Source organism: Pseudomonas sp. VA159-2, assembly GCF_024126635.1.
GTDB lineage: Bacteria > Pseudomonadota > Gammaproteobacteria > Pseudomonadales > Pseudomonadaceae > Aquipseudomonas > Aquipseudomonas muyukensis.
Map to the genome: position 1 here is coordinate 1 of NZ_JAMYBV010000026.1, position 57067 is coordinate 57067.

51 protein-coding genes (1 of these 51 cut by a window edge) are annotated in these 57067 nt (G+C 65.2%); 27 read left to right on the top strand and 24 right to left on the bottom strand.

From position 1 onward, the window contains the following. The first annotated feature begins 365 nt into the window (after positions 1-365). Positions 366-1253: a threonine/homoserine exporter RhtA gene (rhtA, locus tag NJG22_RS20305; protein ID WP_253097189.1), complete on the top strand. Its 888-nt coding sequence runs from the start codon at positions 366-368 to the stop codon at positions 1251-1253. A gap of 186 nt (positions 1254-1439) precedes the next feature. Further along, on the top strand, positions 1440-1721 hold the full coding sequence (locus NJG22_RS20310) for a hypothetical protein (protein WP_134692638.1): 282 nt from the start codon (positions 1440-1442) through the stop codon (positions 1719-1721). Between the two features lie 46 nt (positions 1722-1767). Here the strand turns inward: NJG22_RS20310 and NJG22_RS20315 are convergent, their stop codons facing one another. Beyond that, positions 1768-3567, bottom strand: a complete 1800-nt coding sequence (locus NJG22_RS20315) for an aminopeptidase P family protein (protein ID WP_253097191.1) — start codon at positions 3565-3567, stop codon at positions 1768-1770. A 195-nt stretch (positions 3568-3762) separates the two neighbouring features. Between NJG22_RS20315 and NJG22_RS20320 the strand changes: the two genes are divergently transcribed. Together NJG22_RS20320 and NJG22_RS20325 are read left to right on the top strand one after the other, a co-directional pair. Then, positions 3763-4875 carry a DUF3182 family protein gene (locus NJG22_RS20320; RefSeq protein ID WP_253097201.1) on the top strand — a complete coding sequence of 371 codons (1113 nt, stop codon included), beginning with the start codon at positions 3763-3765 and terminating at the stop codon, positions 4873-4875. Then, entirely contained in the window at positions 4859-5629 is a 771-nt protein-coding gene (locus tag NJG22_RS20325) for an alpha/beta fold hydrolase (protein WP_253097203.1), read from the top strand. The genes NJG22_RS20320 and NJG22_RS20325 overlap by 17 nt, the downstream gene beginning before the upstream one ends. Here the strand turns inward: NJG22_RS20325 and NJG22_RS20330 are convergent. Next, positions 5608-5988: an antibiotic biosynthesis monooxygenase gene (locus NJG22_RS20330; RefSeq protein ID WP_253097209.1), complete on the bottom strand. Its 381-nt coding sequence runs from the start codon at positions 5986-5988 to the stop codon at positions 5608-5610. The genes NJG22_RS20325 and NJG22_RS20330 overlap by 22 nt on opposite strands. 88 nt (positions 5989-6076) lie before the next feature. On the opposite strand from NJG22_RS20330, the gene soxR reads away from it, so the two are divergent. Then, the gene (soxR, locus tag NJG22_RS20335; RefSeq protein WP_290445298.1) at positions 6077-6532 is read left to right on the top strand and encodes a redox-sensitive transcriptional activator SoxR; all 456 of its coding nucleotides are present in this window, start codon (positions 6077-6079) and stop codon (positions 6530-6532) included. Between the two features lie 3 nt (positions 6533-6535). Here soxR and NJG22_RS20340 read toward each other — a convergent pair whose 3' ends face one another. Continuing rightward, positions 6536-7513: a GlxA family transcriptional regulator gene (locus tag NJG22_RS20340; RefSeq protein WP_253097213.1), complete on the bottom strand. Its 978-nt coding sequence runs from the start codon at positions 7511-7513 to the stop codon at positions 6536-6538. Between the two features lie 82 nt (positions 7514-7595). Between NJG22_RS20340 and NJG22_RS20345 the strand changes: the two genes are divergently transcribed. After that, the gene (locus NJG22_RS20345; RefSeq protein WP_253097221.1) at positions 7596-8144 is read left to right on the top strand and encodes a cysteine hydrolase family protein; all 549 of its coding nucleotides are present in this window, start codon (positions 7596-7598) and stop codon (positions 8142-8144) included. A 62-nt stretch (positions 8145-8206) separates the two neighbouring features. On the opposite strand, the gene NJG22_RS20350 is transcribed toward NJG22_RS20345, so the two are convergent. Continuing rightward, positions 8207-8770 carry an XRE family transcriptional regulator gene (locus NJG22_RS20350; protein WP_253097223.1) on the bottom strand — a complete coding sequence of 188 codons (564 nt, stop codon included), beginning with the start codon at positions 8768-8770 and terminating at the stop codon, positions 8207-8209. Between the two features lie 84 nt (positions 8771-8854). Between NJG22_RS20350 and NJG22_RS20355 the strand changes: the two genes are divergently transcribed. The 7 genes from NJG22_RS20355 (at position 8855) to NJG22_RS20385 (ending at position 16088) form a co-directional block, all read left to right on the top strand. Then, entirely contained in the window at positions 8855-9799 is a 945-nt protein-coding gene (locus NJG22_RS20355) for a DMT family transporter (RefSeq protein WP_253097225.1), read from the top strand. Positions 9800-10030: 231 nt separating this feature from the next. After that, positions 10031-12946, top strand: a complete 2916-nt coding sequence (locus NJG22_RS20360; RefSeq protein WP_253097233.1) for a monovalent cation/H+ antiporter subunit A — start codon at positions 10031-10033, stop codon at positions 12944-12946. Continuing rightward, positions 12946-13290 carry a Na+/H+ antiporter subunit C gene (locus NJG22_RS20365; RefSeq protein WP_134692628.1) on the top strand — a complete coding sequence of 115 codons (345 nt, stop codon included), beginning with the start codon at positions 12946-12948 and terminating at the stop codon, positions 13288-13290. The genes NJG22_RS20360 and NJG22_RS20365 overlap by 1 nt, the downstream gene beginning before the upstream one ends. Beyond that, complete coding sequence (locus tag NJG22_RS20370) at positions 13287-14966, top strand: monovalent cation/H+ antiporter subunit D (protein ID WP_253097241.1); 1680 nt, start codon at positions 13287-13289, stop codon at positions 14964-14966. Before NJG22_RS20365 ends, NJG22_RS20370 begins: the two co-directional genes overlap by 4 nt. Beyond that, complete coding sequence (locus NJG22_RS20375) at positions 14963-15451, top strand: Na+/H+ antiporter subunit E (RefSeq protein WP_253097243.1); 489 nt, start codon at positions 14963-14965, stop codon at positions 15449-15451. The genes NJG22_RS20370 and NJG22_RS20375 overlap by 4 nt, the downstream gene beginning before the upstream one ends. Beyond that, positions 15448-15726, top strand: coding sequence for a K+/H+ antiporter subunit F (locus NJG22_RS20380; RefSeq protein WP_186660462.1), 279 nt, complete (start codon positions 15448-15450; stop codon positions 15724-15726). The genes NJG22_RS20375 and NJG22_RS20380 overlap by 4 nt, the downstream gene beginning before the upstream one ends. Further along, entirely contained in the window at positions 15723-16088 is a 366-nt protein-coding gene (locus tag NJG22_RS20385) for a Na+/H+ antiporter subunit G (protein WP_217848686.1), read from the top strand. Before NJG22_RS20380 ends, NJG22_RS20385 begins: the two co-directional genes overlap by 4 nt. 59 nt (positions 16089-16147) lie before the next feature. Here NJG22_RS20385 and NJG22_RS20390 read toward each other — a convergent pair whose 3' ends face one another. Both NJG22_RS20390 and NJG22_RS20395 read right to left on the bottom strand, forming a co-directional pair. Further along, on the bottom strand, positions 16148-16342 hold the full coding sequence (locus tag NJG22_RS20390) for a hypothetical protein (protein ID WP_217848688.1): 195 nt from the start codon (positions 16340-16342) through the stop codon (positions 16148-16150). Next, positions 16339-16809 carry a hypothetical protein gene (locus tag NJG22_RS20395; RefSeq protein ID WP_253097244.1) on the bottom strand — a complete coding sequence of 157 codons (471 nt, stop codon included), beginning with the start codon at positions 16807-16809 and terminating at the stop codon, positions 16339-16341. Before NJG22_RS20395 ends, NJG22_RS20390 begins: the two co-directional genes overlap by 4 nt. A 314-nt stretch (positions 16810-17123) precedes the next feature. Here NJG22_RS20395 and NJG22_RS20400 point away from each other — a divergent pair, with 314 nt between their 5' ends. Next, a complete protein-coding gene (locus NJG22_RS20400; RefSeq protein ID WP_253097352.1) occupies positions 17124-17309 on the top strand; it encodes a hypothetical protein in 186 nt (61 codons plus the stop codon). A 3-nt stretch (positions 17310-17312) separates the two neighbouring features. Here NJG22_RS20400 and NJG22_RS20405 read toward each other — a convergent pair whose 3' ends face one another. From NJG22_RS20405 to NJG22_RS20415, 3 genes are all read right to left on the bottom strand, one after another. Further along, a complete protein-coding gene (locus tag NJG22_RS20405; protein WP_253097246.1) occupies positions 17313-17507 on the bottom strand; it encodes a hypothetical protein in 195 nt (64 codons plus the stop codon). Positions 17508-17623: 116 nt separating this feature from the next. After that, a complete protein-coding gene (locus NJG22_RS20410; RefSeq protein WP_253097348.1) occupies positions 17624-19108 on the bottom strand; it encodes a methyl-accepting chemotaxis protein in 1485 nt (494 codons plus the stop codon). Positions 19109-19374: 266 nt separating this feature from the next. Next, positions 19375-19779: a TraR/DksA family transcriptional regulator gene (locus NJG22_RS20415; protein WP_253097249.1), complete on the bottom strand. Its 405-nt coding sequence runs from the start codon at positions 19777-19779 to the stop codon at positions 19375-19377. Positions 19780-20137: 358 nt separating this feature from the next. On the opposite strand from NJG22_RS20415, the gene NJG22_RS20420 reads away from it, so the two are divergent. Further along, the gene (locus NJG22_RS20420; RefSeq protein ID WP_253097251.1) at positions 20138-24679 is read left to right on the top strand and encodes a hypothetical protein; all 4542 of its coding nucleotides are present in this window, start codon (positions 20138-20140) and stop codon (positions 24677-24679) included. 38 nt (positions 24680-24717) lie between these two features. Here NJG22_RS20420 and NJG22_RS20425 read toward each other — a convergent pair whose 3' ends face one another. The 8 genes from NJG22_RS20425 to NJG22_RS20460 form a co-directional block, all read right to left on the bottom strand. Then, complete coding sequence (locus NJG22_RS20425; RefSeq protein ID WP_217848698.1) at positions 24718-25491, bottom strand: enoyl-CoA hydratase; 774 nt, start codon at positions 25489-25491, stop codon at positions 24718-24720. A gap of 13 nt (positions 25492-25504) precedes the next feature. Next, positions 25505-26632, bottom strand: coding sequence for an acyl-CoA dehydrogenase (locus NJG22_RS20430; RefSeq protein ID WP_253097253.1), 1128 nt, complete (start codon positions 26630-26632; stop codon positions 25505-25507). 8 nt (positions 26633-26640) lie between these two features. Next, a complete protein-coding gene (locus NJG22_RS20435) occupies positions 26641-27834 on the bottom strand; it encodes an acetyl-CoA C-acyltransferase (protein WP_253097256.1) in 1194 nt (397 codons plus the stop codon). Between the two features lie 12 nt (positions 27835-27846). After that, complete coding sequence (locus NJG22_RS20440; RefSeq protein WP_253097258.1) at positions 27847-28614, bottom strand: SDR family NAD(P)-dependent oxidoreductase; 768 nt, start codon at positions 28612-28614, stop codon at positions 27847-27849. A 12-nt stretch (positions 28615-28626) separates the two neighbouring features. Further along, positions 28627-30273 carry an AMP-binding protein gene (locus NJG22_RS20445; protein ID WP_253097260.1) on the bottom strand — a complete coding sequence of 549 codons (1647 nt, stop codon included), beginning with the start codon at positions 30271-30273 and terminating at the stop codon, positions 28627-28629. Positions 30274-30388: 115 nt separating this feature from the next. After that, positions 30389-34738 carry a DUF6543 domain-containing protein gene (locus NJG22_RS20450; protein WP_253097262.1) on the bottom strand — a complete coding sequence of 1450 codons (4350 nt, stop codon included), beginning with the start codon at positions 34736-34738 and terminating at the stop codon, positions 30389-30391. A 94-nt stretch (positions 34739-34832) separates the two neighbouring features. Further along, positions 34833-35855 (bottom strand): AraC family transcriptional regulator, encoded by a 1023-nt coding sequence (locus NJG22_RS20455; RefSeq protein ID WP_253097265.1) that lies wholly within the window; start codon positions 35853-35855, stop codon positions 34833-34835. A 57-nt stretch (positions 35856-35912) separates the two neighbouring features. After that, positions 35913-36776, bottom strand: a complete 864-nt coding sequence (locus tag NJG22_RS20460) for a LysR substrate-binding domain-containing protein (protein ID WP_253097267.1) — start codon at positions 36774-36776, stop codon at positions 35913-35915. A gap of 114 nt (positions 36777-36890) precedes the next feature. Here NJG22_RS20460 and NJG22_RS20465 point away from each other — a divergent pair, with 114 nt between their 5' ends. Then, positions 36891-37997 (top strand): 2-aminoethylphosphonate--pyruvate transaminase, encoded by a 1107-nt coding sequence (locus tag NJG22_RS20465; RefSeq protein ID WP_253097269.1) that lies wholly within the window; start codon positions 36891-36893, stop codon positions 37995-37997. A 32-nt stretch (positions 37998-38029) separates the two neighbouring features. Beyond that, positions 38030-38857 carry a phosphonoacetaldehyde hydrolase gene (gene phnX / locus NJG22_RS20470; RefSeq protein ID WP_253097271.1) on the top strand — a complete coding sequence of 276 codons (828 nt, stop codon included), beginning with the start codon at positions 38030-38032 and terminating at the stop codon, positions 38855-38857. A gap of 57 nt (positions 38858-38914) precedes the next feature. Here the strand turns inward: phnX and NJG22_RS20475 are convergent, their stop codons facing one another. Then, positions 38915-39475 carry an NADPH-dependent FMN reductase gene (locus tag NJG22_RS20475; protein WP_253097273.1) on the bottom strand — a complete coding sequence of 187 codons (561 nt, stop codon included), beginning with the start codon at positions 39473-39475 and terminating at the stop codon, positions 38915-38917. A 158-nt stretch (positions 39476-39633) separates the two neighbouring features. Here NJG22_RS20475 and NJG22_RS20480 point away from each other — a divergent pair, with 158 nt between their 5' ends. Further along, positions 39634-39852: a hypothetical protein gene (locus NJG22_RS20480; RefSeq protein WP_134692604.1), complete on the top strand. Its 219-nt coding sequence runs from the start codon at positions 39634-39636 to the stop codon at positions 39850-39852. On the opposite strand, the gene NJG22_RS20485 is transcribed toward NJG22_RS20480, so the two are convergent. From NJG22_RS20485 to NJG22_RS20500, 4 genes are all read right to left on the bottom strand, one after another. Next, entirely contained in the window at positions 39836-42067 is a 2232-nt protein-coding gene (locus NJG22_RS20485) for an Orn/Lys/Arg decarboxylase N-terminal domain-containing protein (RefSeq protein ID WP_253097275.1), read from the bottom strand. The genes NJG22_RS20480 and NJG22_RS20485 overlap by 17 nt on opposite strands. Before the next feature lie 104 nt (positions 42068-42171). After that, on the bottom strand, positions 42172-42927 hold the full coding sequence (gene dnaQ / locus NJG22_RS20490; RefSeq protein ID WP_253097278.1) for a DNA polymerase III subunit epsilon: 756 nt from the start codon (positions 42925-42927) through the stop codon (positions 42172-42174). Between the two features lie 129 nt (positions 42928-43056). Then, positions 43057-43503: a ribonuclease HI gene (rnhA, locus tag NJG22_RS20495; protein WP_217848722.1), complete on the bottom strand. Its 447-nt coding sequence runs from the start codon at positions 43501-43503 to the stop codon at positions 43057-43059. A 13-nt stretch (positions 43504-43516) separates the two neighbouring features. Beyond that, positions 43517-44290: a methyltransferase domain-containing protein gene (locus NJG22_RS20500; protein WP_253097280.1), complete on the bottom strand. Its 774-nt coding sequence runs from the start codon at positions 44288-44290 to the stop codon at positions 43517-43519. Positions 44291-44374: 84 nt separating this feature from the next. Here NJG22_RS20500 and gloB point away from each other — a divergent pair, with 84 nt between their 5' ends. The 9 genes from gloB (at position 44375) to NJG22_RS20545 (ending at position 55263) form a co-directional block, all read left to right on the top strand. After that, a complete protein-coding gene (gloB, locus tag NJG22_RS20505) occupies positions 44375-45154 on the top strand; it encodes a hydroxyacylglutathione hydrolase (RefSeq protein WP_253097289.1) in 780 nt (259 codons plus the stop codon). Between the two features lie 100 nt (positions 45155-45254). Further along, positions 45255-46685: a lytic transglycosylase domain-containing protein gene (locus NJG22_RS20510; protein ID WP_253097305.1), complete on the top strand. Its 1431-nt coding sequence runs from the start codon at positions 45255-45257 to the stop codon at positions 46683-46685. A gap of 218 nt (positions 46686-46903) precedes the next feature. Then, positions 46904-48736 carry an extracellular solute-binding protein gene (locus tag NJG22_RS20515; protein WP_253097308.1) on the top strand — a complete coding sequence of 611 codons (1833 nt, stop codon included), beginning with the start codon at positions 46904-46906 and terminating at the stop codon, positions 48734-48736. Beyond that, on the top strand, positions 48733-50565 hold the full coding sequence (locus NJG22_RS20520; RefSeq protein WP_253097311.1) for an extracellular solute-binding protein: 1833 nt from the start codon (positions 48733-48735) through the stop codon (positions 50563-50565). Before NJG22_RS20515 ends, NJG22_RS20520 begins: the two co-directional genes overlap by 4 nt. Before the next feature lies 1 nt (position 50566). After that, the gene (locus NJG22_RS20525; RefSeq protein WP_038706480.1) at positions 50567-51640 is read left to right on the top strand and encodes a microcin C ABC transporter permease YejB; all 1074 of its coding nucleotides are present in this window, start codon (positions 50567-50569) and stop codon (positions 51638-51640) included. Between the two features lies 1 nt (position 51641). Then, entirely contained in the window at positions 51642-52661 is a 1020-nt protein-coding gene (locus tag NJG22_RS20530; RefSeq protein WP_253097313.1) for an ABC transporter permease, read from the top strand. Position 52662: 1 nt separating this feature from the next. Then, a complete protein-coding gene (locus NJG22_RS20535) occupies positions 52663-54267 on the top strand; it encodes an ABC transporter ATP-binding protein (protein WP_253097315.1) in 1605 nt (534 codons plus the stop codon). 13 nt (positions 54268-54280) lie between these two features. Next, positions 54281-54487, top strand: coding sequence for a hypothetical protein (locus NJG22_RS20540; RefSeq protein ID WP_253097350.1), 207 nt, complete (start codon positions 54281-54283; stop codon positions 54485-54487). Between the two features lie 302 nt (positions 54488-54789). Next, positions 54790-55263 carry a GNAT family N-acetyltransferase gene (locus tag NJG22_RS20545; RefSeq protein WP_253097318.1) on the top strand — a complete coding sequence of 158 codons (474 nt, stop codon included), beginning with the start codon at positions 54790-54792 and terminating at the stop codon, positions 55261-55263. Positions 55264-55333: 70 nt separating this feature from the next. Here NJG22_RS20545 and NJG22_RS20550 read toward each other — a convergent pair whose 3' ends face one another. Together NJG22_RS20550 and NJG22_RS20555 are read right to left on the bottom strand one after the other, a co-directional pair. After that, complete coding sequence (locus NJG22_RS20550) at positions 55334-56206, bottom strand: contractile injection system protein, VgrG/Pvc8 family (RefSeq protein ID WP_253097320.1); 873 nt, start codon at positions 56204-56206, stop codon at positions 55334-55336. A gap of 172 nt (positions 56207-56378) precedes the next feature. Further along, positions 56379-57067 carry the 3' portion of a polyamine ABC transporter substrate-binding protein gene (locus tag NJG22_RS20555; protein ID WP_253097323.1) on the bottom strand. Its footprint extends 415 nt past the window's final position, so the window shows 689 of its 1104 coding nt (coding positions 416-1104); its start codon lies beyond the right edge, outside the window — the gene reads right to left on this strand; its stop codon occupies positions 56379-56381.

Here is a 57067-nt window from a genome sequence, read left to right on the forward strand (position 1 = left end):
CTCAAGGAGTTTCGCGTTCCGTTGTCGCTGGAAGTGGGGCGCATTATAAGGGGATCTGGAACCGCGTCAACCTTTAATTCCAATATTTTCAAATAATTAGGGGAAGGACCGCGTCAGGGGCGCCAGGGGCCCCGCCATAAGCCTTGCAGCGCCTATCAGATCGAGCGCCGCGCGGGCGGCGCTCGATCTACCAGGCGCTGAATGCCTAACGGCGAACACCCTCAACACCAACACAACCTCCAGCCAGACACCTCCAAACATCACCCCCTCACCACTATCTGTATAGCCACAGCCATTGCATCCCCTACCCGCAATTGCGCACTATATTGCGCACCTTGCCCGCCCAACCACGGACCTCCCCAAACATGAACACCCCCCAACGCAGCCTGGCCGCCACGCTATTCCCCATCGGTCTGCTGCTGATCGCCATGGCCTCCATCCAATCCGGCGCATCGCTGGCCAAAAGCATGTTCCCCATCGTCGGCGCACAAGGCACCACCACCCTGCGCCTGATCTTCGCCAGCATCATCATGGTGCTGTTGCTGCGCCCCTGGCGCGCACGGCTGGATGCCAGCACCCTGCGCAGCGTGATCATCTACGGCATGGCCCTGGGCGGGATGAACTTTCTCTTTTATATGTCCTTGCGCAGCGTCCCACTCGGCATCGCCGTCGCCTTGGAGTTCACCGGCCCACTCACCGTGGCGCTGCTGGCCTCGCGGCGAGCATTGGACTTCGTCTGGATCGCCCTGGCCGTGATCGGCCTGCTGCTGCTGATACCCGTCGGCCAGACCGGCGGCGGCATCGACCCGCTTGGCGCCGGCTACGCGCTGGGGGCCGGCGTATGCTGGGCGCTGTACATTCTATATGGGCAACGCGCCGGAGCTGAAAACGGTATCCAAACCGCCGCCCTGGGCGTGGTGATCGCCGCGCTGTTCGTCGCCCCCATCGGCATCGTCCATGCCGGCAGCGCCCTGCTGACACCCGCCCTGCTTCCGGTGGCCCTGGCCGTGGCGGTACTCTCCACAGCCCTGCCCTACAGCCTGGAAATGGTCGCCCTGACCCGCATGCCTGCCCGCACCTTCGGCACCCTGATGAGCATCGAGCCGGCATTCGGCGCGCTGTCCGGGCTACTGTTCCTCGGCGAGCAGCTCACGCTCTGGCAGTGGCTGGCCATCCTTGCGATTATCACCGCGTCAGTAGGGGCGACCCTGTCGATGAAGCGCGAAAGCAACCCGCCGGTGGCCGCCGACTGAATTGAGAAATATTTTCATTTGAATGGTTATTCATCCTTGTACCGCTCAGCTTCGCTGATTAAGCTGTCATAAAATCATAATCATGACGCTATCTACTGGGCGGAAAAGGGAAGCCAGGGAACATCAGGGAAGACACGAAGCGCTGACGACAGGCCCGCAAAGTAGTCGGGCCGCATAAGGACAGGAATGAAACGTATTTTGCTCATCCTGGCCATTCTGGCCATGGCCGGATGCGCCGCAACCGCCAACACCGAGGTGAAGCGGGGGAAAAAAGGCCTGCATATCAACTGCTCGGGGCTCTCCTCGTCGTGGGAGAAGTGCTACAACAAGGCCGCTAGCTCCTGCAGCAGCAAAGGCTACAAGGTTATCGCCCGCTCAGGCGACACAGACGAAGAGCCTGGCGACTATGTCTTTGGCATCAACCCCGCAGGCTATACCAGCCGCAGTATGATCGTGATCTGCAAATAACGAAAAGGGCAGCCAGGAGCTGCCCTTTGAGTTTCCGATCGGCCTGTTAGATCGGCGCAGTACGCCGTTCCAACCATGCCAACGCGTCCCCGCTCAGCAATGGGGCCAGGCGTTCGCGCACCGTCTGGTGATAGCGGTTCAACCAGGCGATGTCCTCGCTGCCGAGCGCCTCGACCAGCAGGCAGCGCGTATCGATCGGGCACAGGGTCAGCGTTTCGAACTCGAGGAAGTCACCAAACTCGCTGCTACCGGCCTCGCGATTGACCACCAGGTTCTCGATGCGCACGCCCCACTCCCCCGGCCGGTAGGTACCCGGCTCGATCGAGCTGATCATCCCTGGCTGCATCGCCGTCTGCGGCGCCGGGACGGCCTGGTAGGCAATCACCTGCGGCCCTTCATGCACATTCATGAAGTAGCCGACACCATGGCCGGTACCGTGTCCATAGTCGACCCGGTCGGCCCAGATCGGCGCCCGGGCAATGGCATCGAGCAGTGGCGAAAGGATGCCCCGGGGGAAACGCGCCCGCGACAAGGCGATCATGCCCTTGAGTACCCTCGAGCAGTCGGCCTTTTGCGCCTGGCTCGGCTCGCCAATCGGCACCATGCGGGTAATGTCGGTCGTACCACCGAGATATTGGCCACCTGAGTCGATCAGCAACAGCCCATTACCCTCGATCACGGCGTGGGATTCTTCGGTGGCGCGGTAATGCGGCATCGCGCCATTGGCGTTGTAGGCGGCAATCGTGGAGAAGCTCAGCGACACGTAGCCAGGGCGACGCGCCCGCGCCGCGCTCAGCTGCTCGTCGATGGTCAGCTCGGTGATCCGCGCCTGCCCTTGATGCGCTTCGAACCAGGCGAAGAACTCGCACAGCGCCGCACCGTCCTGCTCCATGGCCTGGCGAATATGGACCAGGTCGCCCTCCCCCTTGCGTGACTTGCTCAGGGTGGTCGGGTTGACGCCCTCGATCAGGCGCACCCGGGCATCGAGGTTATCCAGCAAGCCCTGGGTAACCCGGGCCGGGTCCACCAGCAGGCTGGCGCCCGGGGCGATCGCCTTCAACGCCGCGTCGATATCGCGATAGTCGCGCACCTCGATTCCATCCGCCGCCAGTACGCTACTCAAATGCCCGTCCACCTTGCCCGCGCCAACAAACAGCAGGGCCTGGTCCTGGCTGACCAGGGCAAAGGCGACGAACACCGGGTTATAGGAAACATCACTGCCCCGCAGGTTGAACAGCCAGGCGATATCGTCGAGTGTGGCGAGGAAATGCCAGTCGGCCCCCTTGTCGCGCAAGGTATTGCGCAGCTCGGCGAGTTTTTCCGCGCGGTTGACCGTGGCATGGGGCGCCAGGTGCTGGTACACCGGGTTCGCAGGCAGTGCAGGGCGATCATTCCAGACCTTGCCCAGCACATCCAGATCGCTGCGCAACCGCCCATTGCGGGCTTGCAGACGCTCGCTCAACTGGCGCGCCGAAGCCAGCGCCAGCACCGCCCCATCCACGGCGACGGTACCGCCCTTTTCGCCCAGCCACTCCAATGCACCGGGATGCCCAGGGCGCAACTTCATGAGCTCGATACCGCTGCCGGCCAGCTCTTTTTGCGCTTGCTCCCAGTAACGGCTGTCGGCCCATAGCCCGGCGAAGTCAGGGGTCACCACCAGGGTGCCGACCGAACCCTGGAACCCGGACAACCACTGGCGCCCCTGCCAATACCCAGGCAGGTACTCGGACAGGTGCGGGTCGGCGGACGGCACCAACAGGGCATCCACGCCCTCGCTGGCCATGACTTCGCGCACGCGGGCCAAACGGGCCGGCACGCTTTGCTGAAGGGGGGACTGACTGTTCATGCGCACTCCTGCGAACACATCTCGACTGATCCAGGCCGTCGATAATGAAACAGCCGGCCTGCGCCCGCAATCTCCACGACCGTAACAAGGCATGCATTGCCCCAAGTGCCCTGTCGACCGTCGATCAGCGAGGCTGAACCAACCGTCGGTCAGCCCCTCACAGCCTTTACCTACCGTACGCACGCGAGGCCAGCCATGCCCACCACCCGCGGGCCGAAAACCGCTGTCGTGCTGCTCGACAACCGCGAGCACACACCGGAGCACGAGCATGCGGTGCACCTCAAGCTCGCCGACTGCCTGGCACAGTTGCTGGGCGTCGAGCACCAGCAGCCGTCGCCGTCACCGCAGGCCGGCGCAGGGCTCTATCACGTCCCGACCCAGACACTGATCGACCCCGCGCGCTACCAGCCGTTAGGTATCGAAAGCGAGGACGACCTGTTTGGTGGCCTGGTCAGCCAGCCCTTCATGGCAACCAAGGCCATCTCCCATCCGCTGCCTGCGGGCGCCTGCTTCCCGCCGGGCTGGACCGACGGTTTCGCCCAGCAGGCCAGTGATGCCCTGCTGCGTGGCTACACGGTGTTCGCCAAGCAGGATGCCCGGCGCGCCGCCGCCCTGCTGTTGCGCGAGGGCAAGGTGCGGATCAAGCCGGTACAGGCCTGCGCTGGGCGCGGGCAACAGGTAATCGAAGATCTCCAGGCGCTGGAGCCGATACTTGCGGGCATGGATGAACAGGCCCTGGGTTTGTGGGGGCTGGTGCTGGAAGAGGACCTGAGCGCCGTCCAGACCTTCAGCGTCGGCCAGGTGCGCGTCGCCGGCCTGACCTTGAGCTACCACGGCACCCAGCAACTCACCCAGGACCACGACGGCAGTGACGTCTACGGCGGCTCGGACCTGGTGATCGTGCGCGGCGACTATCTGCAATTATTGCAGTTGCCGCTGGAGGATACTGTGCGCCTGGCGGTCAACCAGGCCGTTCGCTACGAGCAGGCCGCCGAGCGGCACTTCCCGGGCTTGCTCGCCTCGCGCCGCAACTACGACATCGCCCGTGGCCAGGACAGCCATGGGCACCTGCGCAGCGGCGTGCTGGAGCAGTCCTGGCGCATCGGCGGCGCCAGCAGCGCCGAAGTGCTGGCGCTGCTGGCGTTTGCCGCCGATCCGGCGCTGCAGGCGCTGCGCGCCTCGACCCACGAAGTGTTCGGCGCCTGCCCGCTACCGGCCGACGCCACGCTTTTCTACCAGGGGGATGACAGTGAACTCGGACAACTCAGCAAGTATGCACGGATCCGCGACCATGACCGTAGAGAGTGAAAGCATCGAACTGCAGGTCGCAGGCGAAACCATTGCCGGCACTTTGGTCAGCCCCGGCAGCCGCATGCCGGGCATCCTTTTCGTCCATGGCTGGGGCGGCAGCCAGCAACGCGACCTTGCCCGCGCCCGGCAGATCACCGGGCTGGGCTGTGTGTGCATGACCTTCGACCTGCGCGGTCACGAAAAAACCGAAAGCCAGCGCCTGACCGTCACCCGCGAACAGAACCTCGACGACTTGCTGGCCGCCTACGACCGCCTGGCCGGCCACCCCTCGGTAGACCCCAGTGCGATCGCCGTGATCGGCAGCAGCTACGGCGGTTACCTGGCGACACTGCTGAGCACCCGTCGGGCCGTGAAGTGGCTGGCCCTGCGGGTGCCGGCGCTGTACTGGGACGATGAGTGGAACACGCCCAAGCAGGGCCTCGACCGCCAGCGCCTGAGCGCCTATCGCCTGCGCAGCCTGGGCCCGACCGACAACCGCGCCCTGGCGGCCTGCGCCGAATTCGGCGGCGACGTGCTGCTGGTGGAGTCGGAGCAGGACGACTACGTGCCGCACAGCACACTGATGAGCTACCGCTCGGCCTTCGTCAGCGCCCATTCGATGACCCATCGTCTGGTCGATGGCGCCGACCATGCGCTGTCCAGCGAACAGAGCCAGAAGGCCTACAGCGCGATCCTCGCCGCCTGGATCAGTGAGATGGTCATCGGCGCCCGCCTCGACCGCTACCCGCACTACGCGCCCTGGTACGCCTGAGCCGCACCAACCTGGCAATGCAAGCCGCCATCGGCGCCGCGTACCAGGCTGCGCAGCGTCTGGTACGCGGCGAAGTTCACCCCGCGGGCTTGGTGCTGGCACAACAGGTCGAGGAACGGCTCCTCGACGAAATAGCCCGCCGCCGCCGCCCAGGCCTGGCGTGACTGCCACTGCAGGTGCTGCAGCACTCGCTGGCCGTCGTCACTGACCTGGATACTGACATGCAGCAACCCGGCGCAGCGCTGCGCCAACTGCTCGCTACGGCTGACCAGGGCCTCGGCCAGCGCCTCCTGGCGCAGAGCGGGCACGTTGTACTCGATCATCTGGGTGAACCACAGGGAATGGGTGTTGGCCGCCATCGCGGATCTCCTCGTTTCGGACACTTGCAGCAGATGGTCGAGGAGGGTAAAACCTCCAGTTAACTCAAGGTCAAGGATTTTCTTGCCGATGAAATCGCCCTCCTCCCAGAACCGCCTGCTCAGCGTCGGACAACTGGCGGCCCGCAGCGGCGTGGCGGTGACCGCCCTGCACTTCTACGAAACCAAGGGGCTGATCCACAGCACTCGCAATGCCGGCAACCAGCGCCGCTACCCGCGGGCGGTGTTGCGCCGGGTGGCGGTGATCAAGATGGCCCAGCGCCTGGGTATTGCCCTGGGCGACATCGCCAGGGCCCTGGACACCCTGCCCTGCGACCACCCCCCCACCGCCGGGGACTGGCAGCGCCTGTCGGCGCAATGGCGCGAGGACCTGACCCGGCGCATCGACGAAATGCTCATGCTGCGTGACCAGCTCGATGGCTGTATTGGTTGTGGCTGCATGTCGCTGAAAGAGTGCCCGCTGCGCAATCACCATGACCGGCTGGCCGACGAAGGCCCAGGGCCGCATCCGCCCAGCCAGGCCTGAGGCTCAGCCGCAGACCACCGCGAACCGTCGCCGGTAGTCGCTGGGGGTCATGCCGGTCAGGCGCTGGAACACCTTGCGAAAGGCGCCAGGATCCTGGTAGCCAACGCCCCAGGCGATCTGCTCGACGCTGCGCCGGGTGAACTCCAGCAAGCGGCAAGCGCGACCCACCCGGACCTGCTGGGCATATTCGGTGGGACGCAAGCCGGTGGCGGCGCGAAAACGGCGCAGGAAGGTGCGTGGCTCCAGGCCCGCGCAACGCGCCATGTCCGCCAGGCTGGCTGCGCGAGCTTCATCGCCTTGCAGCCAATGCTGAACCTTCAGCACCGCCTCATCGCCATGCTCCAGCCGGGGCTGGAACAGCGCCCCCGGCAACGGCGCGGGCGCGGGTTCGACCGACAGGTAGCGCGCGGTTTCGCGGGCCAGACCATGGCCGACGAAACGCTCGATAAGGTGCAGCCCCAGATCGGTCCAGGCCATCAGCCCCGCCGAGGTGACGATATCGCCATCATCGAGCAGTGGCTGACTGCCCTGCACCCGCACCTGGGGAAAGCGCTCGCTCAAGGCCTGGGCGTAGTTCCAGTGGGTGCATGCCGGACGTCCATCGAGCAGGCCGCTGCCGGCGATGAGGAATACGCCGATGCACACCGAAGCCAGCACCACGCCCTGGGCATGCAGTGCACACAGCGCCGCGCGATGGGCCTGCAGCAACTCGGCCGATGGCGTGGCCGCCAGGCTCGGCGGGATCATCAGCGCGCGCAGGGCGTGCCCGGGGCCAGGGTGCGTATCCGCGATCACCTGCAACTGCCCACTGGCCTCGAGCTGCCAGTGGCTGACCCGAAGCGCCGGCAGCTCGTGATCGCCCAGCTGCCCGGCCACCCGATTGGCCACCGCGAACAGGTCGGTCATGCCGTGCACGGCCGCACTTTGCGCGCCGGGGTAGCACAGCACGCCGATTTCCAGGCTGTCAGTTTTTGCCGTCATTGTGTCGCTCGCGCCAATCCTCAAACAGGTCGGCCAAGCCTATAACTATCGGCAGTTCATCACTACTGCCGCAGGAGGCACCATGAGCAAGCAGGCCCTGATCATCATCGATATCCAGAACGACTACTTCCCTGGCGGCAAATGGACCCTGGACGGTGCCGACGCCGCCGCCGACAACGCAGCGCGCCTGCTGGCGACAGCGCGTGAACGGGGTGAGCTGGTGGTGCATGTGCGCCATGAGTTCGCCAACAGCGATGCGCCGTTCTTCGCCCCGGGTTCGGCGGGGGCGCAGATCCACCCCAAGGTGGCACCGGCGCCGGGTGAGCCGGTGCTGCTCAAGCAGCAGGTGAACGCCTTTCGCGACACCGAGCTCAAGGCGGTGCTCGATCAGCACGGCATTACCAGCCTGAGCATCGTTGGCAGCATGAGCCATATGTGCATCGATGCGGCCGTACGCGCCGCGGTGGACTTCGGTTACGCCGTCAAGGTGGCCCACGACGCCTGCGCCACCCTGGCCCTGGACTTCGCTGGCAAGCAGGTGCCGGCGGCGCAGGTACAGGCCACGTCGATGGCGGCGCTGGCCTTTGCCTATGCCGAGGTGGTGAGCACCGACGAGCTGCTGCGTGCCTGAAAGCCGACCCTGACACCGCTGCCCTCCTGCTCGGCGCCTACAGGTGGCAGTGGGCGATGCGCTCAGATCACCACGTTGCGGACAAAACGCACGCTTACCTCGCCGTCATTGCGGTAGGCGTAGCGGCAATCGCTGGGGAAGACAAAGAACTCGCCCTGGGCCAACCGCCGCTCGCCGCCCTCCATGATCAGGGTCAGGCAGCCTTCGGCCACGTAGATCTGCTCGCTCCAGCCGGCCGCGTCGGCTTCGCTGGCATAGCATTCGCCAGGCGCCAGGGTCCACTCCCAAAGCTCCACCTCGCGCCGTGCCGGGCTGCTGCCCAGCAATACCGCTCGGCTGGCGGGGTGCTCGCCAGCCCAGGCCAGCTCGTCGATGCGGCTGGGGTCTCGGCGCTCCGGCGCCTGGATCAACGTACTGAAGGCCACCCCCAGCGCTTCGGCGATCAGGTCGAGGGTGGTCAGGCTGACATTCTTCTCGCCCGCCTCGATGGCCACGAGCATGCGCCGGCTGACCCCGGAACGCTCGGCCAGGGCGCTCTGGCTCAGGCCAGCATCGCCACGCAAGCGGCGAACGTTCTGGCTGACATGCTGCAACACCGAAGCCCGGTGCTCGGAATCTTTGTGCACTATATTGCTCACTGGGAGGGGCTGCGCAGTATACTGCCCACTTTGCGGCGAATTGTGCGCCGCCCCTTCCGAGCACGCAAGACCATGAGCCAGAGCGCCCCCCACACAGCCGCCGTCACCTTCCGCCTGAGCAAGGCCGAACTGGTGCTGGTGTTCATCACCATGCTCTGGGGCGGCACCTTCCTCATCGTGCACAACGTCATGACCGTCAGCGGGCCGATGTTCTTCGTCGGCCTGCGCTTCGCCGCCGCCGCCCTGTTCGTCGGGCTGGTTTCGGCACGCTCGCTGGCGGGGCTGACCTTCACCGAGCTCAAGGCCGGGTTGCTCATCGGCGTGTCGATCATGCTTGGCTACGGCCTGCAGACCATGGGCCTGCAAAGCATCAGCAGCAGCCAGTCGGCCTTCATCACCGCGCTGTACGTGCCGTTCGTGCCGCTGCTGCAATGGCTGGTGCTGGGGCGTCGCCCGGGGTTGATGCCAAGCATCGGCATCGGCCTGGCGTTCGTCGGCCTGATGCTGCTGGCCGGCCCCGAGGGCGGCTCGCTGCATTTCAGCGAGGGCGAACTGGTGACCCTGGTCAGCGCCGTGGCGATCGCCGGCGAGATCATCCTGATCAGCCGCTACGCCGGCAAGGTGGACGTGCGTCGGGTCACCGTAGTGCAACTGGCCACTGCCTCGGCGCTGGCGTTTCTGATGATCGTGCCGACCCAGGAGCGCATTGCCGATTTTTCCTGGTTGCTGGTAGCCAGCGCCGTGGGCCTGGGGGCGATGAGCGCGGTGATCCAGGTGGCGATGAACTGGGCGCAGAAGTCGGTTTCGCCGACCCGCGCCACGCTGATCTATGCCGGCGAGCCGGTATGGGCCGGGATTGTCGGGCGTATTGCCGGCGAGCGCCTGCCAGGCGTGGCCCTGATCGGCGGCCTGCTGATCGTGCTGGCCGTGGTGGTGAGCGAGTTGAAGATTCGCCGTCAGGATCCAGCCGACGCCTTGCAGGACGATGAGCCGCGTCAGCGCGAGGCGGGACTGTAACCCCCCCCCGGCAGCCTCATGCCCTGAGCCAGCCCTGTGGCAGCCGGCTTGCCGGCGATGGGCTGCAAAGCAGCCCCACGGGCGCGCGCTCAGCCGCTATGCTTTGTAAAAAACTGTTATAAAAAAACAGCGTGTCACAGCACATTTGTAGGATCCTGCAACCGCTTGCGTGTTGGTGATCAACCGACCGGCACGTATGATCCTTGGCAAACTTCTCCAGAACAGAACGCTATGTCATTGATTGTGCTATTGCTTCTGCCCTTCGTGGGCAGTTGCCTGGCGGCTGTCCTGCCGCACAACGCACGTAACGCCGAGTCCATTCTCGCCGGGCTCGTGGCCCTGGTCGGCACCATCCAGGTAGCGTTGCTGTACCCGCAAGTCGCCCACGGCGGGGTCATCCGCGAGGAGCTGCTATGGCTGCCCAGCCTGGGCATGAACCTGGTGCTGCGCATGGATGGCTTCGCCTGGCTGTTCAGCCTGCTGGTGCTGGGCATCGGCACCCTGGTGTCGTTGTACGCCCGCTACTACATGTCGCCCCAAGACCCGGTGCCGCGGTTCTTCGCGTTCTTCCTCGCGTTCATGGGCGCCATGCTCGGCCTGGTGATCTCCGGCAACCTGATCCAGCTGGTGTTCTTCTGGGAGCTGACCAGCCTGTTCTCGTTCCTGCTGATCGGCTACTGGCACCACCGCGCCGACGCCCGCCGCGGTGCCTACATGGCCTTGATGGTCACGGGGGCCGGCGGCTTGTGCCTGCTGGTCGGGGCCCTGCTGCTCGGCCATGTGGTCGGCAGCTATGACCTGGACAAGGTTCTGGCTGCCGGCGACACCATCCGCCAGCATGCGCTGTACCCGGTGCTGCTGCCCCTGATCCTGCTCGGCGCGTTGAGTAAAAGCGCGCAATTTCCCTTCCAGTTCTGGCTGCCCCATGCCATGGCGGCGCCCACCCCCGTCTCGGCTTACTTGCACTCGGCGACCATGGTCAAGGCTGGGGTGTTCCTGCTGGCGCGCCTGTGGCCGGTGCTCTCGGGCAGCGAGGAATGGTTCTGGATCGTCGGCGGCGCCGGCGCCGCCACCTTGCTGCTCGGCGCCTTCGCCGCGATGTTCCAGAACGACCTCAAGGGCCTGCTGGCCTATTCGACCATCAGCCACCTGGGCCTGATCACCCTGCTGCTGGGCCTGAACAGCCCGCTGGCGGCCGTGGCCGCGGTGTTCCACATCCTCAACCACGCCACCTTCAAGGCCTCGTTGTTCATGGCCGCGGGGATCATCGACCACGAAAGCGGCACCCGTGACATCCGCCGCCTCAGCGGCCTGTTCCGGCTGGTGCCGTTCACCGCCACCCTGGCCATGGTCGCCAGTGCCTCGATGGCCGGCGTGCCATTGATGAACGGCTTCCTGTCCAAGGAGATGTTCTTCGCCGAGACCGTGTTCATCAGCTCCACCGCCTGGGTCGAGGCCACGCTGCCGGTGATCGCCACCCTGGCCGGGACCTTCAGCGTGGCCTACGCGCTGCGCTTCACGGTCGATGTGTTCTTCGGCCCGCCGGCCCAGGACTTGCCGCACACCCCCCACGAACCGCCGCGCTGGATGCGCGCGCCGGTCGAGCTGCTGGTGCTCACCTGTCTGGTGGTCGGCATTTTCCCGGCACAATCGGTCGGCCCGCTGCTGGCCGCCGCCGCCCTGCCGGTGGTCGGCGGCACCCTGCCTGAGTACAGCCTGGCCATCTGGCACGGCTGGAACGCCCCGCTGATCATGAGCCTGATCGCCATGTGCGGCGGCATCGTCCTCTACCTGCTGCTGCGCAAGCAGCTGCAACGCGGCCGCTTCCCCTACCCGCCACTGATCGAGCGGTTCAACGGCAAGCGCCTGTTCGAACACGGCCTGGTCCGCCTGATGCTGCTGGCCCGTCACCTCGAACGGCTGCTGACCACCCGCCGCCTGCAGACCCAGCTGTTCATGCTGGTGCTGGCGGCCTTCATCGCCGGCCTGGTGCCGCTGCTGTACAGCGGCCTGAGCTGGGGCGACCGGCCGAAGATTCCTGGATCCGGCGTGTTCGTCGCGCTGTGGCTGATCGCCATTGCCTGCGCCATTGGCGCCGCCTACCAGGCCAAGTACCATCGCCTGGCGGCGCTGATCATGGTCGGCGTCTGCGGCCTGATGACCTGCATCACCTTCGTCTGGTTCTCTGCCCCCGACCTGGCCCTGACCCAGTTGGCGGTCGAGGTGGTGACCACCGTGCTGATCCTGCTCGGCCTGCGCTGGCTGCCACGGCGTATCGAAGGCGTCTCGCCACTGCCCGGCAGCCAGGACCGCGCGCGCCTGCGGCGCCTGCGCGACCTGGTGCTGGCGGTGCTGGTGGGTGGCGGCATGGCGTTGTTGTCGTACGCCATGCTCACCCGCCCAACACCCAACGACATCTCCTCGTTCTACCTCAGCCGCGCCCTGCCGCAAGGTGGCGGCACCAATGTGGTCAACGTGATGCTGGTGGACTTCCGCGGCTTCGACACCCTCGGCGAGATCACCGTGCTGGTGGCGGTGGCCCTGACCGTGTTCGCCCTGCTGCGCCGCTTCCGCCCACCCAAGGAGAGCATGCAGTTGCCCGCCCAGCAGCGTCAGCTGGCACCGGACGTGGTCACCGACCTGGTCAACCCGCGCCACGCCACCGATACCGCGCTGGGCTTCATGATGGTGCCGGCCGCGTTGGTGCGCCTGCTGCTGCCGATCGCCCTGCTGGTATCGATGTACCTGTTCATGCGCGGCCACAACCAGCCGGGCGGCGGCTTCGTCGCCGGCCTGGTGATGTCGGTGGCGTTCATTCTCCAGTACATGGTCGCCGGCACCCAGTGGGTCGAGGCGCAGATGAGCCTGCGTCCGCTGCGCTGGATGGGTACGGGCCTGCTCTGCGCCACCCTCACCGGCGCCGGGGCGATGCTGCTCGGCTACCCGTTCCTGACCACCCACACCGCCCACCTGCACCTGCCGCTGCTGGGTGACGTGCACGTGGCCAGCGCGCTGTTCTTCGACATCGGCGTGTACACCGTGGTGGTCGGCTCGACCCTGCTGATCCTCACCGCCCTGGCGCACCAGTCGGTACGCGCCTACCGCCCGGGCAATCCCGGTAAATCCAGCCAAGCAGGAGCCGCCTGATGGAAGAAGTCATTGCAGTCGCCATCGGCGTGCTGGCCGCCTCCGGGGTATGGTTGGTGCTGCGCCCACGGACCTACCAGGTGATCATGGGCCTGTGCCTGCTGTCCTACGGCGTCAACCTGTTCATCTTCAGCATGGGCAGCCTGTTCATCGGCCGCGAGCCGATCATCAAGGACGGCGTGCCGCAGGATTTGCTGCACTACACCGACCCGTTGCCCCAGGCGCTGGTGCTTACCGCCATCGTCATCAGCTTTGCCATGACCGCGCTGTTCCTGGTGGTGCTGCTGGCGTCACGCGGGCTGACCGGCACCGACCACGTCGACGGTCGGGAGCGTGAAGAATGAGCGGGATGAGTCAACTGATCATTGCCCCGATCCTGCTGCCGCTGATCACCGCGGCGCTGATGCTGCTGATCGGCGAGAAGCACCGCTGGCTCAAGGCGCGGCTGAACCTGCTGTCCACCTTCGCCGGGCTCGGCATCGCCATCACCCTGCTGACCTGGGTGCGTACCCAGGGCCAGGCCGAGTCCATCGGTGTCTACCTGCCGGGCAACTGGCCGGCGCCGTTCGGCATCGTGCTGGTGGTCGACCACCTTTCAGCGCTGCTGCTGGTGCTGACCGGCATCGTCGGCAGCAGCGCGCTGCTGTTCGCCCGCGCCCGCTGGGATGGTGCCGGGGCCAGCTTCCACGCGCTGTTCCAGATCCAGCTCATGGGCCTGTACGGTGCGTTCCTCACCGCCGACCTGTTCAACCTGTTCGTGTTCTTCGAAGTGCTGCTGGCAGCCTCCTACGGCTTGCTGCTGCACGGATCGGGGCGCGCGCGGGTCAAGGCCGGCCTGCACTACATCGCCATCAACCTGTTCGCCTCGTCGCTGTTCCTGGTGGGCGCGGCCATGCTCTATGGCGTGACCGGCACCCTGAACATGGCCGACCTGGCACTGAAGGTCCCCCTGGTCCCCGAGGCCGACCGCGGCCTGCTGCACGCCGGCGCGGCAATCCTGGCCATCGCCTTCCTGGCCAAGGCCGGGATCTGGCCGCTGAACTTCTGGCTGGTGCCGGCCTACTCCTCGGCCAGTGCACCGGTGGCCGCACTGTTCGCGATCATGACCAAGGTCGGCCTGTACGCCGTGCTGCGCCTGTGGAGCTTGCTGTTCTCCGGCCAAGCCGGGGCCTCGGCGCAGTTCGGCGGCGAATGGCTGGTGTACGGCGGCCTGGCGACCCTTGCCGTGGCCGCGGCGTCGATCCTCGCCGCCCAGCGCCTGGAGCGCCTGGCGGCCCTGAGCATCCTGGTCTCGGCCGGTACCCTGATGGCCGCCATCGGCTTCGGCCAAGCGGTACTGACCGGCGCCGCGCTGTTCTACCTGGCCAGCTCTACCCTGGCGCTGTGCGCGCTGTTCCTGCTGGCCGAGCTGGTCGAGCGCTCGCGCTCGGCCAACGAGGCGCCGCTGGATGACGAAGAAGATGTCATGCCCTCACCGCTCGAGTCGCTGCACCCACCCAAGGGCATCAACCTCGACGACGAGCAGAAGGCGGTGATCGGCCAGATCATTCCCTGGACCATGGCCTTCCTCGGCCTGAGTTTCATTGCCTGCGCCCTGTTGATCATCGGCATGCCGCCGCTGTCGGGCTTCATCGGCAAGCTCAACCTGATCAGCGCGCTGTTCAACCCCAACGGCCTGGGTATCGCCCCCGAGCAACCGTTGGGCGCGGCGGGCTGGGCCTTGGTCGGCCTGCTGATTCTCTCGGGCATGGCTTCGCTGATCGCCTTCGGGCGCGTCGGCATCCAACGCTTCTGGAAGCCCGAAGAGCGTCCTTCGCCGGTGCTGCGCCGCTTCGAGTGCCTGCCCATCGTCATGCTCCTGGGCCTGTGCATCTTCCTCAGCCTCAAGGCCGAGCCGCTGCTGCGCTATACCCAGGACACCGCCGCCAACCTGCAGGCGCCTGACCGCTACATCGAAGCGGTGATGGCGACCCGGCCGCAGCCCGGCCCGACCACCGCCAGCGCCGAGGTGACACCATGAACCGCCTGTTCCCCGCGCCGCTGCTGTCGCTGGCGCTGTTCGCCCTGTGGCTGCTGCTGAACCTGTCGATGAGCCCGGGCAACCTGCTGCTGGCTGCCGCGCTGGGGGTGCTGGCGCCCATCCTGATGGCGCCACTGCGCCCGCAGCATGCCCACGTCCGCCGGCCACTGACGATCGCCCGGCTGATCTGCCGGGTCGGTACCGATGTGATCCTCTCAAACCTGCAGGTGGCCCGTGGCGTGCTGCGCGCCAGTAGTACGCCGCCGCGCTCGGCGTTCGTGCACATTCCGCTAACGCTGCGCGATGCCCATGGGCTGGCAGCCTTGTCGATGATCACTACAGTGGTGCCGGGCACGGTCTGGTCGGAACTGGCGCTGGACCGCAGCGTACTGCTCCTGCATGTGTTCGACCTGGAGGACGAGGCGGCTTTCATCGCGCACTTCAAGCACACCTACGAACGCCCGCTGATGGAGATCTTCGAATGAGCGGCCTGCTTGCCAATGCCGTCCTCGCCAGCCTGTTCATCTTCGCCCTGGCCATGGGCCTGGCGCTGATCCGACTGTTCCGCGGGCCATCCGCCCAGGACCGGGTGCTGGCGCTGGACTACCTGTACATCCTGGGCATGTTGATGATGCTGGTGCTGGGGATTCGCTACGCCAGTGATACCTACTTCGAGGGCGCGCTGCTGATCGCCCTGTTCGGCTTTGTCGGCTCGTTCGCCCTGGCCAAGTTCCTGCTGCGTGGCGAGGTGATCGAATGACTGAAACCGTCGAACTGCCGTTCTGGCTGGAATTGCTGGTCTCTGCCCTGTTGTTGCTGGGTAGCCTGTTCGCCCTGGTCGGCGCCATCGGCATGCTGCGCCTGAAGGACTTCTTCCAACGCATGCACCCGCCCGCGCTGGCCTCGACCATCGGCGCCTGGTGCGTGGCCCTGGCCTCGATCCTGTACTTTTCGCTGCTCAAGCAAAGCCCGGTGCTGCATGCCTGGCTGATTCCGATCCTGCTGTCGATCACCGTGCCGGTCACCACACTGTTGCTGGCGCGGGCGGCGCTGTTTCGCAAGCGCACCTCGGGCGAAGCGGTACCCGAAGAAGTCAGCAGCGGACGCGACCGCGGCAACTGAGGTGATAACCCTGAATGGTAGCCATGAGCGGTACGCGCAAACTGGAATTTCAGGGCTGATCAGGCCTGGCTCAAACGCTGCAGCTCACGCCGCACCATTGCCGCATAGGGCGCAGGCTTGAGCCGATACAGTTCACCCGCCACCCAGTCGAGCCAGGCGCCTTGCAGTGCATCACGCCGCGCCAACAGCCGTTCGGCCTCCTGGATCGCCTGGGCCTGATACTGCCGGTGAAAGTCCGCCCGGGACTCGCTCACTCGCTGGCCTTGAAGGTGGTCAGCTCGCCTTTGCGCCACTTGGCGACCTTGCCGGTCACTGCCTTGAGCAACTTGCCCAGGCCTTCCTGCACCTGTTGCTGCGCGGCGAATACCAGCATCACGCCGTGGCCATCGCGAAACACGATTCCGTCGCCCTCGGGCACCGAGACAAAGGCGTAATCGCCCTGGCCATAGACGTTCAACTTGATCTCGCGAAAACGCAGTTCCAGCTTGCCGCCTTCGCGGCTAGGCAGCACGGCGGCGCGAAAGTGGTCACCCACCTTCAGCTCCAGGCGTTGCTTGTCATCGACCACCATCGCCTCATCGGTGTCGATCTCGGCCATGTACAGGCCATCCGGGTTCTGCTCGGTAACATAGATGAAACGCCCATGGAACAGCTTGACCAACTTGGCGCGCAAGTCGCCCAAGGCGAACAGGGCATGGGTATCCAGAGTACTGACTGCCAATGAAAGGCTCCTCACATCGATTGCAACCGGCCACGCCACATACGCCTGTCGCGTCAGGTGGCTGCCACTTATTAGTCAGGCCCGCAGGGCCGTGAAACCAGGCAACGAAGCATCCGCGCGGCAAACCTTGCACGCAACCGGGAAAGGATTCACCCAGCCACTGCAAGGCGGCGCGAAGTAAGCTTCGGCATGATTCCGTAATAGGAAACGTAATGTCTGACAGTAAAAAAGCCAGAAAGGATGCGACAAACAGTGTCACCGCTTTCGCCAGAAAGGGCCACTGAGCTTCAGTCGCGCATTACAGGGGAACGAATATGCACGAAAATACCGAAACCCGTCGAGAGGCACGCAACAATTCGTGTCTGGGAATACCCCGTTACATCGTCATTCCCGCCGGTATTGCCTTCTATCATATCGCCGAACGCGACACCGGCCGGGTACGAGGGTTTCGCCAGCGTCACGAGGATGCCTGCGAACTGGCTCGCCACTTCGAACGCTGAATCTCAGGCAACGTGGCACCTGGCCAGTTGCGCCTGCCAAGCCGCCTGGCACTCCAGCGCCTCGTCGCGGCTGGCGAATGCCGTGCCGCGGCGTTCGCCATCGACCAGCACCACCCAGCACAGCCGCCTGCCCACCGCCTGGAACGACCGCGGTACACCACTACCGATCATCACCGCCACATCGACTCGGCTATTCATCATTCCCTCCGGAATTTAATTAGCAACCTAACGATGTGCGCATGATACGGCCTGCCGGAAGCAAAGGAAAGCGCCTGCCAGCACAGCTGTATTGCAGCCAAGGCAACAAAGGCAAGTCAATCCAGCCCCAGCTCCGGGCGATAACCCAGGCGCAACCCACCCCAATGCCGCCCCTGAACGAAGATCGGCACCGACAGATCGTGCATCAGCTCACCCGTATCGCGGGTATAGGTTTGCAAGAGCACCCGCTGTTGGTGGCTACCGCAGCGGATACCCGTGCGATCGTCGAAGGTGCGCTTGCTGCGGTTATGCGCGGTGTCGTGTTGCGCATCACCGGTCAACGGCCGGTTGAAAGCGTTATTGTGGGTGGGCACATAGCCCTGCTGGGTGCAGGCGATGGCATAGACCAACCCGTCATGCTGCAACAGCGGCTCCTGGATCTGCGGCAGCACCGTGTCGGTGTACTGGTCGAAACGCGTGCTGAAGCGCGGCGGCAGCATACCGGGGATCGGCCGGTAGTGCCGATCGAACAAGTCGTCAAGGCTGATCCGCCCCTGCTCGATATCGGCCTCGAAGCGCTCGCCGATTTGCCGCGCACCCTCCTGGGCCAGCTCGAAGACCCGCTGGTGATAGGCATCAAGCCCGACTTCGGCCAGGCGCTCGCTGAGGCTTTCGACCTGCCCCTCCATTTGCACCGCTGCCTTGGCCAGCCGCCGGGTTTGCTGGTCGCTGACCTCAAGGTCGCTGCGCACTTGGGCCACGGCCAGGAACAGGGTATCGAGCTGCACCTGATTGGTCTGCGTACCTTCGGCGATCTCACCCACCTGCCCTTCGACGCTGGCAGCCAGCTCGGCGATGTGCGCCAATTGCCCGCCAGTGTGCTCGACTTGCTCGACGCCCTGGCCAAGGTCATCGGCCAGCCCGCGAATCTGCGCCACGACCTGGGCGGTGCGCGCCTGGATGTCCGCCACCATCTGCCCCACCTCCTCGGTGGCACTGGCGGTGCGCCCGGCCAGGCCACGGACTTCGTCGGCGACCACCGCGAAGCCACGGCCGTGCTCACCGGCCCGCGCAGCCTCGATGGCGGCGTTGAGGGCCAGCAGGTTGGTCTGGCTGGCAATGGCCTGGATCACCAGGGTGACCCGGGCGATGTCTTCGCTGCGCTGGTGCAGCGCCTCGATCAGTTCGCGGCTGGCGCTGGCCCGGGCACTCAGGTCACGCATGCGTTGGATCGACTCGGCGAGTACCACGCTACCTGCCACACTACTGCCATGGGCCGAGCGCGCGGCCTCCAGGGCTTGCTGGCTGAGCTGGGCGGTGACCTGTTCGGTACTGATCATGATCTCGGCGCTGCCGACGATCTCCTGGGCGGCGCCCAGTTGCGACTGCACCCGAGCCGCCAATTGTTGCACCGAGTGGGCCACCGCCGCGGCCGACAGGGCGTTGTGGCTGGTACCGCGCGCCAACTCCTGCAGCAGCTCGCCGCTCTGCCCTTGCGCCGGTGCCGCCTGCAACGGCCGCGGGCGTCGCCCATGGGGTAGCCACAGCACCAGCAACCCCAAGGGTATGGCCAGGTACAAGGCCAGCCCAGCGTAGGCCATGGCTGCCAGCAGCGCGCACACAGCCACCCCCTGCACCAGGGCGATACCGTTCAGGGTTCGCGCAGGCACGGGCGCTACCGTCGACAGAGATCCTTCTCGCATCATCTTCGTGGTCCATCCGCATGTCGTTTTTGTGACGTCATTAAACGCCACTATAACGCCATTATCCAGGCACCCTCAGGCACAAGGCGGCCACGCTTGATACAAGACAAGAAAACACGAAGGCCCCAGGGATCGCTCCGTGGGGCCTTGCGCAAGGCGTTGGATCAGATCTGCCGCTGGTGGCGGTCGAGCTGTTCGTGACGCTCCTGGGCTTCGATGCAGTACTTGGTGGTCGGGCTGATCAGCAGGCGCTTCAAGCCGATCGGCTCACCGCTGTCATCACACCAGCCAAAGCTCTCGTCGTTGATGCGGTCCAGGGCCATCTCCAGCTGCGGCAGCAGGCGCTGGTCGCGGTCGATGGCGTTTACCAGCCAGGTGCGTTCTTCCTCGACCGATGCCACGTCAGCGGGATCCGACGGGGTATCCAGGCTCTCGATGGCGGTGCGGCTGAGTTCGATGCGCTCGTGGGTTTCGACTTTCATCGCCTGTAGCAGCGCGGTGAAGTACGCGAGCTGCTCGGCGTTCATGTAGTCATCGGCCGACATGGCCAGCAACTGTTCCTTGGTCATCGATTTCTCTATGAAAAAATGTGCATATGGGCGATTCGGTTGCCGCCGACGACGCTGCGGCGGCGACGGAATTCTTCAAGCGCCAACCGGCACTCTTTTACAGGGGGCGGCAGTCTAAGGTGCCAAGCGGCGGTGGGCAACACAAATGACGGAGGAATTGACTGAAATCACCAGGAATCTGCCCGCTGGTGTCGGATTTTCACGGCGCTGCGCGCCTGGTAGGCGCGAGCAGGCAATATGCCGCAACAAATGTCGACTTGTCTGGCCAGCAACGGGCGCCGTGGTGCGGTAGTTGACTAGCGCACGGCAGCAGGCAGAACCGGGCTTGATGGGACGTCCTCACCCAAAGGCCACCGCCATGAACGACAACCTGCAACAACGCCTGGCACAATTCAGCCGTCTCGACTGCAAGGTCGCCAAGCGCTTCAACGATCGCCCGACCTTGCTGGAGACCGCCGAGTATCTGCTTTTCGACCAATGGCAAGAACGCCACCTGAGCCGTCAGTACGATCCGCTGAACCTGTTCCTGAAAACGCGCCACGAACACACCAACTACACCTATACCAGACCTCTGGCACAAGTACTGGTCGAACGTTACTGCCGGCGCCGCACCCTTAACCTGACAGTGGGCGCCGACACCCTGATTGCCAGCCCGGACGACGATGCCACGCTGGCCATCGACCTGCACAAGGTCGAGTTGCTCATCAACGAGACCGGGCCTGTGCTGCTCACCGTTCACCAACAGCAACTGGCCAGGTACTGGAGCCTATTCGACAGCAGCGGCGAAACCCCTTGGCAGTGGTACAGCAACGATCTGCGCCAACAACTGCAAACCGCCATCGATGCTCACCACGCGGCGGGCAGCTTGCCCACGTTCGCCTTGGCGACCGCCAAGTTGGTGCATGACTACCCCGGGTCGGCCCAACGCAGTCAATGGCCAAATGCCAATGGTCTGGTTGTTTCCGGCCTGCGGGTCGATTACGCGAACAACAGCAACCTCGACGTGGATCTAGCCAGCGCGGTGCTCATCGAGCACACCGATGGCGAGCCGGCGCGTGACCTGACCCTGCTCTACACCCTGAGCGGTAAACTGCTCAGCTTCGCTTCACGCCAGGACCTGCTGGAGACCATCGCCCGTTACCACGCCAGCACTACCCCGCAGACGCCGCTACACATAGATATCGCCCCCGTCGCACCTTCAGTGTTCGAGGACCAGGCGCTGGGCCTGCTGAATCAACAGTTGCGCGTTATCGAGACCATTGCCGGGCGCTACCACAGCGCACTGGATGCAATCACCCTGAGCCTTGACATAGACCGTTTCACCTCCATGGTCGACTTGTGCAGCGATATCGAGGAGGCTCAACGCCGTTCGCTCTCAGCGCACCTGCCCGAGTGGCTGCGCAATGCGCCGAGCCGCCCCTTGATGCACTACAGCACCCTGTTGATCGATGTCGCGCAGCGCTACCACGAAGCCAAGGGACGCTTCTGGCTGGACGGTGTGCCCACCGCCGAGGCCTACGCCAACCAACAACTGGCCCAGCGCCTGGCAGCCGACCATCCCAGCGATGCCTGCAAGCCGGAGCAGGTGCGTGTCAGCAACTACCAGGTCACCGCTGCCGCAGCGCCAGTGCAAGGTTCGATCGTGACCAGTGGCGAGGTAACGCCAGTCCAGTTCACGCTGGCACAGTTGGCCATCGGCAACCTGGGACTGTTAAAGCCAGGGCGGGTAACACTCACGTCCACCACTGCCACCCCACTGCCTACGTGGATGACCGAACGTTACCTGCACACGCTCATCAGCGAGCTGGATATCGCCACTGCTTACCCTGCCTTGCTGCGGCGCGAACTGCTGGATGACATGCCCCAGCGCCAGCAGCGACAACAACTGCTCAAGGCACAACTTGGGGCACAACTGCCGGCGCTGGCCATGGAATTGCACCTGCAAGGCAAGATCCCCGACCGACAAATCGTCGACCATGTCGGCCAGGTGTTCTCGTCCAACCCTGCAAAGACGGATCCCAGGTGGGTCATGCGCCCCCTGGGCTTCGTCAAATCTCCTGGCGCCACAGTGGATCATCCGCGCAATACCTGGCTTATTGAGGCGCAAGCACCCGATGGCGAAGCTTGCCTGCTGTATCGGCCCCTGCATGAAGAGTCGCTGCTGTACTTCAGCGACCGCATGGCGCTGTTCGTCGCCATCAGCACCTCTGGGGACTTGCAGGATGACCTGCTACAGCGCCTGCCGGCAGAGGATCGGCGCTTCTACGCCCATGGTGGCTTCCTCGAGCCACACCTGTTCGTGCCACTGGACGACACCAGCGCCGTGCCGTTCGGTACACCGGCGCCGGTCAGCCTGGCACTTGAGCCTGCCGAGGATGACGTGGGCGAGGCGCTCTACCTGGCCTGTGTGAACGAATCCATCGCCCGCTTCGAGGCGCAGGCCGTCAGTACCTCGCAAACCCGCTGGAACAGCTGGAAGGAACTCGGCTGGTTGCTGTTCAACAGCTTGCTGCCCCTGGCCGGCAGTACCTTGGGCAAGGTCGCCTGGCTGGCGCAGATGGAAATTGCCTTGGCCCAATTCATCACATCCGACAGCAAGCGCACCCCCACAGAACACCGCCTGGCCATGGTCGACCTGCTGGTGAACATCGCCATGCTGCTGTTTTCCCACTCGATCTTCCGGTTGCGCCTGGAGCAGGCGCGTGCGCCTTCAGCCCCTGCGCAATCTTCATTGCCCCTAGCCTCCAAAGTTCCTACCCCCAAGGTGACCAGTGCCCACGACTCCCTGCTTGACGCTCACTGGGCACGCCCGGGTCGCGGACTGAGCGGGCAACAACACCAGGCGCTTGAGAAGTTACGTGCCGCTGTCCCAGCCAAGGAGCTGCTTGGCTTGCAAATCCCGGCGGGCAAATACCAAGGTTTGTACCTGCTACGGACCACGTTCTATTGCATCGTCGCAGGTAAGGTCTACGAAGTCAGGGAAGACCCCTTGAGCAAGCGGATTCGTATTATCGGCCCAGACCAGAGCCAGGGATTCTGGCTGTACCGTAATGAAGTCGGGGTCTGGCAACTCGATCTGAGGCTCGGTCTCAAGGGGGGCATGCCCCTGTCGGAGCAGCTTCGCAAGCTCCAGCTGGGGAAGCAGGACGCCCTGCGTGCCGCCAACGACGTGATCAAGGCCGACAAGGCGCTCTTCCCTGCCAAGCTCCAGGAAATGACCACGCTCGAAAGCCTGGCACGCGCCACCACCGATGACAGCGTACTGAGCACTTGCCAGGACCGCATCAGCGCACTCTCCAGCTATTGGCAACAACACCTCGAACACCTGAAGACCCGTAACGCACTACAGGCGGTCAAGGACTTCAGAAAGGTCCATGCCTATGCGCTGTACAACGTCAGCTTCTGCCAACGCGTCCTGCACAAGATTCTGTACCAGCGCTACCAGCCAAACCGTGCGCAGTTGTTGCAAATTGCCCGACAACAACAGCAAGGCCAGCCTCTCAGCGCGGCCGACGTGCGCAGTGCCACACAGCGGCTGGACAACTTGACGCCGCTGCTCGAGCGAATGACCGAGAACAACACGCTACTGCGTCAGTGCCAGGACGAACTGGGCAAGCTGGCTGGCCCGCGCTTTCCTGAGATCAACCAATGGCGAGACCTGGCCGCAACGGTGACCGCCAATGCTGAGCGTGCACTGATCCTGCGTTTCCTGCGCCTGGAGGGACTGCTCAATCGCATGACCCTGGTCCACGGCCTGGAGGGCGATGCGCCCTACTGGCGCGACCGGTTCTGGGACAATGTGCAACTGGGGATCGCCCAGCGCGCCAAACTGTTCAACCTGGTGCAACCGGAACCCGAGGTCAGCATGCGCTTGCTGCGCAGCATCAAGGGGCACTTCGAGGTCGCCAACCGACAACTGGGCAACCTGATCGATCTGACTGTAGGCGATGCCGCATTACGTACCCTGCAACAGTTGCAAAGCGAACTGGATGAAATCCTCGCCGACGTCGCGCGCGACCTGAAGGAGCTACCGGACTACCCTCCCGTGCGCACCCTGGCGCAACTACGCAGCAAGATTCCCGGGCTGATCGAAACGGCCGAACACGGTGTCCTGCTGGCGGAACCCCGCGCCGAGGATGCCAATACCGTCGACTTGCCAGGCCCGGACAGCAAGACGCCGACGCGGACTTATCATCTCAAGCAAGGCAACTGGGTAGAGCTCAAGCCCGCCAAGGTAGCGCAACCCTCCAGCGAGCGCAGCCTCAAGCGCCTGCTGAAGGACAGCTCGGGGTTGATGAGCACGGCGCGCAAGGAGCTGGCGAACATCCAGCACGCGGGCAACCGCTACCTGCCGGTGGAGATCGAAGAATCCATCCTCCATCAACAAGCGCGTTTGCTCAGACAGGTCGACGCCATCGAGGCACGCCTGACCCAGGACAATGCCACCGACGAAGGCGTCAAGGGGCTGGACGCCGAGGGCACCGCCAAAGCCTTGCGTGCCTTGGCCGAGGAACTGCAACGCAAGGCCAGCCAGCTACGGATAGCGGCAGCCCTGGCGCAGCGGCCGCGCATGAACGAAGTGCAATTTCTGATCGAGCAAGGCCAGGTGCAACTGGCGAAGGTCGGCCCCCGGGTACGCCTGGCCAGGGTCAAGGGGCGCCCTGCCGACTTCCTTGACGAATACAGCATCAGCCATGATGGCAAGGTGTTGTGGTATGCCCACTTCCACTACCCGGCCCTTGAGGCTGCCAAGGTCGACTTCACCGCGGGGCACCTGAAGAGCCTGGCTCAACGCCATGCCGCAGGCCAGCAGGTGACCGAGGCCAACGGCACGACCACCGAAGTCTACCGCGCGCCGATTACCACGGCAGCCGCCAGCGCGTACTTCTTCAGCCTGTAATACCCAAGGGGCGCTGGCCTGCCAGCGCCCCGCCGGGCTCAACGGTCCTTGAACTGCGCCTCGCGCTTGGCGATGAACGCCGCCATGCCTTCCTTCTGGTCTTCGGTGGCAAACGCGGCATGGAACACCCGCCGCTCGAAGCGCACGCCTTCGCTCAAGGTCACTTCGAAGGCGCGGTTGACGCTTTCCTTGACCATCATGCTCACCGGAATCGACTTGCCGGCGATGGTCGCGGCCACCTTCAGGGCCTCTTCCAGCAGCTCGGCCTGCGGCACGATACGCGCCACCAAACCTGCCCGCTCGGCCTCCTCGGCGCCCATCAGGCGACCGCTCAGGCACAGTTCCATGGCCTTGGCCTTGCCCACCGCGCGGGTCAGGCGCTGGGTGCCGCCCATGCCCGGCAGCACGCCCAGGTTGATTTCCGGCTGGCCGAACTTGGCGTTGTCGGCGGCGAGGATGAAATCGCACATCATCGCCAGCTCGCAACCACCGCCCAGGGCGAAGCCGGACACCGCGGCAATGATCGGCTTGCGTCGGTTGGCGATGCGATCGGCGTCGCTGAACAGGTCGTCGACGTAGATCTGCGGGTACTGCAGCTCGGCCATTTCCTTGATGTCGGCACCGGCGGCGAAGGCCTTGGCGGAACCGGTCAGCACCACGCAGCCAATGTTCGGATCACGCTCGAGCTGGTCCAGGGCCTGGTTGATCTCGCCGACGATCTGCGCGTTCAGGGCGTTCAGCGCCTGGGGACGGTTGAGGGTGATCAGGCCGACCTTGCCGTGGATGTCCAACAGGATGGTTTCGAATGCCATGCAGACTGCTCCTTCAAAGATTGCGCGCAATGACCATGCGCTGAATGTCGCTGGTGCCTTCGTAGATCTGGCAGACCCGCACATCGCGGTAGATCCGCTCCAGCGGGAAGTCGCTCAGATAGCCATAACCGCCCAGGGTCTGCAAGGCATCCGAGCAGACCTTTTCGGCCATTTCCGAGGCAAAAAGCTTGGCCATCGAAGCTTCCACCAGCGCTGGGCGCCCGGCATCGCGCAATGCCGCGGCGTGCAGCACCATCTGCCGGGCCACGGCAATCTTGGTTGCCATGTCGGCCAGGCGGAAGGCCACGGCCTGGTGCTCGATCAAGGGTTTGCCAAAAGTCTGCCGCTCGTTGGCGTAGTCGCGGGCCACCTCGAAGGCGGCGCGGGCCATGCCCACCGACTGCGAGGCAATGCCGATGCGCCCGCCTTCGAGGTTGGCCAAGGCAATCTTGTAGCCCTGCCCTTCCTCGCCCAGGCGATTGGCCAGCGGCACCCGCACATTGTCGAAGACGATCTGGCAGGTGTCAGACGCGTGCTGGCCCAGCTTGTCCTCGACCCGCGCCACCTGGTAGCCCGGTGAATCGGTGGGCACGATGAAGGCGCTGATGCCGCGCTTGCCGGCGTCGGGGTCGGTGACGGCGAAGACGATCACCACCCCGGCGTTCTGCCCCGAGGTGATGAACTGCTTGCTGCCGTTGAGCACGTAGTGGTCGCCGTCACGGCGGGCGCGGGTCTTCAGGCTGCTGGCATCGGAGCCGGCCTGGGGTTCGGTGAGGGCAAAGGCGCCGAGCATCGCGCCGCTGGCCAGCGGCGCGAGAAACTGCTGTTTCTGCGCCTGCGTGCCGAACTTGAGGATCGGCACGCAGCCCACCGAGTTGTGCACGCTCATGATCGTCGAGCAGGCGCCGTCACCGGCGGCGATCTCCTCCAGGGCCATGGCATAGGCTATGTAACCCGTGTCGCTGCCGCCGTACTGCTCCGGCACCAGCATGCCGAACAGACCGAGCCCAGCCATCTCTTCGATGGCCTCCTTGGGAAAGCGGTGCGCCTTGTCCCACTGCTCGGCGAACGGCTTCAGCCGCTCCTGGGCAAAGTCGCGTACGGCATCGGCGATCTGTTGTTGCTCTTCAGTTACCAGCATGGTTCACCTCAGTACAGGCACTCGACGGCCATGGCGGTCGCTTCGCCACCGCCGATACAGATAGCCGCCACGCCACGGCGCAGGTTGTTCTGGCGCAGGGCCGACAGCAGGGTCACCAGAATGCGTGCGCCCGAGGCGCCGATCGGGTGGCCCAGGGCGCAGGCGCCACCGTGGATGTTGACCTTGTCATGGGGCAGGTCGAGGTGCTTCATGGCCGCCAGGGTGACCACGGCGAAGGCCTCGTTGATCTCGAACAGGTCCACCTCGGCCAGGTTCCAGCCAGTGCGCTTGAGCAGCTTGTCGATGGCGCCGATGGGCGCGGTGGGGAACAGCGCCGGGGTATCGGCGAAGGCCGCGTGGCCATGGATCAGCGCCAACGGCTTGAGGCCGCGTTTCTCGGCCTCGGAGCGACGCATCATCAGCAAGGCGGCGGCGCCGTCGGAAATGGAACTGGAGTTGGCCGCGGTGACGGTGCCACCTTCGCGGAAGGCCGGCTTGAGCTGCGGGATCTTGTCCAGACGCGCCTTGGGCGGCTGCTCGTCATCCTTGATGACACGCGTCTCCTTGCCCTCGGTGACTTCCACCGGGACGATCTCGGCGGCGAAACGACCGCTGCTGATCGCCTCCTGGGCGCGGGTCAGCGAAGCGATGGCGAAGTTGTCCTGGGCCTGGCGACTGAAAGCACCGCTCTGCGCGCAGTCCTCGGCGAAGGTGCCCATCAGCCGGCCCTTGTCGTAGGCATCTTCCAGGCCATCCATGAACATGTGGTCGATGATCTTGCCATGGCCCATGCGGTAGCCGCCGCGGGCCTTGTCCAGCAGGTAGGGCGCGTTGGTCATGCTCTCCATGCCGCCGGCGACGATGACGTCGGCGCTGCCGGCCAGCAGCTGGTCATGGGCCAGGATCGCCGCCTGCATGCCCGAGCCGCACATCTTGTTCAGCGTGGTGCAGGTGGTGTGCTTGCCCAGCCCGGCCCCCAGGGCCGCCTGGCGCGCCGGTGCCTGGCCCTGCCCGGCGGGCAGCACGCAGCCGAACAGCACTTCTTCGACGCAGGCGGCATCAATGCCGGCGCGCTCGACGGCGGCGCGGATCGCCGCGCTGCCCAGCTGCGCCGCGGTGAGGCTCTTGAGGTCGCCTTGCAGGCCACCCATGGGCGTGCGCACGGCACTGACGATGACGATCGGATCATTGGCGAGGGTCATGTGCATCTCTCCTTATTTGGCAGCCATGCGCAGTGCGCCGTCGAGGCGAATCACCTCGCCATTGAGCATGCTGTTCTCGATGATATGGCGGGCCAGCGCCGCGTATTCCTGCGGGCGGCCCAGGCGTGGCGGGAACGGCACCCCGGCGGCCAGCGAGGCGCGTACTTCCTCGGTCATGCCGGCCATCATCGGGGTTTCGAAAATGCCAGGGGCGATGGTCATCACGCGGATGCCGAAGCGCGCCAGCTCGCGGGCGGCCGGCAGGGTCAGGCTGGCGATGGCGCCCTTGGATGCCGCGTAGGCGGCCTGGCCGATCTGACCGTCATAGGCGGCGATGGACGCGGTATTGATGATCACCCCGCGCTCGCCCTGCTCGTCCGCCGCCCCTTCGGCCATGGCCGCGGCAGCCAGGCGCAGCAGGTTGAAGCTGCCGATCAGGTTGACGTTGATCACCTTGGCGAAGCTGCCCAGGGCGTGCGGGCCGTGCTTGCCCAACACCTTTTCGGCACCGACGATACCGGCGCAGTTGACCAGCCCGTGCAGGCTGCCGAAGGCGCTGACGGCAGCATCGACCGCCGCCTTGGCGGCCTGTTCGTCGCTGATGTCGGCCACCGTGAAGCGGGCATTGGCGCCCAGTTCGGCGGCCTTGGCCTCGACGGCGACGGCGTTGAGGTCGACCAGCATGACCTTGGCGCCGGCCTCGATCAGCATGTGCGCGGTGGCGGCGCCCAGGCCCGAGGCCGCGCCGCTGACGATGAAGTGTTTGTTGTGGATATGCATGGTGTGCTTCCTTCAGGCGCCCGCAGCGATCGGCTGCGCGGCTTGTTGTCGGGCGATTTCCTGGTTGCGCAGGATGAAGCGTTGCAGCTTGCCGCTCGGGGTCTTGGGCAGCTCGCCGACGAATTCGATTTCACGCGGGTAGGCGTGGGCAGAGAGGCGCTGGCGTACGTGCTGGCGCAGGGTTTCTTCCAGCTCGGCGCTGGCCGGGAAGCCCTCGGCCAGCACCACGAAGGCCTTGATCAACTCGGTGCGTTCCGGGTCGGGCTTGCCGATCACTGCGGCCTCGACCACGGCCGGATGCTCGATCAGAGCACTCTCGACATCGAACGGCCCGACCCGGTAACCGGAGGTGGTGATTACATCGTCGCTGCGGCCGACGAAGCTGATGCTGCCATCGGGGTTCAACTCGACGGTGTCGCCGCTTAAGTAGTACTTGCCGGCGAAAGCTTTGGTCGGCAGGCCGTGGTAGCCGCCGAACCAGCACAGCGGCGAGCGCTCGCGGTCCACCGCGAGGATGCCCGGCTGGCCGGCGGGCAGCTCGACGCCCTGCTCGTCCACCACCACGATACGATGACCTGGGATGGCGAAGCCGGCCGAACCGAGCTGCACCGGGTGCTCCAGCGCATGGTGGTTGCACAGCACCATGCCCAGTTCGGTCTGGCCGTAGTGGTCGTGGATGGTCACCCCCAGTTCATCGGCGAACCAGCGAATCACCTCGGGATTGAGCGGTTCACCGGCGCTGCTGACCACCCGCAGGCAACCCTTGATCGGGGCCGAGAAGGCTTCGCCAGCGGCGATCAGCAGGCGCAAGGCGGTGGGCGACCCGGCCAGGTTGGTGATACCCAGCTTGGCGATGATCCGCGCGCAGCTTTCGACACTGAACGGCCCATCGTAGAACGTGGTGGCATGGCCCAGGGACAACGGCCCGGTGACTGCGTAGTACAGGCCATAGGCCCAACCCGGGTCAGCCAGGTTCCAGAAGTTGTCGTCCGCACGCAGGCCAACTGCATCGCGCATGTAGCCCTGGAAGGCGACGATGGCGCGCAATGGCACTTCCAGCGGTTTGGCAGGGCCGGTGGTGCCGGAGGTGAACATCAGCAGGAAGGGATCGTCGCCACGGCGCATGACTGGCGCGCAGACGCTGTCCGCCTTCTCCAACGCCTGGTGGAAGTCCAGCTCACCGGCAGCCGCACCGACCGTGACCGTGATCGGGCAGCCCAGCACCTCGTCCAGCTTGGGGCGGTTGTGGCGGTCGGTGACCACTACCTTGGCATGGGAGTGTTCCAGGCGGTGCTCGATAGCCTTGGGCCCGAAGGCGGTGAACAGCGGCTGATAAACCGCGCCCAGGCGCCAGGTGGCCAGGATGGTGACCAGCAGCTCGGGGGTGCGCGGCATCAGCCCGGCAACCCGATCGCCTGCCCGCACCCCTTGGTTTTTGAGGACATTGGCAAAGCGCGCGGCCAGGGCCTGCAGTTGTTCGAAGGTATAGTGGCCACCGTTGCCATCACGGTCTTCCCAGACCAGCGCAGGCTGGTCGCGGCCCATGTGCCGGTCGCAGCACTCGACACAGGCGTTGAGGGCTTCAAGGTTGCCGTGCAGCGCCGCGCGGGCGGCCTGGGCAGGGTCGAACGCACGAGCGGCCTCGGCGTAATCACGCATCGTCGGACTCCTGGTTTGTTGTTTTTGGAGTGGAACCATCGGTCCGACGATGTTCGCGCCGCGTCTGCGCCGCGGCAATGGCCAAAGCTGTCAATCTGGATGACCGGTTTGGCCGCTAGCGCGCGATACCCCGCTCCGTACCGTCCACGATACGTGCCATGCGCTGCATGTACTCAAGGGTCAGGCGCTGACGCAACGGCTGGCGCTCGGCGCTCGGTGCAAGCGCGGCAAACGCCGCCGCGTCGTAGCGCTCGAGAAACCGTTGCCAGAATACCTGCCTGCACAGGCTTGCTGCGACCACCTCAGGTGTGCCCGCTGCTTCCACCGCATCATGGGCAGCGCTCAGCTGAGCCTCGCTCACACCGGGAACCCCAACCTCATGGTGACGACTCGGTTGGAAAGGCAAGCCCAGCCTGCGCCGCAGCTTGACCCGATAGCGCAAGGCCAGCGCTTTTTGCGAGGCTTCGCCAAGCCCCGCGCGCCCGGTGATATCCGCCTGCACGAAAGCCTGCAGGCGCTCCAGACGGAACAGCCCCCTGCCCAGCGCCAACAGTTGTGCGCCCGACATGGCAGTGCCTGGCTCTGCCGCCAGCGTCTCGGCATGCAACTGTCTCAATTGGCTAAAACCGTCGAGCACCTCATTACCGGGCGCCAACCCAGTGCTCAGTACGCCACGGACGGCCTGTGCGAATGCCTGGTCGGAACCTATACGCTCAAGAATGAGCCACGCGTGATGTTCGAGATCCGCTCTTGACCAGCCATGGTCCGCCTCGGCCTCCAGGCTATCGAGCAGCGCGAACAAGTCGGCATTGTGTGCTTGGCCTGCCAATTCGTCCCAGAGCGCTCCGCGCTCGAGCGCCGAGCTACCCTCGCCAACCCACCAGACGCGTCCGTGCTCGTATTCAGCCGACTCCAGGATAGGGTCCAACGCCACCAGGTTGGCACGGTCGGTCATGGTCAAACGGTTGCCCTCCACGAGGAAGGCCTCGCGAAATACCTGGGGCATGCGCAAGATCTCTTCTGGTACACCGCGCAAGGCGTTATCACGCAAATCCACCAGCTCAAGCAGCCCGCACAGCTCGATATGTGCCGGCCAAACGCGCAGCCCGCAGCGGCGCAAGCGTAGCTCGACCAGCTGTGGCAGGTGATGGAAATGCAGGTCGCAGGTGCCCAGCGCAGGGTTATCGCTCAGCTCCAGATGGCTCAGCAGCGGCAGGCGGCGCAACGACTCCAATGCTTGTGTATCCAGATGGATCTGGTTGTTCGACAACCGCAGGCGCCGCAGGTTGATCAGGTAGCCCAGGCCGTCCGGGCATCGCAACAGGTGATTGCGGCGCAGGTCCAGGCGCTGCAGGTCGGTGAAGGCACGCAGGAACCCGGCATGCACATGGCTGATGGTCGTATCGGTGATCTGCAACGCTTTCACATGGAAGAAATCTACCTGCAACGGCAGCTCCGGCAAGGTGGCCACTGGCAGGTCGCTGAACGCCAGGCGCAGCCCCAGGCGTTGCCCGGCGACATCGTGCATGTGCGCCTCGCCCAGGCCCCGCCAGGCGCGCAACAAGCGCTCGGCGAACAGCTGGCGAATTCGGCGTGAGGCATTGTCCATGGCGAAACCAACCCATTGGTTGACCGACCGCGTCAATTGCTCGAAGTCATCCTCGAGCGCCGCCAATACCGCTTGCGCGCGTACGCCTTGGCGCCACCTGATCTGCAGTTCCAGCTCCAGCTGCGCATCGTTGAGTCCAGGGAAGTACTGGCGCAACCCGTCACGCAGGATCGAGCGCTGCGATACCCGCCCTGGGCCACGGCCGCTGAGCAAATAGCCCACACGCCCATCGGCCAGCCGCTGGCCAGGGTTGAACCAGACGTGCTGGCCAGGCCACCCCAGCAAGCGGGCAATATCCTGCTGGGTACCGGGCAACTGCGCCAGCAGTTTGTCGCGAAGCTGCACCCCTGGCTGCTCCTCCGACAATTGCAGGGTAGCCGAGAGGTTTCGCGAGGCCAGCACGCTGGCGAGGGCGGCGAAGAGGTCGTCAGTGGCAGGCACCTCGACGGGGTTGCCAGCATCGTCGAAGACCTTGAACATGCTGTTTTCGCGTACCAGCACCCAATGCACGACGCTTTCATCCTCGGCACCGGCCGTGACCAGCACGTCTGTCTGCGCGATATCCCGGCTCAGGCTCAAGCGCAGGCCGGTGAACTGCAGCGTGTCGAGCAGGGTCAGGGCCAGCACGCCCGTATCGTCGGTGTAGGCACTGCGCAGGTAAAAGCCCGCCAGCATTCGATTAAGCCGGGCCATGCGCGACAGCGCCATCGCCCGGGCGTGCAATTCGCTGGGTAGGCGATCCTGCGCCAGTGCCTGCTCTGCTTGCGCCACGCTCACCTCCTCGGCCAGTGCCCGGGCATAGGCCTCAGGCAGCGAGGGGACGGCCTTGCACAACAAGGCAGCGAGGTCATTGTCGGCGGCCGGCAAGGCCAGCAGATGGTCGAACAGTGCGCTTCGCAACTCGGCCTGCCGGGCAGGGATATCAGCCGCTGTCGTAACCTGGGGCTGTGCCAGGCACCAGTCCAGCAACGGCTGCTCGGCAATATCGCCGGACGCGGGGTCCAGCGCTTGGAAGAATGCCTCGACCCGGGCATCCGCCGCGAAGCGCTCGAGCGTGTCGCGCAGGTTGATCGGTGTGCGCCGGTTCTCGACCAACAAGCCGCGCAACGCCTGTTCGTCGACCATCGCCGCCTGCATGATCTGCCGCGCCTGGCTCGCCGTGCGCGGCGTCGCCTCTGGCCATAAGGTATCGAGCATCCGCGCGGCGTCCGCCTCACCCTGCGCGCGCTGATACAACAGCTGCCAACAGCGCTCGCCGTTGTGCAAGACGACCGGGGCGTAGGCATCCGCCCGCGTAGGGTGGCGCAGCCGATAGGCGCCGTTGGGCTCGGGCTGGTGCACCTCATAGAAGCGCTCCCCCTGACGCAGCCAATGACGCTGGCCAGCGCTGAACCGTCCGTCAGCCTGCAAGCTCAGGCCGGTCGGCGAGCTGGCATAGGGCTCCAGGTCGCTCGACCACAGGCGCAGCGTTTGGCCATCGCTGCTGCTCCACTCCAGTGCCTGGAGATAGGCGCTACGCACGAACGACACCGCCGCCACGGTGGCTGCGGTGGCCGCCAGGGTGGCGGCCACGCCAAGCAAATGCTCCAGCGCCTCGTGTTGGTGCCCCTGGGACCATTCCGACACGCCTTCGAACACCTCGCCGACCGTCTGCGCCACCACGCCGGCCAGCAACAACGCGCCGACCACCGGGATGAACAAGCCGGCGAGGTTGACCAGGCTCAGGCCCGCTGACTGCCAGGCAGCGTGGCGAGCCTGGGCAGCCGCCGCATCGGCATCGGCGGTGGGCACCAATAGCAGCCGCGCATCATCCTTGAGTCGTTGCACCTGCTGGCGCGCCAGGGCCAGAAAGACATTGCCCGCCTGCACACGACCTTCCACGGCAAGATCGGGAAGCGGGTCCTGCAAGCGTGCCGCCAAGGTGCCGACAAACCCCGCGCGGTGCTCCAGGCTGATCAGCTGGGTGAAATGGTTGTGGTAGTCCGTATCCTTGAGCTCAGCGGCCAACGCCTTGTTCATCGCGGCGCTGGAGGCGTAACGCCGCAGGGCCTGGCGCGGATCGCAGGGCAGGTAGGCGATCACGCCGCGCTCGACCCCGGCGTGATCGCGCAGGTGGATCAACAGGCCATCGGCGACCGGCTGCCCCAGCACCTGCAACAGGCCTGGATAGCCTTTGAGTTCGGCCTGGGCATGCACCTGGCCGACATCGAGCACCTCGCGCAAGGCCAGCTGCTCCGCGCCACTGATAAGGCCCTTGAGCGCTGCCATCTCGGTGGCCAGGCGCAGGCCGGACAGCTTGTCATCGGCCAGCAACTGTTCGGTGGCCGGGTCGTAGATGCGCGCGAGTTCATCCTGGTACAGGCGACCGACATCCAGCGTTCGACAAACCTTGACCACCTCCTGCGCAGGCTTGGACAGCAGCTTGTCGGCCCCGGCCATCACCAGCCCGGAACCCTCATAGAAGCGGGTCCCCTGGGCAAAATTACCCATCAGCCGCAGCAGGCCGTTGGTTCGCGTTTCATGCTCGCCATAGCTGGGCAGCGGCTGAGCGGTAATTTCAGGCGATACCGTCAACCACTGCAACTGCTCGAATGACACGCCATTGGGCAGCGGTGATGCCAGTAGGGTCGCGAAATGGCGCTCGGCGAAGGCCTGCAAGGGTTGCAACTCGAGGGTGCGGGCGCGCAGGCGGGCCTGGCTTGCCTGATGCGCGTTCAACGCCTCGCGCAAGCGCTTGAGCTGGCCGCTGGAGGCCTGTTTCAGCCACTGCGGCAGTTTCGCGCCGATGAACGCATCGAGGGCGTTGTCCTGCTCGGTGTCTATGGATTGAAGCTCATGGGGGGCCAAAGTTGGCATGGCGAGATCCTTTGCCGGTTGTGAAACCGCCATGCTCGACCACCCGGGCAGCGCTTATCAGCAGGAAACAGGGCGGCAGCAAAGCCCCGGGCATTCAGGGCTCGCCGTCGCGGGTCAGGCTGAAGGCCCGATAGTGCCCGGGATTGCAGCCGAACCATTTGCGAAACGCCTTGTAGAACGAACTGCTGTCGGCAAACCCCAGCCGTTCGGCGATCTCCCCCATGGCCAGTTCATCCTGGCTCAGCCAGGCAATCGCCAGCTCCCGGCGCACGCTGTCCTTGAGGCCCTGGTACGTCTGCCCTTCCTCGGCCAGGCGGCGGCGCAAGGTCGAAGGCGACAGGCACAGTTGCCGCGCCAGGCCATCGCCGTCGGGCCACCGGCCCGGGTCCAGGCGCAGCAGGTCGGTGCGAATACGCCGCCCCAGGCTAGCCGGATCACGGTACTTGACCAGGATGTTGCCCGGCGCCTCGGCGAGAAAGCGCTGCAGCTCTTCGTCGCTGCGCCGTAGCGGCACGTCCAGGGCGTCGGTGGCGATGATCATCCGCGTGCGCGGGCGCTCGAACTGCAGGTTTTCCGAGAACATCACCCGATAATCGTCGCAAAACGGCGGCTCGGCGCAGCGCAGGTCGATGGCCAGGATCGGGATGCGCCGCCCCGCCAGCCAGCAGGCCACGCCATGCACGATCATCCAGAAGGTGAAATAGGTGAAGGCGCGACGCGGCTGATCGCGGGGCTCATTGATCACGATCTCGGCCAGGCCTTCCTGGCGCACCAGGCCAGGTTGCAGGTCGTCGAGCATCAACGACAGGAACGCCAACGCCGTTTCCAGCCCCGCGCCCAGGGTTGGCTGGGCCATGCTCGCCCGACACAGGAACGCCAGGCTGCCGCTGCGCAGGCCGCGCGGGTCCATGGCGAAGAACTCATCGTTGCAGCGCCGCGCCAGCAAGCGCCAGAGCCGGGCATAGGACTCGGCGCTGACCCGCGCCGCGGGCAGGTGCAACTGCTCGACGGCAATGCCGGCGCGGGCCAGCAAGCCGCCATCGGGCTCGCCGTGCGGGCAGGTCTGCAACAGGGCTTCACGCACCAGTTGCATGGAAATGGTGTCTTTCTCGCTCATCGAGGGTCCTGTCGTTACAGTGCCGGCCATCTTAGGCCGGGCCGTTGTAAACAGCCATCACAGGCCTGCTGCCAAACCCAGGAAGGCCTGGATCAGGCGCAGTTCCCGACGCCGCTCCAGGCAACCGACCAGGTGCTGGTTGACCAGCCCGGCCCCGCCCAACGGCCGCGCTACCACCCGCGGGTCATGGGCCACCTCGGTGGACGACACCACGCCGATGCCCAACTGCGCCGCCACCGCCTCGGTGACCGCCTCGCGGCTGTCCAGCTCCAGCAGCACCCGCGGCTGCACGTGGGCATCGGCGCAGGCCTTGTCGAAGGTGCGCCGGGTGGTGGAACTGGGCTCGCGCAACACCATGATCTGCTTGTCCAGGGTGATCAGCGGCAAGTCGCCAGCGGCGCTGGCCCAGGGGTGCCCCACCGGCAGCAAGGCACACAGGCGCGATTCGCACAGGCTTTGCAAGTGCAGGCCCTTGCGCGGCTCGATCTCGGTCAGCACCGCCACGTCGGCATGTTCCGACAGCAAGGCGGCCAGGGTTTCCTGGGCGTTGCCCAAACGCAGGTTGACGGTGATACCCGGGTAACGCTCGCGCAGCTGCGCCAGCATCGGCATGACCCGGTGCGGCCCGTCGGCGGCGACTTCCAGGCGCCCGGTGAGCAACTGCCGGTTGGCCTCGAGCATCGCCTGGGCTTCCTCGGCCAGGCTGAACATGGCCCGGGTGATGGCCGCCAGGCGCGTGCCTTCCTCGGTCAGCTCGACCCGCCGCGCGGTACGCCGCAGCAGGGTGATCTGGTAGTGCTCCTCCAGTGCCTTGACGTGCCCGGTGACCGCCGGCTGGCTGATGAACAGGCGCTCGGCGGCGCGGGTGAAGCTGCCCTCGCGGGCAACGGCGTCGAAGGCACGGAGCTGGAACAGGTTCATATCTATCGGCCTGGCTTATGGCTGGCATATCCACAAACAATTTGATTGATGAGTCGGTGAATTGCAACCTAGCCCCCATAGTTTTCCAGCCCACCGCCTGTGAGGAACCACGGAATGAGCACCGCCCCGATCCTGCTGACCCCCGGTCCCCTGACCACTTCGCTGCGCACCCGCCAGGCCATGCTCGTGGACTGGGGCTCCTGGGACCGCGACTTCAACCAGCTGACTGCCAGCCTGTGCGAGCAGTTGCTGACGATCATCGACGGCGCCACCAGCCACCACTGCGTGCCCCTGCAAGGCAGCGGCACCTTCGCCGTGGAAGCGGCCATCGGTACCCTGGTACCCCGCGACGGCAAGGTGCTGGTGCTGATCAACGGTGCCTACGGCCAACGCCTGGCGAAGATCTGCAAGGTACTGGGCCGCGCCTACAGCACCTTCGAGACCGCCGAGGACCAGCCGACCACCGCCGCCGACGTCGACCGCCTGCTGGCCGCCGACCCATCCGTGAGCCACGTGGCGTTGATCCACTGCGAGACCAGCACCGGCATCCTCAACCCGCTGCCCGAAATCGCCCAGGTGATCCAGCGCCACGGCAAGCGGCTGATCATCGACGCGATGAGCTCGTTCGGCGCACTGCCCATCGATGCCCGGCAGATCCCCTTCGAAGCGCTGATCGCCGCTTCCGGCAAGTGCCTGGAAGGCGTGCCGGGCATGGGCTTCGTCTTCGCCGAGAAAACCGCCCTGGCCGCTGCCGAGGGCAACGCCCACTCGCTGGCCATGGACCTGCACGATCAGCACGCCTACATGGCCAAGACCGGCCAGTGGCGCTTCACCCCGCCCACCCACGTGGTCGCCGCCCTGCACGAAGCGCTGCAGCAATACGCTGAAGAAGGCGGCCTGCCGGCCCGCCACCAGCGTTACGCCGACAACTGCAAGACCCTGCTCGAGGGCATGGCCAAGCTCGGCCTGCGCAGTTTCCTGCCCGCCGAGATCCAGGCGCCGATCATCGTCACCTTCCACGCGCCGAACGATCCGCGCTACCAGTTCAAGGACTTCTACGAACGGGTCAAGGCCAAGGGCTTCATCCTCTACCCAGGCAAGCTGACCCAGGTCGAGACCTTCCGCGTCGGCTGCATCGGCGTGGTCGGCGCGGCCGGCATGCAAGCTGCCGTGGATGCCGTGGCCGCCGTACTGCGGGAAATGGAAGTGCTGGACATCTGACCCCGCCTACCCAATTCAAGGAAATTGCGCACATGAACTACAGCAACCCCACCCAGCTGCAAGCCGCCATCCTCGACTGGGCCGGCACCGTGGTCGACTTCGGCTCCTTCGCCCCCACGCAGATCTTCGTCGAGGCCTTCGCCGAGTTCGACGTACAGGTGTCCATCGAGGAAGCCCGCGGCCCCATGGGCATGGGCAAGTGGGACCACATCCGTACCCTGTGCGACGTGCCGGCGATCGCCGAGCGCTACCGCCAGGTGTTCGGCCGCACCCCGACCGACGACGACGTCACCGCCATCTACGAGCGCTTCATGCCGCTGCAGATCGAAAAAATCGCCCTGCACTCGGCGCTGATCCCCGGCGCCCTGGACACCCTGACCGGGCTGCGCCAGGACGGCCTGAAGATCGGCTCCTGCTCGGGCTACCCCAAGGTGGTGATGGACAAGGTGGTCGAGTTGGCCGCGCAGAACGGCTACCGGGCCGACCATGTGGTGGCCACCGACGAGACGCCGAACGGCCGCCCATGGCCGGCCCAGGCCCTGGCCAACGTGATTGCCCTGGGCATCGATGACGTCGCCGCCTGCGTGAAGGTCGACGACACCGTGCCGGGGATTCTCGAAGGCCGCCGCGCCGGGATGTGGACCGTGGCCCTGGTGTGCTCGGGCAATGCCCTCGGGCTGACCTGGGAAGGTTACCGCGCCTTGAGTGCGGAAAAACTGGAGAGCGAGCGCAAGCGTATTCACGCGATGTTTGCAGGGTCGCGCCCGCACTACCTGATCGACACCATCAACGAGCTGCCCGAGGTGATCGCCGATATCAACCGGCGGTTGGCCAAGGGGGAGATGCCGCAGGGCGCCTGACCTTGATGTCGAGAATCATCGCGGGGCAAGCCCGCTTGCCCCGCGATGCCTTGCGGCTCAGACCGCCCGGTTCAACTTCACCCACGAGGCAAACTTGTCGATGAAGCCCTGCAGGAACGGCCGGGTCTTGTCATTGAGCTTGCCGCTGTCATCGAACAAGGTCGCCGCGCCGCCGATATAGGCCTCGGGCATCTGCATGCAGGGCATGTCGAGAAACACCAGCGACTGGCGCAGCGCATGGTTGGCGCCAAAACCGCCAATCGCCCCTGGCGACACGCTGGCCACCGCCGCCGGCTTGCCGCCCCACACGCTCTGGCCATAGGGCCGCGATCCCACGTCGATGGCATTCTTCAACCCGCCCGGCACCGACCGGTTGTACTCCGGGGTGACGAACAGCACCGCATCGCTGCGGCGGATCTCGTCGCGAAAACGCTGCCACGCCTCGGGGGCGCCTGCGGCCTCGACGTCTTCGTTGTACAGCGGCAGCTCGCCGATCTCGACAACTCTCAAGGCGAGGCTGGACGGCGCCAGCTCGGCCAGCGCGCGGGCCACCTTGCGGTTGTAGGAGTCCTTGCGCAGGCTGCCGACGACAACCGCTACCGAATAGACCTGGCTCATGGCGTTTTGCAACCTCTACTTGGGGATTGGGACTTAGTAGTTATAGATGACCGCTCCTCGGCCCCCGGTTTTTTTTCCGCCCCGCGGAAAACTTCCCGGGCGTGTCGCTGGTCTATGGGTACAGACATTTCCTACACGTTTCAGAGGTTTCCACCTAAATGGCAGCAGTAATGGTCGGCCAGTTCCACGCCCGCGACGCCGAAGGCCGTATCTACCCCGTCCATGAATTCCAGGAGTCGACCCTGCAGGCCGACGGCAGCACCCTGGGCGCACCGATCACCAGCTACCGGCTGGCCATCGGCGACCGCGTCAACCACCTGGGTGAGGACCGCTTCGAACTGGCCCAGACCGGCGTCGAGATCATCCGCATTCCTTGACGCAGTCCACCGTGTACAGTTGCCCGTCACGTTGCAGGCCATGCACGTCGGTGACGAAGCCCGGGAAGCCCTGGTCGAAGGCCCGGGCGCAGGCCAGGTAGTCGAGGATCACCCGGGTCGCCTCGGTGAAACGCTCGCCCGGCATGATCAAGGCAATGCCCGGCGGATAAGGCACCAGCATCACCGCGGCAACCCGCCCGAGCAGTTGCTCGATGGGCACCGCCTCCACCTCGCCACGCACCATCTGGTCATAGGCCTGGGCCGGGGTCATCGCCACCTCCGGCAGCCCGGTGAACAAACGCTTGAGCTGCCGCGCCGTGGCATTACCGTGGTAGAAGCCGTGCAACTGCGCGCACAGGTCGCGCAGGCCCAGGCCCTGATAGCGCGCCGGCTGCTGGGACACCACGCTGGGCAGGCACTCGCCCAGCGGCGTGTTGCCGTCGTAATGGCGCTTGAACTCCAGCAGTTCAGTGAGCAAGGTGCTCCACTTGCCCTTGGTGATGCCCATCGAGAACAGCACCAGGAAGCTGTACAGCCCGGTTTTCTCCACCACCAGCCCGCGCTCCCAGAGAAACTTGCCGACCACCGCCGCCGGGATACCGTGTTCGGCCCCCGAGGGCATCACCAAGGTGACCTTGAGCGGGTCGAGCAACACATAGTCGTCGCCCACCTCGGTAAAGCCATGCCAGTGCGCGCCCGGACGCAACAACCACTGCGCTGGCGCCAACGCCTGGCCGTCCTCCGCCGTCGGCGGCTGCCAGATGCTGAACCACCAGTCGTCGGCAGCGATATGCTCGCGCAGGTTGGCCAAGGCGCGGCGAAAGCTCAGGGCCTCGTCGAACATCTCCTGCAACAGCGAACGCCCTGCCGGGCCCTCCATCATCGCCGAGGCCACGTCCAGCGAGGCGAGGATGCTGTACTGCGGCGAAGTGGAGATATGCATCATGAAGGCTTCGTTGAAACGGTCCCGGTCCAACTGGCGTTGCGCGCCGTCCTGCACGTGGATCATCGAGGCCTGGCTGAAGGCAGCCAGCAGCTTGTGGGTCGAATGGGTGCTGAACAGCAGCGGGTCGGTGGCAGCGCGCGGCGTGCCCATGGCATAGCGACCGGCGAAGAACTCATGAAACGCCGCGTAGGCGAACCAGGCCTCGTCGAAATGCAGTACCTCGACACTGGCACCAAGCAGTTGCTTGATCAGCCCGGCGTGATAGCACAGTCCGTCGTAGGTAGAGTTGGTGACCACCGCCAGGCGGATCTTCGCTGGGCGGCCCTTGGCCAGCGGATGGGCCTGGACCTTGGCCTGGATCGACGCCGGGCTGAACTCGCTGAGCGGGATCGGCCCGATGATGCCCAGCTCGTTGCGCTCCGGGCACAGGTACAGGGGGATGGCGCCGGTCATGATGATCGCGTGCACCACCGACTTGTGGCAGTTGCGGTCCACCAGCACCAGGTCGTCACGGCCCACCATCGCGTGCCAGACGATCTTGTTGGCGGTAGAGGTGCCATTGATGACGAAGACGCTATGGTCGGCGCCGAAGTTGCGTGCCGCCCGGGCTTCGGCCGCGGCCAGGGGGCCGGTGTGGTCGAGCAGCGAGCCCAGCTCGGGCACCGAGACCGACAGGTCCGAGCGCAGGGTGTTCTCGCCGAAGAACTGATGGAAGGCCTGCCCCACCGGGCTCTTGCGATAGGCCACGCCACCACCGTGGCCCGGGGTGTGCCAGGAATAGTTGGATTGCGCGGTGTGCTGCACCAGGGCCTTGAAGAACGGCGGCAGCAGGCCGTCGAGGTAGTTGTGCGCGGCCCGCGCCACCTGGCGGGCGAGAAACGGCACAGTGTCTTCGAACAGGTAAAGGATGCCGCGCAGCTGGTTGAGCTCGCCCATGGCCTCGGCGGGGGCGTTCTCCAGCGTGACCTGTTCGCCCAAGGCGAAGATCGGCAGGTTGGGCGCGCGCAGGCGGGCCAGGCCAATCAGCTCGGCCATGTTCTGCAGCAGGCGGCTGTTGTCGCCGGCCCCCTCGGCGGCGATCAGCATGCCGGCCAGGCCATGGTGGGTGGCGGCCACCAGGCGCGCCTCGGCCTGGTCGGTGGCGGCGAGGACGGCGAAGCCGTCCTGGGCCAACTCGTCGGCGATGCCGCGCACCCGCTCGCCGGCGACGCTGTCGGCCTTGATCGCCCGGTGGACGATGAGGATCGGGAACTTGAGGTCCTTGTACATCGGGCGTCTACCTCTGCGGGTACTTTCCCTCAGGGTAGTTGATGCAATCGTGGGCAAGGCGCAGCGGCGACTTGCCCCGGGATAAGGCGGGTACTGTCAGTGCCTCAGCTGGCGGCTGGCTCGGTCAGCGCCTGCCACATCGCCGGCCCGCCGGCCGACTTGGCGATGGCGGCCAAGCGCTCGGCATGGGCGGCGAGTTCTTCCTCGCTGGCCATGATCACCCGCCCCGGCGCACGCCCGGTGATGCGACGGATCTCGCTGCCGGCACTGCCCTGGCCATCCTCGGCGCCGGCCCCCTCGCCGGCCAGCGACAGGCTGGTCTGGCCACCGGTCATCGCCAGGTAGACGTCGGCCAGCAGCTCGGAGTCGAGCAGTGCGCCGTGCAGTTCACGGCCGGAGTTGTCGATGCCGTAGCGTTTGCACAACGCGTCAAGGCTGTTGCGCTGCCCCGGATGGCGCGAGCGCGCCATCATCAGGGTGTCGAGAATGGTGCAGTGCTGGGTGATGTCGGCCCGGTCGTGCTGACCCTGCAGGGCGAACTCGTTGTTGATGAAGCCGACGTCGAACGCCGCGTTATGGATGACCAGGGTGGCGCCCTGGATGAACTCGAAGAACTCGTCGGCCACGTCGCCGAAACGCGGCTTGCCGACCAGGAAGGCGTCGGTGATACCGTGAACGCCGATGGCGCCCTCGTCACTCTCGCGGTCCGGTTGCAGGTAGACGTGGAAATGCCGCCCGGTCAGGCGCCGGCCCATGACCTCGACGCAGCCGATCTCGACGATGCGGTGGCCTTCGCCCACCGGCATGCCGGTGGTTTCGGTATCGAGGATGACCAGGCGCTGGTCTTGCTGCTGTTCCACGCGGGGGACTCCAACTGGCGGTGCTTGAATTCGGGCTGGGAGTATAACGAAATCGGGCCGCTTTGCGGCCATCGCGGGGAATGCTCATCTTGTGGGGGCGGGCTTGCCCCGCGCTGGCCCGAAAAACAATCAACGCTGGGCGCGTACTTCGTCGACCCCACGATTGGCCAACTGGTCGGCGCGCTCGTTGCCTGGGTGGCCGATATGCCCACGCACCCACTTCCAGGTCACCTTGTGCCGGTTGACCTGCTCATCGAGCTGCACCCACAGGTCGGCGTTTTTCACCGGTTCCTTGGCCGCGGTCTTCCAACCGCGCTTCTTCCAGTTGGCCATCCATTCGTTGATGCCCTTCATGACGTACTGCGAGTCGGTGGTCAGGATCACCTCGCACTCGCGCTTGAGCGCCTTCAGGCCCTCGATCGCCGCCATCAGCTCCATGCGGTTGTTGGTGGTCTCGCGCTCGCCGCCCCACAGTTCTTTCTCGACGCCCTTGAAAACCATCAGCACGCCCCAGCCGCCCGGGCCAGGGTTGCCCTTGCAGGCACCATCAGTGTAGATCTCGACGCTATCGCTCATGTACCACTCGTGTTCAGTGCTTTTCGGAATCGGGATGGGTGACGCTGCGGTTGACCTTGGCCAGCGGCAGCGGCAGCAGCTTGCCCATCGGCTCGCGGCGCTCCAGGCGCAGCGGTCGCAGGCCCACCACCATCTTGCGTGCCACCAGCAGGTAGACCCCCCCGCCGGCACTCTGCCAGCCCCCGGCCACCCGCTCCCAGCCCGCCAGGCGTTGCTGCCAGGCCGGCGAGGCAAGCGGCGGACGATAGCACCCGAAGCGGCGTTTCTCCAGCGCGAAGCCCAGCAGGTTGAGCCAGTCGCCGACCCGCGACGGCGAGATGCAGCGGGCCTTGCGCAGCGCGCCATGGCTGAAGAAGTGGCGCAGGCCCCAGCTGCTCCAGGGGTTGATGCCGACGATCAGCAGGTGCCCGCCGGGGCGCACCGCGCTGGCTGCTTCGCGCAGCAAGCCATGGGGCGACAGGCTGAAATCCAGGCCGTGCTGCAGCACCACCACGTCGGCGGCATGCTCCGCCAGCGGCCAGGCCTGTTCCTCGCAGACGATTTCCACCCCCGGCAACGGCGCGCCCAGGCGCACGTTGCGCTGCACCTGCGGGGCGCTGGGCGGCGGTTCGGCGCAGGGCCCGTAGTGCACCAGATAGCCGCCGAAGAAGCGTCGCAGCTCTTCTTCGAGCAACTGTTCCTCTTCCTTGAGCATCAACTGCCCAAGCGGCCCCTCGAACCAGTCGCGGGCCAGGCGGATCAGTTCGACCCAGTCGGGGTCGGCCTGGGCGAAGGCTTGGTCGGTCATTGCGTTCTCCCTCGAAGGTTCTCCGCGCGCGCCATCGCGGCTAAGATGCGGTCAATGTCCAGGCTTGGCGATACGGATCCGCACATGATACAGATCGATGCCCTACCCGCTTTCTCCGACAACTACATCTGGTTGTTACAGGATACTGCCAATCGCCGCTGCGCGGTGGTCGATCCCGGCGATGCCGAGCCGGTGCTGGCCTGGCTCGGCCAGCATCCCGACTGGGTGCTGGAGGCGATCCTGGTCACCCACCACCACCATGACCACGTCGGCGGCGTCGAAGCCTTGAAGCAGGCCACCGGGGCCACCGTCTACGGCCCGGCCAGCGAGCGCATCCCGGCCCGCGACGTGGCCCTTGAGGACGGCGCGCAGGCCACGGCCCTGGGCCTGACCTTCGAGGTCATGGCCATGCCCGGCCACACCCTGGGACACATCGCCTATTACACTGCGCAATCGTCCACGCCGCTACTGTTCAGTGGCGACACCCTGTTCGCCGCCGGCTGCGGCCGCCTGTTCGAAGGCACGCCCGAGCAGATGCACCACTCGCTGCAACGCCTGGCCGCGCTGCCCGCCGCCACCGAAGTGTACTGCGCCCACGAATACACCCTGAGCAACCTGCGTTTCGCCCTCGCCGTGGAACCCGACAGCGTGCACGTTCGCCAGCGGTTCGAGGACGTTACCCGGTTGCGCGCCGACAATCGCATCAGCTTGCCTTCAACCATTGGCCAGGAACGCCTGACCAACCCCTTCCTGCGCACTGCCGAAACATCCGTTAAACAAAAAGCAGACGAATGGAAGGGACATTCCAACCCAAGCCAAGCCACTGTTTTTGCTGCCTTGAGGTCTTGGAAGGACGTGTTCTGATAACCCCACGATATATCGCAATGTGAGCCAAAAGGTTGACCCAGCCGGGGCCGGTTTCTAGAATCGCCGAACTTTTTTGCCCGGATAACCGTCCCCGCCGATGTCTTCCCGTAGCCGCAGAACCGCTCATTCGGTCGCCTTGACGCGACTGGCACAGATCAGTGCACTGGCGCTGGCCGCCACCCTGGTCGGCTGCCAGAGCACCCGTCAGCTCGACGAATCCGACAGCGTTCGCGCGCACAGCTACCAGGCGCGGATCAAGCACAAGCCCGCCCCGCTGGTGGTCAAGGCCAAGGAGCAGGCACCGCCCCAGGACGTCTGGGAGCGCATGCGCCAGGGCTTCGCCCTGCAGGACGGCATGGACGTCAACCCGCGTATCGAGCAGCAGCGCCTGTGGTTCGCCAGCAACCCGTCGTTCCTCGAGAACGCCGGCGAGCGCGGCAGCCTCTACCTGCACTATATCGTCGAGCGCCTCGAAGAGCGCGACATGCCGCTGGAGCTGGCCCTGCTGCCGGCCATCGAAAGCGCCTACAACCCGATGGCCTATTCCCGCGCGCATGCCGCTGGCATGTGGCAGTTCATCCCGTCCACCGGGCGCCACTTCAACCTGCGCCAGACCAACTTCTACGACGGGCGCCGCGACGTCACCGCCTCGACCAACGCCGCGCTGGACTACCTGAACCGCCTGCACGACATGTTCAACGGCGACTGGCTGCTGGCCCTGGCGGCCTACAACGCCGGCGAAGGCACCGTCAGCCGCGCCATCGAGCGCAACGAGCGCCTGGGGCTGCCGACCGACTACTGGAACCTGCCGCTGCCGCAGGAAACCCGCGACTACGTGCCCAAGCTGCTGGCCCTGTCGCAGGTGGTCAACACCCCCGAGGCCTATGGCGTCAACCTCAACCCGATCGCCAACGAGCCGTACTTCGAAGCCGTCGCCATCAACGACCGCCTCGACCTGTCCCGCGTGGCAGCCTTCGCCGACATCGACGAAGACGAGCTGATCCAGCTCAACCCCGCCTTCAAGAAGCGCATGACCGTGGACGGCCCGCAGCAACTGCTGGTGCCCACGGCCAAGGCGCAGTTGCTGAGCGACCGCATGTCCAACCTCAAGCCCGAGGAACTGGTCAGCCTGCAACCGAACAAGGCGGTGTTCCAGGCCGCCCTGGCCGAGGCCAAGGCGCCGGCGGCGCGCAGCTACCGGGTCAAGCGCGGCGACAACCTGGGCAGCATCGCCAAGGCCAACCGGGTGTCGGTCAAGCAGCTGCAAAGCTGGAACCGCATCCGTGGCAACAACCTCAAGGTCGGCCAGGTGCTGGCCCTGCGTGGCGGCAGCGCGCCCAGCGCGGCGGCCAACCGCGTGGCTGATTCCAAGCAGCGTTCCACCCAGTACAAGGTGCGCAAGGGCGACTCGTACTACCTGGTGGCCAAGCGCTTCAACGTCGAGATGAAACACCTCAAGCGCTGGAACCCACGCACCGGGCATGCGCTCAAGCCAGGCCAGACCCTGACCGTCTACCTGTCGCGTTGATGTGAATTTCGGGGGTCGCGTCGCGCCCCTTTCGCGACACAAGGCCGCTCCTACAGGGAATCGCGATTCTCTGTAGGAGCGGCCTTGTGTCGCGAAAGGGCTGCAAAGCAGCCCCAATCAGCCAATTCCCTCAGCCTGCCTCACACCCTTTTTCCATTCCAGACAAGCTGTTACTGTACCCCGAACCCAGCCCAACGCCCTCTGGATCGGATGCCGACTTGATACGTCCCCTCCTGCTGTCAATCAGCCTGGCCTTGAGCTTCCCCGCCGTCGCGATGGTGAGCGAAAGCCACGGATACGCGCAGTTCGGCACGCTCAAGTACCCGGCCAGCTTCACCCACTTCGACTGGGTCAACCCGCAAGCCCCTAAAGGCGGCACCTTGCGGGCCATGGCCTTCGGCACCTTCGACACGCTCAACCCCTACACCTTCAAGGGCTCGAGCCCGGTCACCACGCCCAACTTCCTGCAGTACGGCATCAACGAGCTCAACGAGCCGCTGATGGTCGGCACCGGCATGTACGACCCTTCCGGCGACGAACCCACCTCCAGCTACGGCCTGATCGCCCGCTCGGTCGAGTACAGCGAGGACCGCAGCTGGGTGGTGTTCAACCTGCGCCCCGAGGCGCGCTTCCACGACGGCGTGCCGATCACCGCCGCCGACGTCGCCTTCAGTTACCGCACCCTGCTCAAGGACGGCCACCCGATCTACCGCACCAACCTGCAGGAAGTGGCCCGGGTCGACATCCTCGGCCCCCTGCGCATTCGCTTCGTGTTCAAGCGCGCCGGCAACCCGCTGCTGATCCTGCGCCTGGGCGAGATGCCGGTGCTGCCCAAGCACTACTGGGCCAAGCGCGATTTCAAGGCCACCACCTTCGAGCCGCCGCTGGGCAGCGGCCCCTACCGCATCGCCGAGGTGCAGCCGGGTCGGCGCCTGGTGTTCGAGCGGGTAAAGAACTACTGGGGCAAGGACCTGGCCGTGAACCGCGGCAAGTACAACTTCAAGCGCGTCGAATTTGAGTTCTACCGCGACGCCACCGTGGCCTTCGAAGCGTTCAAGGCTGGTGAGTTCGACATCTACATCGAGCACCAGGCGAAGAACTGGGCCAACGGCTACAACTTCCCCGCCGTGCGCCGCGGCGAGGTGATCAAGGCGCAGATCCCGCACCAGATCCCCACGCAAACCCAGGGTCTGTTCATGAACAGCCGCCGCGCCGCGTTCAGCGACCCCCGGGTGCGCCAGGCCCTGGGCCTGATGCTCGACTTCGAGTGGACCAACCGCGCCCTGTTCAACGGCGCCTATCGGCGCGCCACCAGCTACTACCCCAACAGCGAGTTCACCGCCAGCGGCCTGCCCACCGGCAAGGAATGGCTGCTGCTCAAGCCGTTCCGCGACCAGTTGCCGGAAAAACTGTTCACCCAGCCCTACCAGGTCAGCCACACCAACGGCAGCGGTATCAGCCGCCAGGCCCTGCGCCAGGCCCTGGCGTTGTTCGCCCAGGCCGGCTGGAAACTCAGCGGCCAGCGCCTGGTGGACAGCAAGGGCCAGCCGTTCCAGATGGAACTGCTGCTGGTGAATCCCAACCTCGAACGCATCCTGCAACCTTATGTCGAAAATCTGGCCAGCATCGGCATCGCCGCGCGCTTGCGCACCGTGGACCGGGCCCAGTACAAACAACGCCTCGACCAGTTCGATTTCGACATGATCCTGATGACCCTCAACCAGACCCTGAGCCCGGGCCTCGAGCAGTGGCTGTATTTCCACTCCAGCCAAGCCGCCACCAAGGGCAGCAAGAACTATGCTGGCGTGAAGGACCCAGTGGTCGACCACCTGCTCGACACCCTGCTCGCCGCCCGCAGCCGCGATGACCAGGTGGCCGCCGCCCGCGCCCTGGACCGCGTGCTCTCATGGCAGTACTACATGATCCCAAACTGGTACCTCGACAATCACCGCCTGGCCTACCGCAACCGGTTCGCCTTCGTCACCACCCCGCCCTACACGCTGGGGCTGAACAGCTGGTGGATCAAGCCGACCTCGGAGAAAGCCAAATGACGCCCACTCTGCGCCACCTGGCCGCCAGCCTGCTGCTGGCCTGCCTCACGCTCCCGGCCGTGGCCGCCCCGCAGCACGCCTTGACCCTGTACGACGAACCGCCAAAGTACCCGGCCAACTTCAAGCACTTCGAATATGTGAACCCCGACGCGCCCAAGGGCGGCACTTTCCGCCAGTCCAGCTTCGGCGGCTTCGACAGCCTCAACCCGTTCATCAACAAGGGCGTGCCCGCCGAAAACATCGGCAGCATCTACGACACCCTGATGCGTCAAAGCCTGGACGAGCCGTTCACCGAGTACGGCCTGGTGGCCGGCAAGATCGAAAAGGCCCCGGACAACAGCTGGGTACGCTTCTACCTGCGCCCCAAGGCCCGCTTCCACGACGGCCACCCCATGCGCGCCGAAGACGTGGTGTTCACCTTCAATGCCCTGATCAAGGACGGCGCGCCCCTGTACCGCCAGTACTACGGCGATGTCGCCGAAGTGGTCGCCGAAGACCCGCTCAAGGTGCTGTTCAAGTTCAAGCACGGCAACAACCGTGAACTGCCGCTGATCCTCGGCCAGCTGCCGGTGCTGCCCAAGCACTGGTACGAGGGCCGCGACTTCAACCGCGGCAACCTGGAAATCCCGCTCGGCAGTGGCCCGTACAAGGTCACCGAAGTGAAGGCCGGCCGCTCGATCCGTTATGAACGGGTCAACGACTACTGGGCCAAGGACCTGCCGATCAACCGCGGCTTCTACAATTTCGACGTGATGACCTTCGATTCGTACCGCGACAACACCGTCGCCCTCGAAGCGCTCAAGGCCGGGCAGTTCGACTACGGCCTGGAGGTGAGCGCAAAGAATTGGGCCACCGCCTACGACGTACCTGCCGTGCGCGACGGCCGCCTGATCAAGGAAGAAATCCCCAATGGCAACCCAGTGGGCATGCAGGGTTTCATCTTCAACCTGCGCAAGCCGCTGTTCCAGGACGTGCGTGTGCGCCACGCCATCAGCCTGCTGATGGACTTCGAATGGACCAACAAGCAGCTGTTCAACGGTGCCTACACCCGCACCGACAGCTATTTCGAGAACTCCGAGATGGCCGCCAGCGGCCTGCCCACCCCGGCCGAGCTGAAGATCCTCGAACCGCTGCGCGGCAAGGTGCCCGACGAGGTGTTCAACGGCGCCTTCCACAACCCGGTCACCGATGGCAGCGGCATGATCCGCGAGCAGCAGCGCCAGGCCTACAAGCTGCTGCAGGAGGCCGGCTGGAAGATCGTCGACGACAAGATGGTCGACCAGAGCGGCAAGCCGGTCACCATCGAGTTCCTGCTTGCCCAGACCCAGTTCGAGCGCGTGCTGCTGCCGTTCAAGCGCAACCTCGCCGACCTGGGGATCAACTTCGAGCTGCGCCGGGTGGACGTGTCGCAGTACATCACCCGCCTGCGCTCGCGCGACTACGACATGATCGTCGGCGGCTTCGCCCAGTCCAACTCCCCCGGCAACGAGCAACGCGAGTTCTGGTCCAGCGCCGCCGCCGACAACCCCGGCAGCCGCAACCTCATCGGCCTGCGCGATCCGGCCATCGACCAACTGGTGGAGCAGTTGATCAACGCCGACTCGCGCCAGAGCCTGATCGACCACTGCCGCGCCCTGGACCGCGTGCTGCTGTGGGGCTACTACGTGATCCCCAACTGGCACATCAAGACCTCCCGCGTGGCCTACTGGAACCACATCGGCCACCCGGCGGTATCGCCCAAGTACGACGTCGGCATCGACACCTGGTGGATCAAGCCCGACGTCACCCCCGCGGTAAGCGCGGCGCGCGCGCCAGAAGAGGCCAACTGACATGCTGGCCTATATCCTGCGGCGCCTGCTGCTGATCATCCCCACCCTGTTCGGCATCCTGATCATCAACTTCATCATCGTCCAGGCCGCCCCAGGCGGCCCGGTGGAGCAGATGATCGCCAAGCTCGAAGGCTTCGACGGCGCCACCAGCCGCATCGCCGGCGGCGGCGCCGAGGTGTCGGTGGCCGGCTCCAACTACCGTGGCGCGCAAGGGCTGGACCCGGCGCTGATCGCCGAGATCGAGCGCATGTACGGCTTCGACAAGTCGGCGCCCGAGCGGTTGTGGATCATGGTCAAGAACTACGCCCAGCTGGACTTTGGCAACAGCTTCTTCCGCGACGCCAAGGTCATCGACCTGATCGCCGAGAAGATGCCCGTGTCCATCTCGCTGGGGCTGTGGAGCACGCTGATCATGTACCTGGTGTCGATCCCCCTGGGGATCGCCAAGGCCGTGCGCCATGGTAGCCATTTCGACGTGTGGACCAGCTCGGCGATCATCGTCGGCTACGCCATCCCCGCGTTCCTGTTCGCCATCCTGCTGATCGTGCTGTTCGCCGGCGGCAGCTACTTCGACTGGTTCCCGCTGCGCGGGTTGACCTCCAACAACTTCGACGAACTCAGCACCACCGGCAAGGTGCTCGACTACTTCTGGCACCTGGTGCTGCCGATCACTGCGCTGGTGATTGGCAACTTCGCCACCATGACCCTGCTGACCAAGAACAGCTTCCTCGACGAGATCAACAAGCAGTACGTAGTCACCGCCAAGGCCAAGGGCCTGAGCCGCACCCGCGTGCTCTATGGCCACGTGTTCCGCAACGCCATGCTGCTGGTGATCGCCGGCTTCCCCTCGGCGTTCATTGGCATCTTCTTCACAGGCTCCCTACTGATCGAGGTGATCTTCAGCCTCGACGGCCTGGGCCTGATGAGTTTCGAAGCGGCGATCAACCGCGACTACCCGGTGGTGTTCGGCACCTTGTTCATCTTCACCCTGCTGGGGTTGGTGGTGAAGCTGATCGGCGACCTCACCTACACCCTGGTCGATCCGCGCATCGACTTCGCCAGCCGGGAGCACTGACATGGCCCTGTCCCCTCTCAATCGCCGGCGCTTCGAGCGCTTCAAGGCCAACCGCCGCGGCTGGTGGTCGCTGTGGATCTTCCTGGTGCTGTTCGTGCTCAGCCTGGGCGCCGAGTTCATCGCCAACGACAAGCCGATTGCCGTGCGCTATGACGGCCAGTGGTACTTCCCTGCGTTCAAGCGCTACCCGGAGACAACGTTTGGCGGCGAGTTCCCGCTGGAGGCCAACTACAAGAGCCCGTACATCCGCGAGTTGCTGGAGAAGAAAGACGCCTTCGTGCTGTGGGCGCCGATCCCCTACAGCTACCAGAGCATCAACTACGACCTGAAGGTGCCCGCCCCCGCGCCGCCCTCCACCGACAACCTGCTGGGCACCGACGACCAGGGCCGCGACGTGCTGGCCCGGGTGATCTATGGCTTCCGCATCTCGGTGCTGTTCGCCCTGACGCTGACCATCGCCAGCTCGATCATCGGCGTGATCGCCGGCGCCCTGCAGGGCTTCTATGGCGGCTGGGTGGACCTGGCCGGGCAGCGTTTTTTGGAGATCTGGTCCGGCCTGCCTGTACTGTACCTGCTGATCATCCTCGCCAGCTTCGTGCAGCCCAACTTCTGGTGGTTGCTGGGCATCATGCTGCTGTTCTCGTGGATGAGCCTGGTGGACGTGGTGCGCGCCGAGTTCCTCCGTGGGCGCAACCTGGAGTACGTGCGCGCCGCCCGCGCGCTGGGCATGCGCAATGGCCCGATCATGTTCCGCCACATCCTGCCCAACGCCATGATCTCGACCATGACCTTCATGCCGTTCATCCTCACCGGCGCCATCGGCACCCTCACCGCCCTGGACTTCCTCGGCTTCGGCCTGCCCGCCGGCTCGCCGTCGCTGGGCGAGCTGGTGGCCCAGGGCAAGTCCAACCTGCAAGCCCCGTGGCTGGGCATCAGCGCCTTCGCCGTGCTGGCGGTGATGCTGAGCCTGCTGGTATTCATCGGCGAGTCCGCCCGCGACGCCTTCGACCCGAGGAAATGACATGAGCCAAGACACCCTGATCGAAGTCCGCGACCTGGCGGTGGAGTTCGTCACTGGCGAGCAGGTCAACCGCGTGGTCGACGGCATCAGTTTCGACATCCGCAAGGGCGAGACCCTGGCCCTGGTGGGCGAAAGCGGCTCGGGCAAGTCGGTGACCGCCCACTCGATCTTGCGCCTGCTGCCCTACCCGCTGGCGCGGCATCCCAGCGGCAGCATCCAGTACGGCGGCAAGGACCTGCTGCACCTGGGCGAGAAACCCATGCAGCGGATTCGCGGCAACCGCATCGCGATGATCTTCCAGGAGCCGATGACCTCGCTGAACCCGCTGCACAGCATCGAGAAGCAGATCAACGAGATCCTCTTGCTGCACAAGGGCCTCACCGGCAAGGCCGCCACGGCGCGCACCCTGGAGCTGCTGGAGCTGGTCGGCATACCCGAACCGCACAAGCGCCTGAAAGCCCTGCCCCACGAGCTGTCCGGTGGCCAGCGCCAGCGGGTGATGATCGCCATGGCCCTGGCCAACGAGCCCGAACTGCTGATCGCCGACGAACCCACCACGGCGCTCGACGTGACCGTGCAGCTGAAGATCCTCGACCTGCTCAAGTCGTTGCAGGCGCGCCTCGGCATGGCCCTGCTGCTGATCAGCCACGACCTCAACCTGGTACGTCGCATCGCCCACCGCGTGTGCGTGATGCAGTGCGGCAAGATCGTCGAGCAGGCCGATTGCGCCACCTTGTTCAGCAAGCCACAGCATCCGTATACGCAGATGCTGATCAATGCCGAGCCCAGCGGGGCACCGGCTGCGAACGCCGAAGGGGCGCCGTTGCTGGAGGTGAAGGACCTGAAGGTGTGGTTCCCGATCAAGAAGGGGCTGCTGCGCCGCACCGTCGACCATGTGAAGGCGGTGGACGGGGTGAACTTCAGCCTGCCCCAGGGGCAGACGCTGGGCATCGTTGGCGAGAGTGGGTCGGGCAAGTCCACCTTGGGGCTGGCCATCTTGCGACTGATTTCCAGCCAGGGTGGCATTCGCTTCCATGGGCAGGATCTTGAAGGGCTGAACCAGAAGGCCGTGCGGCCACTGCGGCGGGAGATGCAGGTGGTGTTTCAGGACCCCTTTGGCAGCCTGAGCCCGCGCATGTGCGTGGCGGATATCGTTGGCGAGGGGTTACGGATTCACAAGATCGGCACGCCGGCCGAGCAGGAAGCGGCGATTATCGCGGCGCTGGAGGAAGTGGGGCTGGATCCGCGGACGCGGCATCGGTATCCCCATGAGTTTTCCGGCGGGCAGCGGCAGCGGATTGCGATTGCTCGGGCGTTGGTGTTGAAGCCTGCGCTGATTCTGCTGGATGAGCCGACCTCGGCGCTGGATCGGACGGTGCAGCGGCAGGTGGTTGAGCTTTTGCGGAGTTTGCAGGTTAAGTACAACCTCACCTATCTGTTCATCAGCCATGACCTGGCAGTGGTCAAGGCGTTGAGTCATCAGTTGATGGTGATCAAGCATGGGCAGGTGGTGGAACAGGGGGATGCGGGGGCTATTTTTCATGAGCCGAAGCATGGGTATACGAGGCAGTTGTTGGAGGCGGCGTTTTTAGGGGTTGAGCAGTGAGATCGCCGAAGCACTGCTTGCACGCCGCGAAAGGCGTGCATCGCCTGTGAGATCGAGCGCCGCCCGAGCGGCGCATCAGGCTGTTCTGCTGCATCCCAAGTCGCCCGTGTCGATTCGGGTCCTGGCCGCGATGCATGAAATGGAGGCCCTGCGGGTGCTGCTCGAATCGGCGTTGATCCAGGTGCAGATGCCGCAGGTGGCGCCTCGGACGTTGCATTAAGCCGGTATGTCGTGAGTTGCCTGGACGGGCCCTGTTCGCCGGCAAGGCCGGCTCCTACATGGGCGCGATTCGCCCGGAGGAGCCGGCTTGCCGGCGAATAGGCCAGGCCAGGCGCCGATCATTTCAGGAAGAGTAAACGCGGGCCCGGTGTAGGAGCGGCCTTGTGTCGCGAAAGGGCTGCGAAGCAGCCCCAGCACTCTTCGCAACACACCAGAAACCAGGGGCCGCCTTGCGGCCCTTTCGCGACACAAGGCCGCTCCCACAAGGGTTATGTGGTAGCGCTATCAATTCGGGATACGTCCATGGAATGTCATGTCCGCCGCGCCAAGCGCGAAGACGCAGAAGCCATCAGCCGCCTCGTGATCGCGGCGCTGCGCGAATCCAACTCGCAGGATTACCCGGCAGAGGTGATCGCCCGGGTAGAACAGAGCTTCGCACCTGCGGCGGTCAGTGCATTGCTCGATAGCCGAGTGGTTTTCGTGGCGGTCAAGCAGAACGATCTGCTGGGGACGGCAAGCCTGGATGGCGACGTTGTCAGGACAGTGTTTGTCGCGCCCACCCACCATGGGACAGGTATTGGCAGACTACTGATGGAAACCATCCATACAGCGGCGATCAGGGCGGGGATCACTGCGTTGCGCGTACCTTCGTCCATTACTGCCGAAGGGTTCTACGTACGCTTGGGTTATCAGAAGCTGCGTGACGAATTCCATGGTGGGGAGCGCACCATCATCATGGAAAAATCCGGCCTATCCCAGCAGGGCGCCCCCACTTAGCAAGCACCCAACCCGTGGCGCCCTGCCGCCCAAAATCGCCCGCTTCGAGGCTGATCATCGCCCCAGACCGTCAACCACAACACAAGCATCCCGTCACCAACGGCTGATCCGGATCGTTATCGACAAAAGTAACCACCACCCCCATGCCCACCTGCAACTGCGGGGTTGCGCACTGCCAATCGGTCGCCACCGGCAGCCAGCACCTGCTCTTGTCATCGAACCAGCCATCAGGGTCCCAGGGCAACTGCACCTTGACCCTTGCCAGCCTCCCCTCCCTGCCGGCCCCCTCGTCCTCCACCGCCAGCACCACGGCCGTCTGATCATCCAGCACCTGAGGCTTGTTGTGCACCACTGGTGGGCGGTAAAGCACGCCCCACGGCAGTACCGCCTGGCCATCGGCCAACACCAGCACATGGCCCTGGGCACTGTGCTGGAAGTAAAAGCGAATACCCGCTTCCTCGCACAAACGCTGCATGAAATGCAGATCGGTCTCGTCATACTGGGTGCAGTAGTCCAGCTCGGGGTAGCACGCGCCGAGCTCGAAGCGATAAGCATCACCGACGATACCGTGCTCCTCCAGGATCAAGGCGACGATCTTCGGCACCGACAGCCGTTGATAGATCCTGCGGTTGATACGGTGGCGCAAATAGGACAAGTGCGGCACGAGGGCCAAGTGGTAGCGTGTCGAACGCGCCCCCCGAGCACGTTGCGCAATGTGATAGATCCGTCCATGGATGCCCTTGCCACGCGGGTCAAAGCTGAAATACGCCGCGCGGTCGACAAAGCGTTGCAGATCCGCCTCTGGCCACTCGCTGGCCAGCTCCAGGTTGAAGAAGTACGGCCTGTTGGCCATCTCTTCCCCGGTGTAGCCAAGCACCTGGAAAGCATGCGTCACACCGTCGATGGTCAAACTCAAGTGGGTCTTATGGGCTGGGCTGAACATCCGCTGTTCTCCTCCTGCATAAGATGGGTGAAGCACGCGAAACCAGCACCCCGCCGCGCAGGACAGCCGGGCGCCGAGGGGCGATGCTTCACGGGATGCTTGAATCAACAGGCCGCGCACGCGCTGCCCGGGCCATACCGGCCTCGAGCAGCTGCTAGCACCTGGGCTCAGCTCAAACGCCGCTCTTGACCTTGGTCCAGACCCGGGTACGGATCCGCTCCAGCTTCAACGGCAGCGGCTCGAGCGGAATCAGCGTGGCGACCGTCTTCTTGTCGGGATAGATCCACGGGTTGTCCCGCAGCGCCTGTTCGACGAACTGGGTGGCATCCTTGTTGGCGTTGGGGTACAGCGTGTGGTTGGAGGTCTTGGCGATCACTTCCGGGCGCATCATGTAGTTGATGAACGCCATGCCTTCCTTGGGATGCGGCGCATCCTTGAGCAGCACCAGGTTTTCCGACCACACCAGCGCGCCTTCGCGCGGCAGGCTGTAGCTGATCCTGCGCCCGGTGTTGTTCTTGTCGTTGAGCGCCTGCGCGGCCAGGGCGCCGTTGGCCCAGCCCACCACCGCGCAGATATTGCCGTCGGCCATGTCGGCGTCGATGCGCGATGAGTCGAAATACAGCACGTAGGGGCGAATTTTCAGCAGCAGGTCCTGGGCCTTCTGGTAATCCGCCGGGTTAGTGCTGTTGCTGGGCAGGCCGAGGTAGTTCAGGGCAATCGAGATGATCTCGCTGGGCGAGTCGAGCATGGCCACGCCGCACGACTTCAGCTTGCTGATGTTCTCTTCCTTGAAGATCAGGTCCCAGCTGTCCACCGGCGCCTGGTCGCCCAGGGCCGCCTTGACCTTGTCGACGTCGTAGC

Coding starts and splice junctions, on each gene's coding strand:
- rhtA (WP_253097189.1), top strand. CDS start 366: ATGAACACCCCCCAACGCAGCCTGGCCGCCACGCTATTCCCCATCGGT.
- NJG22_RS20310 (WP_134692638.1), top strand. CDS start 1,440: ATGAAACGTATTTTGCTCATCCTGGCCATTCTGGCCATGGCCGGATGC.
- NJG22_RS20315 (WP_253097191.1), bottom strand. CDS start 3,567: ATGAACAGTCAGTCCCCCCTTCAGCAAAGCGTGCCGGCCCGTTTGGCC.
- NJG22_RS20320 (WP_253097201.1), top strand. CDS start 3,763: ATGCCCACCACCCGCGGGCCGAAAACCGCTGTCGTGCTGCTCGACAAC.
- NJG22_RS20325 (WP_253097203.1), top strand. CDS start 4,859: ATGACCGTAGAGAGTGAAAGCATCGAACTGCAGGTCGCAGGCGAAACC.
- NJG22_RS20330 (WP_253097209.1), bottom strand. CDS start 5,988: ATGGCGGCCAACACCCATTCCCTGTGGTTCACCCAGATGATCGAGTAC.
- soxR (WP_290445298.1), top strand. CDS start 6,077: ATGAAATCGCCCTCCTCCCAGAACCGCCTGCTCAGCGTCGGACAACTG.
- NJG22_RS20340 (WP_253097213.1), bottom strand. CDS start 7,513: ATGACGGCAAAAACTGACAGCCTGGAAATCGGCGTGCTGTGCTACCCC.
- NJG22_RS20345 (WP_253097221.1), top strand. CDS start 7,596: ATGAGCAAGCAGGCCCTGATCATCATCGATATCCAGAACGACTACTTC.
- NJG22_RS20355 (WP_253097225.1), top strand. CDS start 8,855: ATGAGCCAGAGCGCCCCCCACACAGCCGCCGTCACCTTCCGCCTGAGC.
- NJG22_RS20360 (WP_253097233.1), top strand. CDS start 10,031: ATGTCATTGATTGTGCTATTGCTTCTGCCCTTCGTGGGCAGTTGCCTG.
- NJG22_RS20365 (WP_134692628.1), top strand. CDS start 12,946: ATGGAAGAAGTCATTGCAGTCGCCATCGGCGTGCTGGCCGCCTCCGGG.
- NJG22_RS20370 (WP_253097241.1), top strand. CDS start 13,287: ATGAGCGGGATGAGTCAACTGATCATTGCCCCGATCCTGCTGCCGCTG.
- NJG22_RS20375 (WP_253097243.1), top strand. CDS start 14,963: ATGAACCGCCTGTTCCCCGCGCCGCTGCTGTCGCTGGCGCTGTTCGCC.
- NJG22_RS20380 (WP_186660462.1), top strand. CDS start 15,448: ATGAGCGGCCTGCTTGCCAATGCCGTCCTCGCCAGCCTGTTCATCTTC.
- NJG22_RS20385 (WP_217848686.1), top strand. CDS start 15,723: ATGACTGAAACCGTCGAACTGCCGTTCTGGCTGGAATTGCTGGTCTCT.
- NJG22_RS20400 (WP_253097352.1), top strand. CDS start 17,124: ATGCACGAAAATACCGAAACCCGTCGAGAGGCACGCAACAATTCGTGT.
- NJG22_RS20405 (WP_253097246.1), bottom strand. CDS start 17,507: ATGAATAGCCGAGTCGATGTGGCGGTGATGATCGGTAGTGGTGTACCG.
- NJG22_RS20410 (WP_253097348.1), bottom strand. CDS start 19,108: ATGGCCTACGCTGGGCTGGCCTTGTACCTGGCCATACCCTTGGGGTTG.
- NJG22_RS20415 (WP_253097249.1), bottom strand. CDS start 19,779: ATGACCAAGGAACAGTTGCTGGCCATGTCGGCCGATGACTACATGAAC.
- NJG22_RS20420 (WP_253097251.1), top strand. CDS start 20,138: ATGAACGACAACCTGCAACAACGCCTGGCACAATTCAGCCGTCTCGAC.
- NJG22_RS20425 (WP_217848698.1), bottom strand. CDS start 25,491: ATGGCATTCGAAACCATCCTGTTGGACATCCACGGCAAGGTCGGCCTG.
- NJG22_RS20430 (WP_253097253.1), bottom strand. CDS start 26,632: ATGCTGGTAACTGAAGAGCAACAACAGATCGCCGATGCCGTACGCGAC.
- NJG22_RS20435 (WP_253097256.1), bottom strand. CDS start 27,834: ATGACCCTCGCCAATGATCCGATCGTCATCGTCAGTGCCGTGCGCACG.
- NJG22_RS20440 (WP_253097258.1), bottom strand. CDS start 28,614: ATGCATATCCACAACAAACACTTCATCGTCAGCGGCGCGGCCTCGGGC.
- NJG22_RS20445 (WP_253097260.1), bottom strand. CDS start 30,273: ATGCGTGATTACGCCGAGGCCGCTCGTGCGTTCGACCCTGCCCAGGCC.
- NJG22_RS20450 (WP_253097262.1), bottom strand. CDS start 34,738: ATGCCAACTTTGGCCCCCCATGAGCTTCAATCCATAGACACCGAGCAG.
- NJG22_RS20455 (WP_253097265.1), bottom strand. CDS start 35,855: ATGAGCGAGAAAGACACCATTTCCATGCAACTGGTGCGTGAAGCCCTG.
- NJG22_RS20460 (WP_253097267.1), bottom strand. CDS start 36,776: ATGAACCTGTTCCAGCTCCGTGCCTTCGACGCCGTTGCCCGCGAGGGC.
- NJG22_RS20465 (WP_253097269.1), top strand. CDS start 36,891: ATGAGCACCGCCCCGATCCTGCTGACCCCCGGTCCCCTGACCACTTCG.
- phnX (WP_253097271.1), top strand. CDS start 38,030: ATGAACTACAGCAACCCCACCCAGCTGCAAGCCGCCATCCTCGACTGG.
- NJG22_RS20475 (WP_253097273.1), bottom strand. CDS start 39,475: ATGAGCCAGGTCTATTCGGTAGCGGTTGTCGTCGGCAGCCTGCGCAAG.
- NJG22_RS20480 (WP_134692604.1), top strand. CDS start 39,634: ATGGCAGCAGTAATGGTCGGCCAGTTCCACGCCCGCGACGCCGAAGGC.
- NJG22_RS20485 (WP_253097275.1), bottom strand. CDS start 42,067: ATGTACAAGGACCTCAAGTTCCCGATCCTCATCGTCCACCGGGCGATC.
- rnhA (WP_217848722.1), bottom strand. CDS start 43,503: ATGAGCGATAGCGTCGAGATCTACACTGATGGTGCCTGCAAGGGCAAC.
- NJG22_RS20500 (WP_253097280.1), bottom strand. CDS start 44,290: ATGACCGACCAAGCCTTCGCCCAGGCCGACCCCGACTGGGTCGAACTG.
- gloB (WP_253097289.1), top strand. CDS start 44,375: ATGATACAGATCGATGCCCTACCCGCTTTCTCCGACAACTACATCTGG.
- NJG22_RS20510 (WP_253097305.1), top strand. CDS start 45,255: ATGTCTTCCCGTAGCCGCAGAACCGCTCATTCGGTCGCCTTGACGCGA.
- NJG22_RS20520 (WP_253097311.1), top strand. CDS start 48,733: ATGACGCCCACTCTGCGCCACCTGGCCGCCAGCCTGCTGCTGGCCTGC.
- NJG22_RS20525 (WP_038706480.1), top strand. CDS start 50,567: ATGCTGGCCTATATCCTGCGGCGCCTGCTGCTGATCATCCCCACCCTG.
- NJG22_RS20530 (WP_253097313.1), top strand. CDS start 51,642: ATGGCCCTGTCCCCTCTCAATCGCCGGCGCTTCGAGCGCTTCAAGGCC.
- NJG22_RS20535 (WP_253097315.1), top strand. CDS start 52,663: ATGAGCCAAGACACCCTGATCGAAGTCCGCGACCTGGCGGTGGAGTTC.
- NJG22_RS20545 (WP_253097318.1), top strand. CDS start 54,790: ATGGAATGTCATGTCCGCCGCGCCAAGCGCGAAGACGCAGAAGCCATC.
- NJG22_RS20550 (WP_253097320.1), bottom strand. CDS start 56,206: ATGTTCAGCCCAGCCCATAAGACCCACTTGAGTTTGACCATCGACGGT.